The 57,671-nt window shown below is 33.0% G+C and carries 50 protein-coding genes and 1 riboswitch (1 of these 51 only partly in view); of the genes, 6 read left to right on the forward strand and 44 right to left on the reverse strand.

Annotation, left to right across the window (positions count from 1 at the left end):
• The 20 genes from R9X47_RS05515 to R9X47_RS05610 form a co-directional block, all read right to left on the reverse strand.
• Window positions 1-1,525 carry the 5' portion of a Lon protease family protein gene (locus R9X47_RS05515; RefSeq protein WP_432665730.1) on the reverse strand. The gene continues 821 nt to the left of window position 1, outside the view, so only the first 1,525 of its 2,346 coding nucleotides appear in the window; its start codon is at window positions 1,523-1,525; its stop codon lies off the left edge, out of view.
• A gap of 293 nt (window positions 1,526-1,818) precedes the next feature.
• Window positions 1,819-2,982, reverse strand: a complete 1,164-nt coding sequence (gene queG, locus R9X47_RS05520; RefSeq protein WP_432665731.1) for a tRNA epoxyqueuosine(34) reductase QueG — start codon at window positions 2,980-2,982, stop codon at window positions 1,819-1,821.
• 102 nt (window positions 2,983-3,084) lie between these two features.
• The gene (locus R9X47_RS05525) at window positions 3,085-3,822 is read right to left on the reverse strand and encodes a ZIP family metal transporter (protein ID WP_432665732.1); all 738 of its coding nucleotides are present in this window, start codon (window positions 3,820-3,822) and stop codon (window positions 3,085-3,087) included.
• A gap of 148 nt (window positions 3,823-3,970) precedes the next feature.
• Window positions 3,971-4,810, reverse strand: a complete 840-nt coding sequence (locus R9X47_RS05530; RefSeq protein ID WP_432667586.1) for a deoxyribonuclease IV — start codon at window positions 4,808-4,810, stop codon at window positions 3,971-3,973.
• 159 nt (window positions 4,811-4,969) lie between these two features.
• The gene (locus tag R9X47_RS05535) at window positions 4,970-5,188 is read right to left on the reverse strand and encodes a hypothetical protein (RefSeq protein WP_432665733.1); all 219 of its coding nucleotides are present in this window, start codon (window positions 5,186-5,188) and stop codon (window positions 4,970-4,972) included.
• Window positions 5,163-6,134 carry an ABC transporter ATP-binding protein gene (locus R9X47_RS05540; protein ID WP_432665734.1) on the reverse strand — a complete coding sequence of 324 codons (972 nt, stop codon included), beginning with the start codon at window positions 6,132-6,134 and terminating at the stop codon, window positions 5,163-5,165. The genes R9X47_RS05535 and R9X47_RS05540 overlap by 26 nt, the downstream gene beginning before the upstream one ends.
• Window positions 6,134-7,117, reverse strand: a complete 984-nt coding sequence (locus tag R9X47_RS05545) for an ABC transporter ATP-binding protein (protein WP_432665735.1) — start codon at window positions 7,115-7,117, stop codon at window positions 6,134-6,136. Before R9X47_RS05545 ends, R9X47_RS05540 begins: the two co-directional genes overlap by 1 nt.
• Window positions 7,118-7,128: 11 nt before the next feature.
• Window positions 7,129-8,052 (reverse strand): oligopeptide ABC transporter permease, encoded by a 924-nt coding sequence (opp4C, locus tag R9X47_RS05550; RefSeq protein ID WP_432665736.1) that lies wholly within the window; start codon window positions 8,050-8,052, stop codon window positions 7,129-7,131.
• Window positions 8,053-8,064: 12 nt separating this feature from the next.
• On the reverse strand, window positions 8,065-9,033 hold the full coding sequence (locus tag R9X47_RS05555; RefSeq protein ID WP_432665737.1) for an ABC transporter permease: 969 nt from the start codon (window positions 9,031-9,033) through the stop codon (window positions 8,065-8,067).
• A 101-nt stretch (window positions 9,034-9,134) separates the two neighbouring features.
• Window positions 9,135-10,925 (reverse strand): ABC transporter substrate-binding protein, encoded by a 1,791-nt coding sequence (locus R9X47_RS05560; RefSeq protein WP_432665738.1) that lies wholly within the window; start codon window positions 10,923-10,925, stop codon window positions 9,135-9,137.
• Between the two features lie 304 nt (window positions 10,926-11,229).
• Window positions 11,230-11,802 carry an ArsR/SmtB family transcription factor gene (locus R9X47_RS05565; protein WP_432665739.1) on the reverse strand — a complete coding sequence of 191 codons (573 nt, stop codon included), beginning with the start codon at window positions 11,800-11,802 and terminating at the stop codon, window positions 11,230-11,232.
• A gap of 124 nt (window positions 11,803-11,926) precedes the next feature.
• A complete protein-coding gene (locus R9X47_RS05570; RefSeq protein WP_432665740.1) occupies window positions 11,927-13,594 on the reverse strand; it encodes an MASE3 domain-containing protein in 1,668 nt (555 codons plus the stop codon).
• Between the two features lie 267 nt (window positions 13,595-13,861).
• Complete coding sequence (locus R9X47_RS05575; protein ID WP_432665741.1) at window positions 13,862-14,719, reverse strand: nitroreductase family protein; 858 nt, start codon at window positions 14,717-14,719, stop codon at window positions 13,862-13,864.
• An 18-nt stretch (window positions 14,720-14,737) separates the two neighbouring features.
• Window positions 14,738-15,655 carry a glutaminase A gene (glsA, locus tag R9X47_RS05580; protein ID WP_432665742.1) on the reverse strand — a complete coding sequence of 306 codons (918 nt, stop codon included), beginning with the start codon at window positions 15,653-15,655 and terminating at the stop codon, window positions 14,738-14,740.
• A 195-nt stretch (window positions 15,656-15,850) separates the two neighbouring features.
• Window positions 15,851-17,515 carry a nucleoside kinase gene (locus R9X47_RS05585; RefSeq protein ID WP_432665743.1) on the reverse strand — a complete coding sequence of 555 codons (1,665 nt, stop codon included), beginning with the start codon at window positions 17,513-17,515 and terminating at the stop codon, window positions 15,851-15,853.
• A 501-nt stretch (window positions 17,516-18,016) separates the two neighbouring features.
• Complete coding sequence (locus R9X47_RS05590) at window positions 18,017-18,454, reverse strand: CBS domain-containing protein (protein ID WP_432665744.1); 438 nt, start codon at window positions 18,452-18,454, stop codon at window positions 18,017-18,019.
• 311 nt (window positions 18,455-18,765) lie between these two features.
• On the reverse strand, window positions 18,766-19,287 hold the full coding sequence (gene lepB / locus R9X47_RS05595) for a signal peptidase I (RefSeq protein WP_432665745.1): 522 nt from the start codon (window positions 19,285-19,287) through the stop codon (window positions 18,766-18,768).
• A 51-nt stretch (window positions 19,288-19,338) separates the two neighbouring features.
• Window positions 19,339-20,157: a hypothetical protein gene (locus R9X47_RS05600; RefSeq protein ID WP_432665746.1), complete on the reverse strand. Its 819-nt coding sequence runs from the start codon at window positions 20,155-20,157 to the stop codon at window positions 19,339-19,341.
• A 37-nt stretch (window positions 20,158-20,194) separates the two neighbouring features.
• Complete coding sequence (locus R9X47_RS05605; RefSeq protein WP_432665747.1) at window positions 20,195-21,106, reverse strand: RluA family pseudouridine synthase; 912 nt, start codon at window positions 21,104-21,106, stop codon at window positions 20,195-20,197.
• Between the two features lie 29 nt (window positions 21,107-21,135).
• Window positions 21,136-21,978 carry a GNAT family N-acetyltransferase gene (locus R9X47_RS05610; RefSeq protein WP_432665748.1) on the reverse strand — a complete coding sequence of 281 codons (843 nt, stop codon included), beginning with the start codon at window positions 21,976-21,978 and terminating at the stop codon, window positions 21,136-21,138.
• Between the two features lie 326 nt (window positions 21,979-22,304).
• Here R9X47_RS05610 and R9X47_RS05615 point away from each other — a divergent pair, with 326 nt between their 5' ends.
• On the forward strand, window positions 22,305-22,841 hold the full coding sequence (locus R9X47_RS05615; RefSeq protein WP_432665749.1) for a hypothetical protein: 537 nt from the start codon (window positions 22,305-22,307) through the stop codon (window positions 22,839-22,841).
• A 96-nt stretch (window positions 22,842-22,937) separates the two neighbouring features.
• Here R9X47_RS05615 and R9X47_RS05620 read toward each other — a convergent pair whose 3' ends face one another.
• Window positions 22,938-23,669, reverse strand: coding sequence for a pseudouridine synthase (locus tag R9X47_RS05620; RefSeq protein WP_432667587.1), 732 nt, complete (start codon window positions 23,667-23,669; stop codon window positions 22,938-22,940).
• 150 nt (window positions 23,670-23,819) lie between these two features.
• On the opposite strand from R9X47_RS05620, the gene fba reads away from it, so the two are divergent.
• Window positions 23,820-24,749, forward strand: coding sequence for a class II fructose-1,6-bisphosphate aldolase (gene fba, locus R9X47_RS05625; RefSeq protein ID WP_432665751.1), 930 nt, complete (start codon window positions 23,820-23,822; stop codon window positions 24,747-24,749).
• Between the two features lie 167 nt (window positions 24,750-24,916).
• Here fba and R9X47_RS05630 read toward each other — a convergent pair whose 3' ends face one another.
• From R9X47_RS05630 to R9X47_RS05685, 12 genes are all read right to left on the reverse strand, one after another.
• On the reverse strand, window positions 24,917-25,639 hold the full coding sequence (locus tag R9X47_RS05630; protein ID WP_432665752.1) for an amino acid ABC transporter ATP-binding protein: 723 nt from the start codon (window positions 25,637-25,639) through the stop codon (window positions 24,917-24,919).
• Window positions 25,623-26,285, reverse strand: a complete 663-nt coding sequence (locus tag R9X47_RS05635; protein ID WP_432665753.1) for an amino acid ABC transporter permease — start codon at window positions 26,283-26,285, stop codon at window positions 25,623-25,625. Before R9X47_RS05635 ends, R9X47_RS05630 begins: the two co-directional genes overlap by 17 nt.
• A 168-nt stretch (window positions 26,286-26,453) precedes the next feature.
• Window positions 26,454-27,305: a transporter substrate-binding domain-containing protein gene (locus tag R9X47_RS05640; protein ID WP_432665754.1), complete on the reverse strand. Its 852-nt coding sequence runs from the start codon at window positions 27,303-27,305 to the stop codon at window positions 26,454-26,456.
• Window positions 27,306-27,499: 194 nt separating this feature from the next.
• The gene (locus tag R9X47_RS05645; RefSeq protein WP_432665755.1) at window positions 27,500-28,021 is read right to left on the reverse strand and encodes a peptidylprolyl isomerase; all 522 of its coding nucleotides are present in this window, start codon (window positions 28,019-28,021) and stop codon (window positions 27,500-27,502) included.
• A gap of 281 nt (window positions 28,022-28,302) precedes the next feature.
• Window positions 28,303-29,034 carry a pyruvate formate-lyase-activating protein gene (pflA, locus tag R9X47_RS05650; RefSeq protein WP_432665756.1) on the reverse strand — a complete coding sequence of 244 codons (732 nt, stop codon included), beginning with the start codon at window positions 29,032-29,034 and terminating at the stop codon, window positions 28,303-28,305.
• A 45-nt stretch (window positions 29,035-29,079) separates the two neighbouring features.
• Window positions 29,080-31,305, reverse strand: a complete 2,226-nt coding sequence (pflB, locus tag R9X47_RS05655) for a formate C-acetyltransferase (protein WP_432665757.1) — start codon at window positions 31,303-31,305, stop codon at window positions 29,080-29,082.
• 362 nt (window positions 31,306-31,667) lie between these two features.
• Window positions 31,668-33,014 carry a stalk domain-containing protein gene (locus R9X47_RS05660; RefSeq protein WP_432665758.1) on the reverse strand — a complete coding sequence of 449 codons (1,347 nt, stop codon included), beginning with the start codon at window positions 33,012-33,014 and terminating at the stop codon, window positions 31,668-31,670.
• A 119-nt stretch (window positions 33,015-33,133) separates the two neighbouring features.
• Window positions 33,134-34,318: a YibE/F family protein gene (locus tag R9X47_RS05665; protein WP_432665759.1), complete on the reverse strand. Its 1,185-nt coding sequence runs from the start codon at window positions 34,316-34,318 to the stop codon at window positions 33,134-33,136.
• A 68-nt stretch (window positions 34,319-34,386) separates the two neighbouring features.
• Window positions 34,387-35,835 carry an alkaline phosphatase gene (locus R9X47_RS05670; protein WP_432665760.1) on the reverse strand — a complete coding sequence of 483 codons (1,449 nt, stop codon included), beginning with the start codon at window positions 35,833-35,835 and terminating at the stop codon, window positions 34,387-34,389.
• A gap of 762 nt (window positions 35,836-36,597) precedes the next feature.
• Window positions 36,598-37,533 (reverse strand): diacylglycerol/lipid kinase family protein, encoded by a 936-nt coding sequence (locus tag R9X47_RS05675; RefSeq protein WP_432665761.1) that lies wholly within the window; start codon window positions 37,531-37,533, stop codon window positions 36,598-36,600.
• Window positions 37,534-37,757: 224 nt separating this feature from the next.
• Complete coding sequence (locus R9X47_RS05680; RefSeq protein WP_432665762.1) at window positions 37,758-38,594, reverse strand: YjjW family glycine radical enzyme activase; 837 nt, start codon at window positions 38,592-38,594, stop codon at window positions 37,758-37,760.
• Between the two features lie 154 nt (window positions 38,595-38,748).
• Entirely contained in the window at window positions 38,749-40,350 is a 1,602-nt protein-coding gene (locus R9X47_RS05685) for an amidohydrolase (protein WP_432665763.1), read from the reverse strand.
• Between the two features lie 98 nt (window positions 40,351-40,448).
• Between R9X47_RS05685 and R9X47_RS05690 the strand changes: the two genes are divergently transcribed.
• On the forward strand, window positions 40,449-40,628 hold the full coding sequence (locus R9X47_RS05690) for a small, acid-soluble spore protein, alpha/beta type (RefSeq protein ID WP_432665764.1): 180 nt from the start codon (window positions 40,449-40,451) through the stop codon (window positions 40,626-40,628).
• A 91-nt stretch (window positions 40,629-40,719) separates the two neighbouring features.
• Here the strand turns inward: R9X47_RS05690 and R9X47_RS05695 are convergent, their stop codons facing one another.
• From R9X47_RS05695 to R9X47_RS05730, 8 genes are all read right to left on the reverse strand, one after another.
• Window positions 40,720-40,887 (reverse strand): hypothetical protein, encoded by a 168-nt coding sequence (locus R9X47_RS05695; RefSeq protein ID WP_432665765.1) that lies wholly within the window; start codon window positions 40,885-40,887, stop codon window positions 40,720-40,722.
• 273 nt (window positions 40,888-41,160) lie between these two features.
• The gene (locus tag R9X47_RS05700) at window positions 41,161-42,543 is read right to left on the reverse strand and encodes a tryptophanase (RefSeq protein ID WP_432665766.1); all 1,383 of its coding nucleotides are present in this window, start codon (window positions 42,541-42,543) and stop codon (window positions 41,161-41,163) included.
• Window positions 42,544-42,799: 256 nt separating this feature from the next.
• Window positions 42,800-44,551 (reverse strand): sigma-54 interaction domain-containing protein, encoded by a 1,752-nt coding sequence (locus R9X47_RS05705; protein ID WP_432665767.1) that lies wholly within the window; start codon window positions 44,549-44,551, stop codon window positions 42,800-42,802.
• 67 nt (window positions 44,552-44,618) lie between these two features.
• Window positions 44,619-45,239 carry a HutD/Ves family protein gene (locus tag R9X47_RS05710; RefSeq protein WP_432665768.1) on the reverse strand — a complete coding sequence of 207 codons (621 nt, stop codon included), beginning with the start codon at window positions 45,237-45,239 and terminating at the stop codon, window positions 44,619-44,621.
• Window positions 45,240-45,285: 46 nt separating this feature from the next.
• Entirely contained in the window at window positions 45,286-45,921 is a 636-nt protein-coding gene (locus tag R9X47_RS05715; protein WP_432665769.1) for a hypothetical protein, read from the reverse strand.
• Between the two features lie 17 nt (window positions 45,922-45,938).
• Window positions 45,939-46,463: a hypothetical protein gene (locus R9X47_RS05720; protein WP_432665770.1), complete on the reverse strand. Its 525-nt coding sequence runs from the start codon at window positions 46,461-46,463 to the stop codon at window positions 45,939-45,941.
• A gap of 181 nt (window positions 46,464-46,644) precedes the next feature.
• Entirely contained in the window at window positions 46,645-48,051 is a 1,407-nt protein-coding gene (locus tag R9X47_RS05725) for a sensor histidine kinase (RefSeq protein ID WP_432665771.1), read from the reverse strand.
• A 475-nt stretch (window positions 48,052-48,526) separates the two neighbouring features.
• The gene (locus R9X47_RS05730; RefSeq protein ID WP_432665772.1) at window positions 48,527-49,312 is read right to left on the reverse strand and encodes a hypothetical protein; all 786 of its coding nucleotides are present in this window, start codon (window positions 49,310-49,312) and stop codon (window positions 48,527-48,529) included.
• 112 nt (window positions 49,313-49,424) lie between these two features.
• A riboswitch (cyclic di-GMP riboswitch) is annotated at window positions 49,425-49,512 on the reverse strand.
• Window positions 49,513-49,908: 396 nt separating this feature from the next.
• Between R9X47_RS05730 and R9X47_RS05735 the strand changes: the two genes are divergently transcribed.
• The gene (locus tag R9X47_RS05735) at window positions 49,909-51,159 is read left to right on the forward strand and encodes a [Fe-Fe] hydrogenase large subunit C-terminal domain-containing protein (RefSeq protein WP_432665773.1); all 1,251 of its coding nucleotides are present in this window, start codon (window positions 49,909-49,911) and stop codon (window positions 51,157-51,159) included.
• A gap of 205 nt (window positions 51,160-51,364) precedes the next feature.
• Here R9X47_RS05735 and R9X47_RS05740 read toward each other — a convergent pair whose 3' ends face one another.
• The 3 genes from R9X47_RS05740 to R9X47_RS05750 all read right to left on the reverse strand — a co-directional run bounded on the left by R9X47_RS05740 (window position 51,365) and on the right by R9X47_RS05750 (window position 54,312).
• Entirely contained in the window at window positions 51,365-51,898 is a 534-nt protein-coding gene (locus tag R9X47_RS05740) for a hypothetical protein (RefSeq protein ID WP_432665775.1), read from the reverse strand.
• A gap of 349 nt (window positions 51,899-52,247) precedes the next feature.
• On the reverse strand, window positions 52,248-52,778 hold the full coding sequence (locus R9X47_RS05745) for a TetR/AcrR family transcriptional regulator (RefSeq protein WP_432665776.1): 531 nt from the start codon (window positions 52,776-52,778) through the stop codon (window positions 52,248-52,250).
• A 133-nt stretch (window positions 52,779-52,911) separates the two neighbouring features.
• Window positions 52,912-54,312 carry a pyridoxal phosphate-dependent decarboxylase family protein gene (locus R9X47_RS05750; protein WP_432665777.1) on the reverse strand — a complete coding sequence of 467 codons (1,401 nt, stop codon included), beginning with the start codon at window positions 54,310-54,312 and terminating at the stop codon, window positions 52,912-52,914.
• Between the two features lie 99 nt (window positions 54,313-54,411).
• Here R9X47_RS05750 and R9X47_RS05755 point away from each other — a divergent pair, with 99 nt between their 5' ends.
• Window positions 54,412-55,815, forward strand: a complete 1,404-nt coding sequence (locus tag R9X47_RS05755; RefSeq protein WP_432665778.1) for a PLP-dependent aminotransferase family protein — start codon at window positions 54,412-54,414, stop codon at window positions 55,813-55,815.
• 182 nt (window positions 55,816-55,997) lie between these two features.
• Window positions 55,998-57,617, forward strand: a complete 1,620-nt coding sequence (locus R9X47_RS05760; RefSeq protein WP_432665779.1) for a Spy/CpxP family protein refolding chaperone — start codon at window positions 55,998-56,000, stop codon at window positions 57,615-57,617.
• The last annotated feature ends 54 nt before the right edge of the window (window positions 57,618-57,671 follow it).

A 57,671-nucleotide genomic window follows, 5' to 3' on the forward strand; every position in this document is an offset into this window, starting at 1 on the left:
TCAAAACCTCTGTGACTTTATTAAATCTAGTTGATAGTTTTTTCTGGCTCCCTGCAATTCTATTGCTATACTCTAAAACTTTAAATACTCCTTCTTTTGTAAAATGCTTTAAATCTTCCTTTTCACAAAACGAGTTGATGAAACAAGCCATTTTGTACTGGTTCTCAAGGTTATTTTCCATGATCGAATCAAAATCCACCTTAATCTTAAATAGTTTATGAAAATCCTCATCGTACTGGTAGAGTAAACTATATATATATGGATTGCCTATTAGAATCACTTTTACGTCTATCGGTATTGTTTCAGGATCAAGAGTGGCTAAATCACTTATTCCTAGTTGATGTCTCAAACTTTCAATTTTAACTTCTTTATTATATAGAGCCCTCTTTATGGCAGTCCACGCATGTTGATTTCTTAAAAGCTCCAATGCATCTAGTATTAGGTATCCACCATTTGCTCTATGAATAGCACCGGATTTAATCATTGTAAAGTCCGTTCTAAGTGAGCTATTTTCACTTTCATATTCTATGACTCCTATAAGATTGTTGTAGGTTGGATTAGTTTCTATTACAACTGGAACACCTTCTTTTTCGCTATTATCTACAATAAGATTGACATAATACCTTGGTGCAAAGTCCTTTACATCGGTATTAATTGATATATCTTCTTCAGCAATAATTTGAAAGTCTGATACATTTTCAATTACGTCCTCTTCTACTTCTTTTACATATTGAGTAACCTTATCAAATTCACTATACTTCTCAGCCATACTCTCAATACTAGGTTTAACAATAAAATGAGCTGTCATTTTTTGAAAATCATGTAAATTTTTCTTTGCTTCCTTTTCAATCACCTTTACTTTTCTGAGTATCTCAAGAGCCTTTAATTGTATTGCTTCTGCATTTTTCTCATATTCGTTCTTTTCTTCTTCACTTAGAAATTCATATTCTTCATCACTAATCTTTTCTCCATCTTTTAGTGGCACAAATACTAAGCCCGTTGAAACATTTTTTATTTCAAATCCTAGTTTTTTACTATAATCAAATAAATAGTCTAGAACCTCATTCTTCTCATCCTGGTATTTCTTCAATATGTCATTTTTTCTTTTTTGATATTCTTCGCTAATAAAAGCCTTTGGAACTTCAGATATTAATTCCCTAACAAAGAAGTCCATATCCTCTCTAAACAACCTTCCCATACCAGCGGGCAGTCTAATTTTCTTAGGTTTATCTGGTTCTTTAAAATTGTTAACATAACACCAATCAAAATTACCTCTTTCTTTTTTTGCATTTTCTCTTACTTTAGAAATACAATAGCTAGTTCTTCCTGTACCTTTTATTCCTGATATAAAAATATTATATTTTGAATTTTTAACTTTCAATCCAAATTCCAAGGCCTTTTCTGCTCGTTCTTGGCCAATTATACCGTCGAAGTTATCTAAATCCTTGGTAGTTTTAAACTTAAAATACCTTGAGTTGTAGATTCTTTTTAATTTATGATAACTTATTTTATTTTTTTCTCTCACAGAATTCCCCCTTTAATGGAAGTTATATTCTATAATATTCAATAAACCGTCCTTTGCTTCCATAAATTTCGGAGAATTTTGTGTATATTTTTATTTTCAATACTTATCCATTACTTGAATGTATAGTTTTTTTAGGCTCTTCAGAGAATTTACTTTTACTTAGATTAGAGGTTATAAAAGAGAAAAATAGAGACCTTTGGACATAAAATTCCTCTTTTTTGTTAGATTTTTCTTCGAGAAGTGAACTCAAAAAATAGAAATTGCTAGGCTCTCTTTAAACCTAGCAATTTTCTCTACAAATAGTAACTGTACAATTTCTTAATTTCATCAATAATCTCAGATTCCTCTTCTTTATTCAGATACTCATCTAGAATTTTCTTTCCCCGTTCCTTATCTAGACGCATAATTGCCCAAGCTGTATATTTCCTAATCATCACAGAAGGATTATTTAAATACTCAACTAAGTTGTGAAGGACCTCCTTCTTTCCGGAATTACCAATGGCAATTATGGCATTTCTCTTAATAATTCTGTTGCCTCTCCAACTTAAGGCTGTCTCACCAAATTTTTTCTTAAACTGCTTATTTGACAGTTTTAACAATTCTAACAAATCGGGCTTATAGATTTCACTTTCTGGTACAAAGTCCTTGCAAGACGTTGTTATACCTTTATTGTATGGACAAACCATTTGACAGATATCACAACCGTACAGGCTATTTCCCATTTTCTCCCTTAGTCTATAATCAATATCATCCTTAGTCTGGGTTAAATAAGATATGCACAGTTTTGAGTTATATTGATAGTTTTTCATTATAGCATTAGTTGGGCATGCTTTAATACACTCATTACAGTCTTTACAGCTGATATTTTCTTCATTAGAAATCATATCAGCAGCTTGTGATTCTAATAGTATGGTGTCTTTATTTACTGCTTCCAGCTCTAAATTGCTTAATATATATCCAATAAAAATCCAGGAACCATGGTCCTTGGATATAATACAATTATTCTTTCCGTACCATCCTATTCCTGCCTTATAAGCTAGATGTCTATCTACTAAGGGTCCCGTATCTACATAGTATTTAAATTCGAAATTGCTTTCATGTTTCGTTATATACTCTGATAAGTTTTTCATTCTATCTCTTAATACATTATGATAATCTTTTCCCCATGAACTTCTAGATATTTTCCCATGGAGCTTTGCCATTGAAGTAGCTTCAACATCTTCTTTCTTCACATAATATGAGATCCCAACTACAATTATGGTTTTGACGTCTTCAAATGAAAGCTGCGGATTAATCCTTTTCTCAATATCCTTTTCTTCAAATCCAGACAGAAATCCTTTAGCTTCTCTTTCCTTAAGAATTTCACTTAAATCATGATAAACCTCGGCCTTAGTAAAGCCAATTAAATCAATATCTATTTCCTTGGCATATTTTATTATTTTCTCTTTCGTAATCACCTAAATCACCGTTTATAGCCGCTAGATAAATAAACTAGCTTCTAGTATTTTTTATAGATATATAGATTTAAAACTCATTAATTCTATATAAACCTAGACAGTTTATTTTACCATATAATCAATTAGCAACATAGTTATAAATCCAAATATAACTCCAAAGGTGGCTTTCATTTGATTGCCATTGCAATGACTCTCTGGAATTAACTCATGGGATACAACATAGTACATTGCACCAGCCGCTAGACTAAATATAAATGCCATATAATTCTTAAGGAAGTTACCAATCACAACCCCCAGTACTGCTCCAATCGGTTCGCCTATTCCGCCTAGAAATCCAAAGGCGATTGCTTTTGGTTTTGAATATCCTTTTTGAAGAAGTGGCGCAGAGACTACTAATCCCTCTGGAGCATTCTGAACAGCGATAGCTATCGTCATAACTAATCCTATTGAGTTTTTTTCTGAAGTGTAACCTATACCAATTGCCAACCCTTCAGGAATGCTATGAATTATTATAGCGGAAAGAAGTAACATGGTTTTCTTTATAGTCTCATCTTTGAAGTCTATTATTTTAAGCTTATCTAAATGAATATGAGGAACCGAAACCTCTACTATTGCCATTATAACCGCACCCGTCAACAATCCTAATATTACCTGAATAATATTTTTTTCCTTCAGTGCCGGTAGTATCAGGCTAAAAGAACTGGCAAATATCATTATTCCCGCCGCAAAACCTAATAGAAAATCTTCTAGAGTTTTTGTTATTCTTCGAACAAATAATAGAGGCAAGGTTCCTAGTCCAGTAACCAGACCTGCAATCGTGCCAGCAATCAATGCCTTCAAATAATCCACTCCCTATTTTATGGTTTACTACTATTATGGGAAGGAATGCAGTATTTTATTAAAAAAAGAAAAAAGAGGTGTCTCAGAATGGCGAATTTCTGAAACACCCCGGGGTCTGGGCTCATAATAAACCTTTATGAGACAGCACCTATAAGTTATTTGATCCATATTTTAAAAGTTTTATCTCTCTTTGATGTCCTTCAGCTTCATTTGGAGTTTCGAGAAATAATGGTATTCCTTGCAATTTAGGATGATTAATAATGTTTAGGGTTGAGTCTAATCCAACGCTTCCTTCCCCAATACATGCGTGTCTGTCCTTCCTACTATCTAATCCATGCTGACTATCGTTTAAGTGTATGGCCCTTAATTTATGAAGACCAACTTTTTCATCAAACTCCTTTATGACCCCATCCAAATTATCAACAACGTCATAGCCAGCAGAATAAACATGACAGATATCAAGACATACTCCGACCTGTTCATTATAATTAACTCTATCAATAATACGCCTTAGTTGTTCAAACTTATAGCCAACCTCTGTACCCTTACCGGACATAGTCTCTAATAGGAGCATGGTATTCTCATCCCCCTGTAGAACCTCGTTTATACCTTCTGCTATTCTTTCAATACCATAATCGATTCCTTCTCCTAGATGATTACCCGGATGCATAACTATATATTTACAATTATCTAAGTATGAAAGTCTTGCAAAGTCATCCTTCAATAGATTTTTAGCTAATTCCCATGTTTTATCCTTATTTGAAGCAAAATTATATGTATAGGGTGCATGAGCTAATAGAGGTCCAAAATCATGTTTTAGGCACAATTCATCAGCAATTTTTATATCCTCTAAGTCTAGTTTTCGAGCTTTAGCACCTCTTGGATTTCTCGTAAAAAACTGAAATGTATTTGCTCCAATACTGATTGCCTGTTTTACTGTAGCCTCGTAACCCTTCGCTATCGACAAATGTGCACCTATATACATTATTTCATCTCCTTAATATTATTCCACGTTAAAACAAGGTCTTTTATAATAGATTTATAATTTCCTATATCTTATAAACTTACCCCATTATTTTAAGAATAAACAACAAAAAATAAAATGCTGATTAAATTAATTATCAGCATTTTTTTATTATATAGTATGCTATTTTAAAATAAAATGAAATCCTAGAAATACTAATCCTATCAAAATTGCTACAAGGAAAAATACTGGCATTAAGACCTGAAAAGCTGCAATAGTCATTGCTAGAATATCCTTCCAACCTACGTCTAAAGGTTGCTCCTTATATTCATCCTCCAATTGCTTCTCTCGCTTTTCTACCCATTCCTTATGCTTTTTATTGCGCGATGTGACACGCCACAAAGTGTTTGTCTCCTAAATCTCTAAATTCAGGCACTTTCTCTTTACATATAGCCTGGGCATAAGGGCAACGAGTATGGAATTTACAGCCCGATGGAGGATTTACGTTACTTGGTATATCACCCGTTAAAATGATTTGTTGCTTTCTAGCCTTTGGATTAGGAACTGGAATAGCAGATAGTAAAGCCTGAGTGTATGGATGCTTTGGACCAGCAAATAAATCCTTTTTACTTGCAAGCTCAACTAATGAACCTAAATACATAACTCCAACCCTATCACTTATATGTTTTACAACACTAAGATCGTGGGAAATAAAAAGATAAGATAATCCAAGTTCTTCTTGTAAATCCATCATTAAATTTAGTACCTGAGATTGAATAGATACATCTAAGGCTGATACTGGCTCATCGGCTACAATAAACGATGGATTTAAGGCAAGAGCTCTAGCAATACCAATTCTTTGTCTTTGGCCACCTGAGAATTGATGGGGATAACGGTTTACATGATAGCTTGCTAATCCACACGTTTCTAAAAGCTCACTTACTCTTTTTTCTAGCTCTTTTCCTTTTTTCATCAATCCATGTTGAACAATTGGCTCACTTATTATCTGTCCAACTGTCATTCTTGGATTTAGCGAACTATAAGGATCCTGAAATACTATTTGCATATCTTTTCTAAGCTCTGTTAATTCACCTTTGGATGCATTGGTAACATCTTGACCTTTATAATAAACTTCCCCAGCAGTTGGTTCGTGAAGCCTAAGTATAGCTCTACCTGTTGTAGATTTACCACAACCAGATTCACCAACTAAGCTCAGAGTTTCTCCTTCATTGATTACAAAGGAAACATCATCTGTAGCTTTTACATAACCAACAGTTTTCTTGAAAAAACCACCGGTTACTGGAAAATATTTTTTTAGATTTTTTACTTCTAATAACGCCTGCCCCATTATCTCACCTCCTCAGCTACAACAAAACAACTTACCTTATGACCTTCTGCTATTTCTTCTAATACTGGCTTTTGGTTTTTACACTTTTCTACAGCATAAGGACATCTTGGTTCGAAGTAACACCCTTCTGGTAAATGAAGTGGATGTGGAACCATGCCCTCTATACTATCTAATCTTTCTTTATCACCTTCATCGTCAAGGCTTGGGATTGATTTCATTAGTCCCATTGTATAAGGATGCTTTGGATTTTCAAACAGCTCTTCAACTGGAGCATCCTCAACTACCTTTCCACAGTACATTACTATAACGTGGTCAGCCATTTGTGCTACAACTCCTAAATCATGGGTTATAAGCATAATAGCCGTTCCTAATTTTTCTTTTAAATCATTCATCAGTTTCAATATTTGAGCCTGAATTGTAACATCAAGAGCTGTTGTAGGTTCATCAGCTATTAATAAGCTAGGCTGACATGCCAATGCCATAGCTATCATAACTCTTTGACGCATTCCTCCACTTAGTTGGTGAGGGTAATCATCAACAACTCTTTCAGCTCGAGGTAGACCAACTAGTTTAAGCATCTCAATGGCCTTATTTCTCGCCTCATCCTTAGTCATATCTTGATGGAGTATTAGAACCTCCATTATTTGCTCACCTATCTTAAAAACAGGATTTAGTGAAGTCATAGGCTCCTGAAATATCATAGAAATCTCATTTCCACGAATCGTCTGCATTTCCGCTAAAGACTTATCTAATAGGTTATCTCCTCTAAAGGCTATAGTTCCCTCTACTGTCTTTCCAGGTTCTTCTACTAGCTGCATTACAGACATTGATGTAACACTTTTCCCACTACCTGATTCTCCAACTATACCTAGGGTCTCACCCTTTTTAATTTTAAAGTCAACTCCGTCAACTGCTTTAACAACGCCTTTATCTGTGAAAAAATGAGTTTTTACATTTTTTACGTCCAATAAATACTCTGCCACTTTTATCCCTCCTAACGATTTGATTTTGGATCAACTGCATCCCTTAAGCCGTCACCAATCAAGTTGATACTCATTACGGCAATGAATATACAAAGCCCTGGTGGTACCCAAAGCCATGGCATATTCTTCAAAACGTGGGCTCTTGTTGCATATGTAACCATATTTCCCCATGTTGGTATAGGAGGAACTACTCCAAGGCCCAAGAAGGATAGTGCAGATTCAGAAAGAATTGCTCCTGCAACACCTAGGGTTGCGTTTACAATTATATATGCAAAGGTGTTTGGTATAAGATGTCTAAATATTTTACGAGCATCTGATAATCCAAGGGCTGTAGCAGCCTGCATAAACTCCTGCTCTCTAAGGGTAAGTATTTGTCCCCTTATCATTCTGGCAAGACCTGGAAACCTTAGAACACCTATAATTATCATAACCATATACATTTTATTTTGAGGCGAAACCCGCATTCCGACAATTGCCGAAAGGGTTATGGCCAGTGGTAAGAATGGGAATGAATATATTATTTCGGCAAAACGCATAAGTATATTATCTACCCATCCACCATAGTATCCAGAAACTCCTCCAAAAAATATTCCTAAAATCAAAGAAACTACAACAGAAAATAGACCAACCTTAAGGGAAATTCTACCTCCATGTAATATACGTGTAAAGTAATCCCTACCTAATTCATCTGTTCCAAGTAGATGTTTTGCACTTGGAGCCTGTTCAGCACTTAATAGGTCTACCGAATCCCTTTCATATGGCGTTAAAAAGGGTGCCAAAAGAACTAATATAATCAATATTGAAATCGCAACCAAACCAAAAATAGCTAATTTATTCTTTTTAAAGTTGTCCCATACCATTTGCCATAGGCCGACAACCTCTTGTTCCTTATTTTTTTCATTTACATCAAGCTTTTTAGCTGTATCTGCTTTCATGCCTTATCCCTCCTATTCTACCTTTACTCTTGGGTCTACTAAAGCGTAACCGATATCCTGTAGGAGGTTACCCATAAGCATAAGTAGAGCAAAGAACATATTAAGAGTCATTACAACGTTATAGTCTCTCATTATAACGGCTTCATATAATACTCTACCTATTCCTGGCCAAACAAAAACTTTCTCTGTAATAACCGACCCTGTAAATAGAAATGGTATCCAAATACCTATCAATGTTACTATAGGTATCAAGGCATTACGGAAGGCATGCCTATATATTACAACTTTCTCACTTAAACCTTTTGAACGTGCTGTTCTTATGTAATCCTGCTTAACAACTTCAAGCATACTATTACGTATATATCTTACTAAGCTAGCTAAGCTTGAGATAGTCAGAACAAGGGCTGGTAAAACCATATGCTTTCCTACATCTAGAACATACTCTAATCCAGTGTAATTAGCTCCAGCCGTGACCATACCACTTATAGGGAATAACTTTAATTTTACTGCAAGACCGAAAATCAATAATAATCCGAAGAAGAATGAAGGCATCGATATACCTATTAGGGAAAATACTGTCCAAAAATTATCTGTTCTAGAGTACTGCTTCACCGCACATATTATCCCAATAGGTATCGAGACCCCAAAGGCAAGAATAAAAACAACTATATTAATTAAGAATGTATTCCAAAGAAAATCTCCTGCCACTTCACTTACGGGCCTTTTGTATTGTATAGATTCACCGAAATCTCCAGTAAGCATTCGTTTAAACCAGATAGCATATTGTACATATTTAGGTTTATCAAGTCCTAGCTTTACTCTAAGCTTTTCTTTTATCTCTGGTGCTACTTTGCTATTTACCCCTAAATAGGCTTGGATTGGATCACCAGGCATAGCCTGTACTAAAGAAAAAAGTAATATCGAAATAACAATTATTACTGGTATCATTTGAAGTAATCTTCTCAAAATATACTTTAGCAATACATCTCCTCCTTTTATTACATTTTTTTAACATTTTCGAGTTAATTGAATAATGCCCGGTAAAAACCGGGCATTATATTTAGTTTTAGAAATCAAAAATCTTATTCTTCTATAGACATATTAACTATATCGTTTGACCAGTTGTAAATTGCAGTTGGGCTATAACCCTTAACTCTATTGTTTACCATATCAGTATAAAGGTTAGCATAAAGTATTAATATAGGCATTTCATCATTTATATTAAGTGCCCACTCTTCATACATTTTCTTAGCTTTTTCTATGTCAAACTCTTTTCTGATATTTTCTAACAATTCGTCATTCTTTTCATTTCTAAATTGAGCTGTATTGTCTCCACCAGGTACATCGTACTTAGAATGCCATGCACTATATAGATCATTAGCAGGGTCAGGAGTATAGTATGTAACTGCCATACTGTACATATTGAAGCCATCTCTTTCATCATAAACCTTAGTCATTAATGAGTTAAAGTCCATCATACCAATCTTTAATTCTACACCTATTTTCTTATAGTTGTCTGCCATTAGACCAGCAACCATTTCCCACATTTCCATGTCAGATATTGAAGCTATTTGAACAGAAAGTTTTTTACCATCCTTATAACGGAAACCATCGTCGCCCATTTTCCAACCAGCTTCATCAAGTAATTTACCTGCTTCTTCTGGATTGTAGTCATAGCTTATAAGCTTTTCTTGAAGTTCTTTAGTGTATCCCCAAGCAACTTGGTTGATCGGTACATCTTGAGTCTTAGCTAGACCCTTGAAGAATGCATCAACAAACGCCTTACGATTGAATCCATATACTAAAGCCTTACGAACGTTCTTATCATTTGTAGGTGCTTCTTGAGTGTTAAACTTAAGATAACCATAGCCTGATCTTGGATATTGATAGAAGTCAACAAATCCAGAATCTTTAGCTGCAGCAAGCTTGTCAGGATCAATTTCCCCAGCTATCATATCAATTTGCCCAGCTATTAATTCCTCAGTTTGAGTAGCATCTTCAGTCTTCTTGATTATAACCTTTGGAATCTTAGGCTTATTTTCATGGAAATAGTTTTCGTTTATAGCTAACTCAACAAATTGACCAGGTTCAAAATTCACTAGCTTGTATGGACCTGAACCTACTACTTCATGCTGCTTAGCTTTTATATCTACAGTCTTTCCCTTTTCGAAACCATAGTAGTGTTCAGGAATAATGTATAGTTGACCTACAAAGTTCTCGATATTCGTTCTTAATGCTTCGTTAAAAGTAAAAGAAATTGTATGCTCATCAACTATTTTTATACCTGACATTGTCTTAACTTTACCGGCTTCATCATCATTGTATTCTTTGAATCCAACCATTTCTTGAACAACAGCAGTATGACGACCATCATAGCTTGGATCTGCTATTGTATTATAAGTAAAAGCAACGTCCTTAGCTGTAAGTGGTGTTCCATCAGAGAACTTCACATCATCTCTTAAGTGGAATGTAAATGTTTTCTTGTCCTCTGAAACATCATAACTCTTTGCAACAACAGGTTCTATTTCACCCTTATTGTTATATCTTAGTAAAGGACTGAAACATAACTTCATAACATATGCATCTGTAACAGTTGAATTATATGTACTTATAAATTGTCCTTTAAATCCACCGCCATCGCCTACTACAAATGCATCACTTGATTTTCTAGTTTTTGCTGGGTTTGGAGCTGTTTCATCACTCTCTTGCTTTTGAACATCACCTGCGTCTTTACTACCAGCTTCACTTATTTGATCAGCAACTTGTTTTTCCTCTCCCTGAGAAGCAGTATCTGTTTGCTTAGAACACCCTGCTAAAGCTAATGTTATTGTTAAACAGAATACTAAAACTAAAACTATTGATTTTTTTAACACTTTAAATCCCCCTCTTATTAAGTATATTAACTAAGAAACAATCAACTTTACTTAACTTCTCCAAAATCCCCCCTTTCAAAATAATTTGTCAAATGTTAAAATCCACTGACAAGAGTCGACAAATTAATTTATATGTATAATTTTATTTATATAGCTAATTACACAAACCCCATTAAACTTATAAATAAAAAAATATAGCAGGTTTTGATTAAATCAGTGGATTTGATTAATAGATTTTTGAGAAATGATTTATAATAAATACCTATGCAAATTGCATAAATTCATTATGCAATTTGCCTTAATATTACTTTTTATCTCTTACCCTCGGTATCATAAGGGATGATATGGAGTATCGCTTTGTATCTGCTCTATTTTTATCCTTCTTATCTTGTAAGAATTCTCCATATACCGATTCTAATCTGTTTTGCAGTTCAGTTATTTCTTCAAGGGTCAAGTAATAATCATAGTAATAAAGGAATTTTTTAGGATGTTCCTTTTCATTCGCAAACTCTACAGCCTTATAAAAATCCTTTGAAATACTTTCAAATATTGATATTGATGCCTGTTCAAAAGATTCTAATGCATTATTTTCCCCTGAGTTTAATATATTCCTATCGATCACAAATTTTCTTGCCGATGGCATATAATATTTTTCTACTATTCCAAGCTTAACCTTTTCCTCAATAAGCTCAAGTATCCCAACCTTTAGTAAGGTTTTGATATGATAATTCACCTTTGCATGGGGCTCGCCCATTTTATCAGCAATTTGCTTCGCTGTGGCTGGCGCTTCCTCAAAGGATTCAATTATTTCCAACCTATAGGGGTGAGCAATAGCCTTTATTTGCTCTAATTCTCTTAGTACCAAAATATCCTTCATAGAAAAAACTCCTTTTTTTAACGACTAAACTTATTGTAAATAGTATGTCTAACTGTCTAACAATTACGAATTTTTATATATATTATAATATTTTTACGACGACTAGTCAATATATGGTTGCAAATTATAATACTTCCAAAATAAAATAAGTAATATCATCGTCAAACTCTTGCTTCATATTTTTTAATTCTTTTGAAATTTCTTGATTAAGTATTTCAATATTATTATTCTTATTCCGCCTTAAAATATTTATTAGTTCTTCTTCATTTAATGTGGAATTCTTTTGCATATCTGTTAATCCGTCGGTATAGAATATTATTTTATCCCCTTCACTCAGCTGTATTTTAGCGCTTTCGTATACAGGAGTGAAGAACTCACTAAACTGACAAATCGGAAATCCCTGACTTTTATCCAAGAATTCATACTCTCCTGTTCTTCTGCTTAGAATAGGATAGCAGTTCATTCCTGCTGAACAGTATGTTAGCACTTTGCTCTTTATATTATAGGTTGCAAAAAAAGTTACTATATGCATTTCTTCTGGAAAATTTAACTTATTAAATTCTTCATAAAAATGTTTAAGGTTTCTATGGGGCTTCAAGCCTCTATATCTCTTTATTAACCTTTCGTTAGATTTTATATTGTTTATACTGAACATAGTCAGTAGTGCTGCAGGAACACCATGTCCCGTAACGTCAAGTATGTACATTCCAATGTTATCCTTATCTACTTCAAATATGTCATAAAAATCACCGCTGAGTTTTTCACAAGGTATGTATTCTGATCTAAACACTATGTTCTCAAAACACATTTTATTAGGAGGAAGTAATGATTGTTGAATAACCTTAGCATAGTCTAGTTCCATGTTAAGCTTTTCATTAGCTTCTCTAAAGTCCTTTGTTTTTATATCTACTATTTTCTCCAGATTATTAGCATAAAGTTCTACTTTACCCTGGGCATCCTTAAGTTTCAAATACGGTAGATCAATATTATATTTAAATATTGAATAATATATCAAATAAAAACCTACTGTCTTATAAATGTGGCCTAGGAGATTGAAAGTATCAAAGGTATTTCTATAAAGTGTAAATAAGGCTTCACTAAATGTCATAAATATGAGACCTGAACACAAAATCATAAGATACTTATTTAATGTAGCTCTATACTCCCTCATAAAATATGATATAGCTGCTATTTGCAAGGCCATAACTATATATTCGAGATTTATTTTTAAATCTGTCAGTCCTATTCCATCGATAAACAGTGCAGGTATAATCTCAGTTTTACATGTTACAATATAAATCAAAATGAAAGTTAAAAATGTACAGGAAAATAGAATGCATTTTTCATTCAGTCTAACTTTCTTCTTTCTAGGTATAATAGAGGATGTAAACATTCCCATTGCCATAATTAATCTAGCTATAATCCAATATATAACCGCCATCTCCCTTGAACTTGGAGCAAAGGTATTTGGCATACCATCAAATGATAGGGCATGTAGAAAATCCAGGCAACCTACAATAAAGAAAGTTATTGCTAATACTAATAGTCTTAGTCTTTTTTGATGCTTATAGGAATGGTAAGAATTATTAAAGATAATATATGCAAATATTACACTGAAGAATTCTAATAAAGTATGCCAGGTTAGAAAATTAGCGACATTAAAGATAGTATAGATTTCATGCTCAAAAACAACTGAAGCAAAAAATACTAGGGAAGTTACAAGAAGGGTTATTGCAATATACAGATAATCATTACTAATTTCAAAAGATCTATTTCTTTTTTCCAAGATCATAGCACCACTCCAGATATAAATATATTTTTAAGACTAAAATAGTTTTCTCGTTTAATGAAACAAGTACATAATTTTTTTTATATAGTATTAAATTCTACAAAATTCTATGATTATCCTGCTTTTTTATCATATGAAAAAAAGAACTGTTCTCATAAGTAATTCCATGAGATCAGCTCTTTTTGATTGCAATCAGCTAGATTTCAACCTTATTGTGAAGCACATGACGGAAATTATATTTATCCACAGTTTTAAGAAGTTTATAATTTCCTATTGTGTTATAAAAGAACCTATACATTCAAAATCATTTGGTATACTATATTTACTTAGTGAATCTTTAGGACTACCTACTCTCCATCTTCCAGTTATTCCAAATGTATCAGCTAAAAGCTTTATATAGAGCATTATTATACCACAGTCTATTTTATAGTAATTGAGCTTTCTTTTTCTTGTCACAAATTTCTCTTTTTTACAGAAAATCAACAGGCTTTCTCCATCTATTAGAAATCTCCATGGCTGCTTGTTTCCCCATGAAGGTGATAATCTTGCATAATCGAGAATTTTAAGATATTCAGACTCTAGTTCAGTTTTTCTTTTCCTATAGTTATGCCATTTATCAAAGGTGATAATTTCATTTAACTCTTTTCTTTGTTTTTCATTATATTTTTCAGCTTTTATGAATTTCTCTATTAGTGATGCTTTCTCGTATCCCAGTGGAGTAAATACTAAAGCTTTATAACCTTCCTTAATATCTAATATTTTACTCATTTTATCAGTACCAAATAAAAGTTCCATCCAGCATGTGGAAATACCAAATTCATGAGCTTTTATCATAAGGTTCTCCATCCTGTAACCTATGTTTTCTAAAAATCCATTCTTATCTTCGCTAACCGCTACAATATAATGTGGAGCGTCAAAAACCTTTCCAAAATATCCTGCATGACCTCGGATTTTTTTCGAGAATTGGTGACCATCAACGATCAACTTGAATTGAACATCTATGTCATTGTATAAAGCTGCTGAGTTTGCTCCATGCATAATGATCTTATTAAGGATTTCCACATTAACTTCATTTTGAAGATAATTTCTTACAGATTTTCTGTTGTTCAAGATGGAAATAACATTCATTTTGTACCATCCTTTATTTTAAAATATACTCAACTTTAATTCCCTAGATAGATCCTCTAAAATCTTAACACCTGCAATACTATTTCCCTTAAGGTCTAAAGCCGGACCAACAACTCCTATACCCATTTTATTCGGAACAGCACACATTATTCCTCCACTTACTCCACTTTTTGAAGGAATTCCAACATTAATTGCATATTCTCCCGATGCATCGTACATACCACAGGTTACCATAAAGGTCTTTACTATTTGAGTTAAATGCATAGGTGCAATATTTTTTCCGCTTTCTCTATCAAAGCCTTGATTAGCTAGGAACATTCCCATATTTGCAACATCCTCACAAGTAACTTCAATGGAACATTGTCTAAAGTATAAATCAAGTATTTCCTCGACATCACCTTCTAATATTCCAACGTCCCTTAAAAAGTAGGCTATCGAGCGATTTCTGTCTCCTGTTTTCTTTTCACTTAAATAGACATCCATATTGATATCAAGTTTTGGATTTTTTGATATTTTTCTAAACAGGTCCAAAATTCTAGAAAATTTCTCTTCCTTGGTTTTTCCCTTTATCAAAGAGGTTACTGCAATTGCACCTGCATTGATCATTGGATTTAGTGGCTTTGAAGGATTCAAAGTTTCTAATTTTACCATTGAATTAAATGGGTCACCAGTAGGCTCTTTGCCTACCTTTTGGAAAACTGTCTCTTCTCCATTATCTAGCAAGGCTAACAATAAGACAATTGGTTTTGACATGCTCTGTACTGTAAATCTTACCCCATAGTCACCGGCTCTATATACTTTTCCTCCGGTATCAACCATTACAACTCCCAATTTTCTCGAATCCATCTTACTAAGTTCTGGAATGTAATCTGCTACTTTTCCATGATTCACCCATGCTCTATTTTCTTCAACTAACTTATTTAATAAAAGCTGCATATTCTTCAACTCCTGTTCGACCTAGATTAGCTCTGCAACTTTTACTTTAAATTATTGTAATATGCTAGTCAATTTAAGTTTTCTTAATATATAGAATGTACTCATAAATCTACATTTTGATTTTCTGAATAGCCAATACTTCAAGGCAACTCAGGGAATCAAAATGTGATAGATTTATTGCACTTTCTATAACTACTATTCTACAAAACAGCTTCCTCCTATAAACTCCTTAAGGATAGATGTTTGTAATATATTTTTCTCATCATCAATTGATTTGAAATAGCTTAAGAATTTCAGCAACCTCTTTGCCTCAGCATATTCTGGCTCTTTATCACTGATTTCTTTAAGTAGAGGATTAGCATATTTCTTTAAGGCGGCCAATTCGTAGACTAATGCAGAATTGAACATAACATCTGCTTCCTCTTGAAATGGAAATATGTTTCTCTCTTCTCCTCTTCTAACGGATTTCCATAATCTAAGTGTTGTTAATGCAGAGTGTCCTCTATACTTGCTGTCCCTGACAATTCTTCTAACAAGTCTTGTGTCAGTAGTAGGTATTCTATTATGATTATCTATATTTAGCTGAGTTAAAGCACTTATGTATATTTTAAATTTCTTGTCATGGGGAACATCACTAGTTAGTTTTTCATTCAACCCGTGGATACCTTCAATAATAATTGGTTGATCTTTATGTATTTTAAGCTTATTACCTCTATATTCTCTTGTTCCAGTTATAAAGTTGAATGTTGGAATTTCGATTTCCTCGCCCTGAACAAGTTTTGTAAGGTGTTCATTAAACAAATCTACATCAACGGCTTCTAAGGCTTCAAAATCATATTTTCCTTCTTCATCTCTTGGTGTTAATTCTCTATTCACAAAATAATCATCTATTGATAGTGTAACTGGATTAAGGCCATTTACTTTAAGTTGAATTAAAAGCCTTTGAGCAAATGTAGTCTTACCTGAAGATGAAGGTCCAGCAATTAGTACAACTCTTTTATTCTTTTTTGTAATCATATCAGCAATTTGAGCAATCTTCTTTTCATGTAGAGCTTCTGCCACTCTTATGAGCTCAGGATACTCGTCCTTCTCTATTACTTCATTTAGGTTTGCCACATATCCAACATTAAGTATATTTCCCCATATCTCTGCTTCTCTAAGGATAGAAGCAATTTTAGGTTGCTCTTTGAACTTTGGTATTTCATTTGGCTTTTCCTTCGTAGGAAACTGAATAATTATGCCAGGCAAATAAAATTTCAATTTAAAGTTTTTTAGGTATCCTGTGCTAGGAACCATATAACCATAGAAGTAATTCTTTAGCCATCCACAGCTATAAATATTAATAGTATCCTTTTCTCTATACTTAAGTAGTTTTTTCTTCGCATCCATATCAAATTTCTCAAAGATCTTTTCTGCCTCTTCTTTTTGTATGCTTCTTTTTTCCAATGTCACATCTTCTTCGATTATCTTTTTCATCCTAGCTTCAATGGCTTCTACTGTATCTTCATTTATTGGATTTTCATGCTTAATTTCACAGTAAAGACCTTTACTTAATGAATGTTCTACACTAACTCTACATTCTGGTAGCAACTCCATTGCAGCTCTAATGAATACAAAGGATAGGCTTCTTTGATATATCCTCTGTCCAATAGAAGTTGTCAGGTCAACAAACTCAATTTCAGCATCTTCGTTTAAAGTAAATCCTAATTCCTTTAAGTTATTATTGACCTTAGCCGCTACAACCAAAGCATCATATTCATTTTGTACCTTGTTTTTAACTTCTTCTAAGGTGACCCCCTTATTAAACTCCAATGTAGTTCCATCCTTTAAAGAAGCTTTAATCCTGTTTTGATTTGTCATCTACTATTTCCCCCTATATTTTATAGTCTAAAGCCAAAATCCATATTATTCATAGAGAATTCAAAACTCATTATATATATTTTTGAGTTTTCTATGAATAATCTGGATAAATCTAATATATTAAGTATATACCACTTTTTATTCGATAAAAAACTAAAAGTCCCTGCTCAGCAGGAACTTTTAGGCTGATGACAAACCCAAATTTCTTCGTTATTGCTTAAACCAAGAACCCTTACGTATGTCTATATACGCTGCGGTCTCTTGGTTTAAGCACGCCTCGAACTTCAGATTTGTCAACAGCCTCCCATCTTGCCGACTTTGTCAACAATCTGAAATGGGTGTCTCAGAATGACGAATTTCTGCGTTATTTAAAATTCAGTCGACTTGGCACGTACGCTAGTACTAGCCAAACCGCCTGAATTTCAAACCCTTGAACTTCATTCATTCTGAAACACCCCGGAGCTGAACTCATAAGATGCCTCTGTGAGACACCCCCTTTAGCTATTTCATTTGTGAGTTAGGTTTTGAAATATCGCTTAAAGCATCTCCGGCCTCATTCACATAGATGTTTTGAGTGGCGAAATCTCCAATAGCTACTATTCCTACTAACTTCCCATTTTCAACAACTGGAAGTCTTCTTATTTGCTGCTTAGCCATCATGTCTGCTGCTTCATGTACATCTGTATCTGGGGAAACTGAAACTATTTGAGTAGACATAACTTCCTGTGCCTTGGTATTATTTACATTACTTCCCTCTGCTACAGATCTTAAAACTATGTCTCTATCAGTAACTATTCCAACTACATTCTTATTATTATCACATACTGGTATTGATCCGACATTTAGGCTTTTCATGTTTTGAGCTACTTCTGCAATTGATGAATTTGCATCGGCAGTAGTAACATTTGTGGTCATCAAGTCTTTTACTTTCACTTTCATTCCTCCTAATAACAATCGATTTATACACATATTTTCAGTTGAGCAAATTGCATAATTACCATCTAAAAAACTTACTAATCTATATACTCTTAAAATCCCAAGGGCTATACCACCAAAATATGCTCCATTTTAAATAATTAAATTAAGGATAATATTCGCATATGCAATTCTGCCAAGTTAGAATTATGCAATTGCCTCAATTACATATATCAATTATAGGATTTGCATTTATTCAAAAAAATAAACAAAAAAACCAGAGAAAGTCTCTGGTTTATTTTGATTACATAACTATAAATATTCGATTTGCTAAATTATTTAACTTTTCCTATCTCATTAAAGGGAAACAGCCTCACTAATACTTTACCTATTATAGTCTCAATATCTACATTTCCAACTCTTGGATCTCTACTATCTAAGCTGTTTTGTCTATTGTCCCCCATTACAAAGACTTTTCCTTCCGGAACCTCAACCTCTACATCTCCTGAAGTAAAATCACCATTTATATAACCTTCGTTTTGCTTCTCACCATTTATATATGTTACACCATCTTTTATAACCACATTATCACCTGCAACAGCAACAACACGTTTTATAAGATCCTTTTCCTTCCCATCATCAGTTTTTAAATGGGATTTAAAAACTACTATGTCGCCTCTTTCAGGCTTATGCATCATATATGGAATTTTATTAATTATTAGGTAATTATTCGGTTCTAACGTTGGATACATTGATTGTCCTTTGACCAAGGTAGGTCTTATAAATGTTGTAATAACGAGGGCAATAACAACTGCTACTACAATTGTTTTTATCCACTCAAAAATTTCCCTAGCCATAATAGCATCTTCCTTTCAACTTATACAAATATATTCTAACACTAATACTTTTTATGTACAATACTTTACATTTATCGATTGACTATTATCATAACCTATACGATGTAGTTCTTTCTTTATAAAATCGTTTATTGTACTGTATTTATAGCTTTCTACTTTTATGTCTAATAGATTTAGACAGGATTTAAAATCATCTATTATATTATATGGATTTCCGTAGGCTCTCGTTATATCTTCTCTACTTACACCTCTAAATCCATGGCCTACTATGGAACTGTTCCTAAGTTCTATTAGACTTGTCATCTTTTCAGAGTTTAGTAGTCTAACTATATCTACATATCTCTTTTTCTCATTTAGATATTTATTAACATAGGTACTTATTGCATAAATAAGATTTGAATTAAATATCTTATATTTTTTTCTAAGTATCTTTAATATTCTTTTTTTAGACATGGCATCAATTAAAAATGAAAATCTAGTTCTATTTATATGCTCTTTTACAAAAATGTATTTCAAAATTGCTTCCTTAAATCTATATACTCTTCCCAAAAAGTCAATGTATTCCTCATTAACTATTTGGAACTTTATATTCTCAATCAGTTCAGAAAATATTGCATTTGGATCTCCATTTATTAAGTCCTTAAGATTTGCTCTGAGCTCCGCTATCTTTTTTTCATCTTTTTTTTCATTGGATAAATGCATAAGTATATTATAAGCAGTTTCAAAATCAAAGTTAACCGCATATTTACAGGATTTAATAATTGTTGCCACATCAGTATTTTCAAGCCCTTTTTCATTAAGTATATCTAGAGCTCCACCGTAATCATATCTATCAATTAACTTTACTATTACATCATATGATTTAATCAACTAAAAAGTCATTCCCTTCAAAACATTTTTGATCGTACTATGTAGACAGTTTCCCAATAATGTTTTCTATTTCATTACTTTTCTTAACAAAACTCTTATTTCCAAGTACTAGTTTATATGCATGTAGCACTTGAGTCGTAATATTTTTAACCTTTTTTCCTCCATATTTTGTATCACCAATAATAGGATGCTTAATATTACTAAGTGATGCTCTTATTTGATGAGTTCTTCCCGTGAGTATTTCTACTTCTAAGAGAGTAAAATCACCATAGTATTCTAAAGGCTTATATTTTGTATGTATAAACCGACCTTTTTCATTATAATTCTTTTCACTAATTTTCACAATATTTTTTTGGGAATCCTTTGTAAGATAACCCTTTATTTCTCCTTCTTTACTAACTTTTCCATGTACTATACACATGTAATATTTCTTTATTTCCCTTTTTCTCATCATTTCATTATAGTTCTTCAGCGCTTCATATGTCTTACAAAATATTACTAAACCACTAGTATTTTGATCTAATCTATTAACTGATGCAGGCTTGAAAGTACGACTCTGATAATCCTTTAAATAGGATTGCACCCTTGTTGACAATGTCTTTTTATATTCTTTCTTATCGGGATGGGTTAAAAGGCCCTTAGGTTTGTTTACTATAAGTATTTCATCATCCTCATATACTATATCTAAATTTACATTCTTAATAACTTCATGTTTCTCATCTTTAATTAACTTATTAAATGATTCATCGGATAAAAAAATTTGAATAACATCATCTTTTTGTAGAAAATAGTTTTCCTTCTCCCTCTTACCATTTATCTTAATGGCTTTTTTTCTTAATAATTTATAAATATTTGTTCTTGATGAGTTATTTAGATATTTTAATAGAAATCTATCAAGCCTTTGTTTTTCTTCATTTTCTCCTACGATTATTTCTCGCAAATAATTCACCACTTTCTCTTCTCTATATTCTATACCAATCAAGTAACCTTAATTTCAGCCATTATATAATCATCATAATATTCAAATCCTATTTTTTCATAGGCATTCTTTGCTGGCTCGTTTGTTTTGGATACTATCAGTGCAGGAGTCTTACCTTTTTCTATAATATTTTTACATAGCTTCGAAACAATAGCTTTTGCATATCCATTTCCTCTGTACGCTGGCAATGTATATACTCCTTCTATCTGGTTAATTTTAGAAGTTGTGGTTTTAATCACAGCTTGAGCCACTACTTTATCTTTGTCTAGTAGATATAAATATTCTTCCTCGCCAATTCTTTCATATACAGAGTTTTTGAGCTCATTTACAGTTTTAGGCTTTCTATCGAAAGCCTTTTCAACCTCTATAAGAAAATCAACGGTCTTAAAAAAATCAAAATCCTTTGCCTTAACAATTTCATTATCAACAGGAAAATCTTGAAAGTTTTCGCCACTTAATATCATATAATTGCAATCATCGTAGGAATACCATTCAAATGTTCTTTCAAGCTTCTTCCATAGAGGTTCAATCATTTTCTTCACACCAAATATATGTTTAGGTTTATATTTTTTTACAGCTTTAAGTAAAACAATCTTATTCAGTATTCTATCGTCTTCATAATGGCAGATGAAACTCCCCATATTTGTAAAAGAAAATACGCCTCTTAGACCACCATCATTAAAATATCCATAATAATCTCCATTCCTCTTTTGAAGCTTATTATTTTCCAAACCATATTTTTCTATATTTCCTATAATAAAAGTACTCTCAATATGATTTTTTTCTAGATAATCCATTACTATATTTATATCCTGATTCTTTAACAGCTTGAAATCCTCCATAATTATGCCTCCCAAAATTACTACATACTGAGAATAAACATCTTCACAACCAATAACTACACTCTTCTAAGGATCTGTTGTATCGATTTTTTCGTTTACAGAGCTGGTTTTTCTCTCAAAAAAAAGACCTACAATAAATTTTACCATACATAGAATTATTCTATGAATTTTTCTTTATACCTTCTACAAATTCTTTAAAAAAAATGTATTAATTGCTCTATTGAAAGTTAACTAGCTTTTATGATATCCTTTAATTAGTGGAATTGAAAAATATGATATTTTTTCACATTCCTTAGAAAAAATTGTAGTTTAGGGGGAGATTTTGGGTGCTAGAAAAGCTAAAGGATTTTTTTTATGATTTCAGTGATACTTTACTTAGTCTAACTATTATTTTACTTATGGCTTTAGTTATAACATGGAAGCTATCCGGAGCAATGAGTATAGCTATCTTTGATGACAAAAGTGATGTACAAGCAGTAGTTAAGGCTGAAGATCCAAAAGTTGCTGAAAAAGATGTAGTGAATGTTGACAACAATATTCCACAAGAAAATACCAATCAAGAGAGTAACAATGAAGAAAATAAGACTCCAGAGAATATTACTGAACCCCCTACTAAGCCCGATAATAATGTCGAAGTGGTTAATGTAGAATCAAAGGATATAAAGGTCGAAATACCAAAGGGTAGTACAGGTAGCAGCATTGCCGCGATATTATTGGAAAAAGGATTAATTTCAAGTAAGAAGGAATTCCTTGATAGAGTTGAAGAAAAGGGTCTTGCTCCAAAGCTTCGCTATGGAGATTTCACTGTAAAGTCTGGTAGCTCTATAGACAAAATAATATCTATTATAACTGGTGTTAGTTAAGTACTAAGTTTTAAAACTTTCTATAACTAACCTCTAAACTAAATTATAATGATTATAAAAGTCCAATTTCAGAAGTATCTGAAATTGGACTTTTTGTTAGTTGTTTTTATGATTCAAGGTACTCCCCTTCAAGATGTCTAATTCTTCATCGGTCAACTCTCTATATTCGCCTAAATCCAGTTTTTCATCAAGCTTTAAATCTCCCATTGCTACTCTTTTTAAATATACAACTTTCTTGTTCCGTGCCTGAAACATTCTTTTAACTTGATGAAATTTACCTTCATAAATTGTGAGCTGGATTTTTGAAATATCTCCACTTTCTATAATTGCTAATTCCGATGCTAATGTTTTATACCCATCATCAAGGACGATTCCTTCTTTAAAGGCTTCTATATCTTCATCATTTACCCTTCCTTCAATATGAGCGTAGTACGTCTTTGGAATGTGTTTCTTTGGTGATAGCATTTCATGTGACAACTTACCATCATTAGTTAAAATAAGCATTCCCTCAGTATCTATGTCAAGTCTTCCCATAGGAAATGGCTCAAATGGTAAATACTTTTCTTCCAATAGATCGATTACAGTGCTGTGATTTCTATCATATGTAGCAGATATTACATCTGCCGGCTTGTTCATCACTATATATACATATTCTTTATATTCCACTTTTTCCCCATTAACTTCAATTACACTTTCATATGGATCTACATGTATAGAACTCTTTTTAACAACCTCACCATCTACCTTTACAAGCCCATTTTTGATATGTTTTTTTAGATCCTTTCTACTTCCATAACCCATATTGCCAAGTACTTTATCTAATCTCATCTTCTTCAAAGTAATTACCTCCCGAATATCTTATATTCAGCCCGAATTATTCATGAACAATCCAGATTAATGTATATGTAATATTATTTCTATACATATTATATAATACACCTGAATAGTATTATATCATTTAATTTGGGAGGGGAATATATGTCTTTAATTACTTCAAAAGAAATATTTAGAAAAGCTTATGAAGGCAAATATGCAATTGGAGCTTTTAACGTAAATAACATGGAGATTATCCAAGGAATAGTTGAAGCAGCGCAGGCAGAAAAGGCTCCTTTAATTCTACAGGTTTCTGCTGGAGCAAGAAAGTATGCCAGACCTACATATCTAAGAAAATTGGTTGAAGCTGCTATTGAAGATACAGGCCTCGATGTAGTTCTTCACCTAGATCATGGTGAAGATTTTGAAATATGTAAGCAATGTATTGATGATGGGTTCACATCAGTTATGATCGATGGTTCAAAACATCCATTTGAAAAAAATATTGAGTTAACTAAAAGAGTAGTTGATTACGCCCATGGAAAAGGTGTGGTAGTTGAAGCTGAGCTAGGCAGACTTGCTGGCGTTGAGGATGATGTAAACGTTAGCGCAAGGGATGCTTCATATACCGATCCTGATCAAGCAGTGGAATTTGTTGAAAGAACTGGTGTAGATTCTTTAGCTATAGCTATAGGCACAAGTCACGGAGCATACAAATTTAAGGGTGAACCAATGCTTGATTTTGAAAGACTTGAAAAAATAAGTAATATGCTTCCAAATTTCCCTCTAGTACTTCATGGAGCATCAACAGTTATTCCCAAATTTGTTATGGCTTGTAATGAATATGGAGGAAATATCCCGGGAGCAAAGGGTGTACCAGAAGATATGCTAAGTAGAGCTGCAAAATTAGGAGTCTGCAAAATAAATATTGATACTGATCTTAGACTTGCTATGACAGCTGCTATAAGAAAATACCTAGTAGAAAATCCAGATGTATTTGATCCTAGGAAGTATTTAGGTAAAGGAAGAGATGCAATAGAGGAAATGGTTAAGCATAAAATTAGAAATGTGTTAGGATGTAGTAATACACTTTAGGGGTGGGGTGTCTCAGAATGGCGAATTTCTGCGTTATTTGAAATATTCACCGACTTGGCACGTACGTCAGTACTAGCCAAACCGGTGAAATTTCAAAACCTTGAACTTCACTCATTCTGAAACACCCCGGGGCTGAACTCATAAGAGATCCTTATGAGACAGCCCCATTATAGCACTTTTGCTAGAAAATCCTTTGTTCTTGGGTGTTTAGGATTATCGAAAATTTCATGCGGGGTACCTTGTTCCACTATTTTTCCATCGTCCATAAATAGTACCCTTGTAGCTACTTCCTTAGCAAAACCCATCTCATGGGTAACAACTACCATGGTCATACCTTCGTTAGCCAACTCCTTCATAACCTCCAATACCTCCCCAACCATTTCAGGGTCAAGTGCTGAAGTTGGTTCATCAAAGAGCATTACATCGGGAGACATAGCCAGCGCCCTAGCAATTGCTATTCTCTGTTTCTGTCCTCCAGAGAGTTGTATCGGATAACTGTCAGCTTTATCTTCTAATCCAATTCTTTTTAATAAATTAAAGGCTATTTTTTCTGCATCTTGCTTTTTCATGTTTTTCACATATATAGGAGCTAAAGTGATATTCTCCAATACGGTTTTATGAGGAAATAGATTAAATTGCTGAAATACCATGCCCATTTTTTCTCGCAACTTGTTGATATCATTTCTTTTATCAGTTATTGAGATGTCCTCGAAAATAATTTCTCCACTTGTAGGATCCTCAAGTAGATTTAGACACCTTAAGAATGTACTTTTACCTGATCCACTTGGACCTATAATAACTACAACTTCTCCCTTTTCTACATGTTCATTAATATTTTTTAAAACATGTAATTCTCCAAACTTTTTATCCAGATTAAATATTTGAATCACCAGCACGCAACCTCCCCTCAAGTATATTTACTAGCTTAGATAGACTAAATGTAATGACAAAATATATAATTGCTACAACAAAAAGTGGCGCAAATGGCTTATAGGATATCCCTCTTACAGTATCAGCATTATACATCAAATCATGTATTCCAATAACAGAAACAATAGCCGATTCTTTTACAAGAACTATAAATTCATTCCCTAAGGCCGGTAAAATGTTTTTAAATGCCTGTGGAATAATAATAAATCTCATAGCCATACCATGGGGCATACCCAACGATCTTGCTGCTTCCATCTGACCTTTATCAATAGATTGAATCCCTGCTCGTATAATTTCTGCCACATAGGCTGCGCTATTTAATGCTACTGCAATTATAGCTAATGATAAATCTGGAAATGGTATACCAGTAACTTTAGGTAATCCAATATATATAATAAATAGCTGTACTAATAGCGGAGTACCTCTAACAATCTCAATATATGCTGATGCAGGTATCCTCAAGATAGGCTTCTTTGACATCTTCATTAAGGATAATAAAACCCCTAATATCACTCCAAAGATCACACCAAAGAATGAAATAAATAAGGTCACTCCTGTTCCACTAATAAAAAACTTATAATATTTAGATAAAAAAACTAAGTCCAATACTACTACCTCCCAGCAATTCATGTCTCTGTGGAAATCTTAATATTTCCTATTTCTACAAGTGAATATTATACATCTTTTTTGAATATTTATTCATAATAATTTAATATTTATTCAAAAGTTTTTGGGGCTGTCTCATTAAGGTTTCATATGAGACACCCCCTAGATTTATTCTTCTTCAGCTAGTTTCGTTGCTTCTGAAATAAATTGATCAATTTTACCTTCTGCCATTAATTTATCTAATGTTTCATTAATTGCATTAACTAGATCTTCATTACCTTTATTTATTGCCGCTGCAACTCCTTCTTCTGTTCCAAAGGATATCTCAGGCACATAAAGCTTAGGGTTACTTTTCGCATAGGCAGTTGCAACTGGATTAACAAGTATAATAGCATCAACTTTATTATTATCTAGCTCTAGTACAAGGTCAGTAATTTTACTTATTCCCTTTACCTTTGCACCATCAATACTATTTGCAATCTCCTCTTGTATAGTTGCCTTCTGTGCACCTACTACGACTCCTTTGAAGTCTTCTTTAGTTTTAAACTTATCTGCGTCTTCGGCTCTTATTAAAACACTTTGTTCTGCTTGATAATACTTATTTGTAAAGTCAACGCTCTGCGCTCTTTCTTCTGTCGGTACCATTCCAGCAACAATAAAGTCAATTTTATCAGCTACTAAAGCTGCTAATAAACCGTCAAATTTCATATCCTTTATTTCAAGTTCCACACCTAGGTCATCGGCAATTGCCTTTGCGATTTCAATATCAAATCCTACAATCGTATCCTTCCCATCAATTTCTTTATGGAATTCATATGGTGGATAATCTGCCGCAGTACCTAATACAATTTTTCCAGCCTTTTTAATTTTGTCTAGTTTCGTTGTTTCTGCCTTTGCTGTTTCAGCTGCCTCTGTATTTGTTGTTTCTGATTTTACTTCCTTTGAACATCCTGCTAATCCAAGTATTAATGATAATACTATTAAAACAGTTAAAACTTTTCTAATTCCATTTCCAAACATATTATTGTCCTCCCTTTAATCTTTATCATCTTTTATATTGCAATATTATACATTAATATTTATTTTTATGCAATAGTTTGTTAAAATTTTTTAGTTATTTCCTATTTTCTCTTTCAAGCTCTACTTAACAAATGCATAAAAATAACCTATTCTTTTACAAATAGGTTATTTTTATGAGTTTGATTTATTTTTCATTACATTTTTTCTGGTTCTTCGTACTCTTCTCCAAATAGTTCAACAGTTACTTCCTTCATTCTTTGCTCATCTAATGGTCTATCCATATGATTTGTATCAACCTCTGCAATCTTGTTTACCTCTTCCATTCCTTCGATTACCTTTCCAAAAGCTGCATATTGTCCATCTAGGTGAGGTGAATTCTTATGCATAATGAAGAATTGAGATCCCGCAGAATTTGGATTCATTGCCCTTGCCATAGAGATTACCCCTTCTGTATGTACTAGGTCATTATCAAATCCGTTTCTTGAAAACTCACCCTTTATTGAATAACCTGGTCCACCTGTTCCAGTTCCCTCAGGGCATCCACCTTGAATCATAAAGCCCTTAATTACTCTATGGAATATTAATCCATTGTAATATCCCTTATTCACAAGAGAAACAAAGTTTTTTACAGTATTTGGAGCAACATCTGGATATAACTCTACCTTTATTTGGCTCCCATTTTCCATTGTTATCGTAACCACTGGATTCTTTTTCATATTATCGTCCTTTCTTCCACAGAGAGTTCCAAGTAAATATTAATTTATACATATCAAAATATCCGATGTTTCTAGAGAGTTTTGATGTGCATAAATTAAAGTTTTGACTGGAATCTCTATATTTAAATTTATGTAAGCATATATATTATATACTAATTTAGGCTAAAAGTTACTATTAAACCCGGATTATTCATGAAAAATTTATCAAGGGCTGTCCCATAAGATAATCTCATGAGTCCAACCCCCTGTATTTCTAAAAATTTGTAGTCTAGAGACATATCCTAAAAGACATTTAATTCATACTTTTTAAATATACACTTAGCCGCCTCTATCATGTTCTCATCGGGTGGATCAGTTTCCTTCAACTTGTATTCATATCCTAGTTCTTCCCATTTATACTCTCCCATCTTGTGAAATGGAAGAATTTCTACTTTTTCAATGTTTTGTAGTTTGCCTAGAAAGGCCGCTAATTCTTCAATTTCATCAAAATCATCGGTTAAGCCTGGAACTAATACATATCTTACCCACATCGGCTTATTAATCTCCGAAAGATATTTCGCAAACTCTAACGTCGGTGTAATAGATGCTCCAGTCAACTCTTTATAACGCTGAGTCCTGAAGGACTTTATATCAAGAAGTACTAGATCAGTATATTCAATAACTCTTTCGACAGCTGATAGATTAATACAACCGGAGGTATCCAATGCTGTATGAATCTCTTCTTCCTTGCATCTTTTAAATAATTCCTCAAGAAAGCCATGCTGTATTAAAGCCTCACCACCACTGGCTGTAACCCCTCCACCGGAAAATTTCATAAAGGATTTATATTTGATTATATCTTCCATTAGTTCATCAACTGTTACTTTTTTCCCTTCATCAATTTTCCATGTATCTGGATTATGACAGTATTGGCATCTTAGAGGGCATCCTTGAAAAAAAATAACATAACGGATTCCAGGCCCATCTAATGTACCACAGGTTTCGACTGAATGAATCTTTCCCAAGATATCCATATTAATCACCAACTTTTAGCTTGAATAATTTTCAAAATTTCATTTCTAAAAACGTTCATGGAAGGTTCTCTTAAGAACATCTAGCTGCTGCTCTCTTGTTAATTTTATAAAGTTTACAGCATATCCTGATACACGGATCGTAAGCTGTGGATATTCCTCTGGATGCTCCATTGCATCCATCAATGTTTCCTTATTTAGAACATTAACATTTATATGATGTCCTAAGTCATGGAAGTAGCCATCAAGTATACCAGCTAAATTTCCAATCCTATCTCCCTCGTTTTTACCTAAAGCATTTGGTACAATTGAAAATGTATATGAAATACCATCTTCACAATGCTGATATGGTAGTTTTGCTACGGAAGCCATAGATGCAACTGCTCCCTTTTCATCTCTTCCATGCATAGGATTTGCGCCCGGTGCAAATGGTTCTCCACCTTTTCTTCCGTCCGGAGTACTTCCAGTTTTCTTACCATACACAACATTTGATGTTATTGTTAAGATGGATAAAGTAGGTACAGAGCTTCTATATGTCTTATGTTTACGCAGTTTATTCATAAATGTTTTTACAATATCAGCAGCTATATCATCGACTCTATCATCATTATTACCGAATGCAGGGTAATCACCTTCTACTTCATAATCTACAGCTAAGCCTTCTTCATTTCTTATTACTCTAACCTTAGCGTGCTTTATTGCTGCCAATGAGTCTGCAACTACAGAAAGTCCTGCTATACCACAAGCCGAAGTTCTTAATACATCCTTATCATGTAATGCCATTTGCAGTTTTTCATAGTTGTATTTGTCATGCATAAAGTGAATAATGTTTAGTGTGTTAATATAAAGCTGGGCAAGCCAATCCATTACTTGATCAAACTTTCTGATTACTTCATCATAATCTAGATACTCTGAAGTAATCGGAGCGTATTCAGGACCAATTTGCTCCCCTGACTTCTCGTCCTTTCCTCCATTTATCGCGTATAACATGGCTTTTGCTAAGTTTGCTCTGGCACCGAAAAATTGCATCTGTTTCCCAATCTTCATTGCAGATACACAACAAGCAATACCGTAGTCATCACCAAAGCTTTCTCTCATCAAGTCATCATTTTCATACTGTATTGAACTAGTATCTATGGATACTTTAGAGCAATATCTCTTAAAGTTTTCAGGAAGCTTTGTGGACCATAGCACAGTTAAGTTAGGTTCAGGAGCTGGTCCAAGATTGTATAGGGTATGAAGTATCCTATAGCTAGTTTTGGTAACTAATGTTCTACCATCTACACCCATACCTCCAATTACCTCTGTTACCCATGTTGGATCTCCTGAGAATAATTGATTATACTCTGGTGTTCTTAGGAAACGTACCATACGAAGCTTCATAACAAAATGATCCACTATCTCTTGAGCTTCTATCTCTGTCAGCACTCCGTTTTTAATATCTCTTTGAAAGTATATATCTAGAAAACTTGATACACGGCCTAAAGACATTGCCGCTCCATCTTGCTCTTTTATTGCACCAAGGTATCCAAAATACGTCCACTGTACTGCTTCCCTTGCATTTGCAGCTGGCCTTGATATATCTAATCCATAACCATCAGCCATTTCCTTAAGCTCATGTAGTGCTTTTATTTGATCAGCAATTTCTTCTCTAAGTCTTACAACACTCGACTCCATATATTCCATTTCTAACTGCTTCTTTTCTTTTTTCTTCTCTTCTATTAATCTATTGATTCCGTATAGTGCAACCCTTCTGTAGTCTCCTATAATTCTTCCACGACCATATGCATCTGGCAATCCTGTTATTACCCCAGATTTTCTTGCTTTCTTCATGTCATCGGTATAGGCGTCAAAAACACCTTCGTTATGGGTCTTTCTATAGTGCGAAAATATTTCTTCCGTCTGTTTATCTAATTCATAATCATAAGCTTCAAGAGCCCTTTTAACGACTCTAAGTCCTCCAAATGGTATAATACCTCTCTTAAGTGGTTTGTCTGTCTGTAAGCCTACAATCTGTTCTAATTCTTTATCAATATATCCAGGACCATGTGAAGTTACTCTAGATACTTTCTTAGTCTCTACACCTAGGATTCCCTTTTCTCTTTCTTCCTTCATTAGGTCAAGAACTTCGCCCCATAATTTCTGTGTTCTTTCTGTTACTCCAGCTAAAAACTCTTCATTTCCTTCATAGGGTGTATAGTTTCGTTGAATAAAGTCACGAACATCAATTTCTTTTATCCAGTTACCGCTTTTAAACTCTTTCCATTCTATCATGATTAGCACATCCTTTCATGTAAGTAAAAGCTTTGGTTTAATTAGTAAAATTACATTTTTTAAGTTCATTATTTCTTCTTTAATTATTGTTGTATTATATAATTTAACCTTCAAATAGTATTTTGTATACAGAATACATAATACTATTTGCTATCATTATAATATAATTGATAATTATTTTCAATACCTTTTCTAAAAATACATTTTAAATTTTATTAATTTATCTGATTCTTAATATTTCTATTTCACGATGATTACATTCAAAAAAAATAAACAGAATACAAACCAGTTGTATTCTGCCATAATTTAGGTCATTTTTCAAAACGAAGAGATTTAACTTTCTATCTTCATCTCAAAATTATTTATTTCATAGGTGTATAGAAGTTTTGAGTATAATATATGTTGTAATCTCCACCTAGATAAACCCCTACACCTAATCTTTCACAATCCCCTAATATGTTCTTTCTATGTCCAGCCGAGTTCATCCATCCCTCATGGGCAAATATTGCACTAGGTTGACCTCCTGCAATATTCTCTGCCGCCTTAATATATTGAACATTATTTTTTTTCATTCTTTCAAAGGGTGACTTCCCTTCAAGATTCACATGTGAGAAATAACTATGCTTTGCCATATCTTCACTATGATTCCTCGCAACATTTGATATTTTATCATCCCATTTAAAGTAATTCTTATTAAATCTTGCCCTAATGGCATTTGCAAGATCGAAAACCTGTCTCTCGTAGCTTTTCTTTAGTTCATCACTAGCCTCACCAAAGTAACCCTTGAGACTTTCTTCTACTTCTTTATCAATGAGAAGTATAGCCGTTAACGTCTTTTCCTTATGCAAGTCATAAAATATAGTTGTATAGTAATCCTCAATTAAATAAGTATCCGACTCTAAGCTGTCTAGTTTATATATGGTATTCCCCTTTGTGATTCCTGTTAAAGGCTTTCCATAAGTATTCTGAACTTTTTCTTTCGAAGTAGTAGTTTCTATTCCTTTCTTCGATACCCAATTGGATGCATTAGTATATATCCCCACTACTTTATTATTGTTTACCCCCACTTGAATATACTTGCTATAGTCACCATTATAAATATACCATCTAAATCCATATTTGCTTAAATCCTTACGTGTCGGCTGACCTAAAACATTTATTACCTTCTTCTCCGAATCACCTATAGCAATTCCTTGAAATGTAAATTCTTTCTCAATATCTTTATTGTCAGAAGTATTTGAAGTAGAAATTGTAACAATCCTCATATCTCCATCCCAATCCACAGTACACCCTAATTCTTCAGATATAAATCTAACTGGTATCAATGTCCTTCCATCAATAATCATAGCAGGAACATCCAAATCAGTCTTCTTACTATTAACAAATGCCTCTGTACTATCAATCTTCAGTTTTATATTTAGATTATCCTTAATTGCAGAAACCGTTCTACTATCTCCATCCCAACCCACTTCAGCTCCCAAAGCTTCTAAAATCACTCTGAAAGGTACTAATGTTCTACCATTGATTATCATTGGATCTACATCAAAGTTTAGAAAGTGACCCTCAAACTTAACTCTTACATCTTTAGAAGCAGATGTTCTTCCGTAAGCTATCCTTTCCTCAGCTAATGATGTTCTATTTATAGAAATCGATGTTAGTAGACTAAATATAAGCAAGATAAAAAAAGTTTTTCCAATAATTTTTTTCACAAATTCCACTCCTTAAATTTTTATCAATTTATATACTGTTCTTTTTTATTTATTACAAACCCTTTTTTTAATATGTTACAGTAAATGTATATAATGGAATATGTGAAAGGTTCAATCCCCTATTTTTCAATCGATACGTCGGGAGCCAATTTCTCATTGTTCCCCTGACTTATTTTCTCAGCTTTAAAACTCCCAATAAATTCTGATGAATATATCCATCCTGCAAACAAGGCTGTCAGAGGCGCAACTAAAACTAGTCCTATACTCCCAACAACGGTCCTCATGATTTCAGCGCTTACTATCTTAAGATTAATGATTCTTCCAAAGCTAGAGTTCTTAGTCATAAAAAGCATGAGTAGTGTCAAATAACCGCCCGAGTATGCTAGTAATAGAGTTGTTGTCATCGTACCTATTACAGCTTTGCCAACGTTAAAGCCAGAAGCAATTAGCTCCCTGCATTCTATATCAGGCTTTTTTAACTTTATCTCTTCCATGGAAGCCGCTACATCCATGGCTATATCCATGGCTGCCCCAGAAGCACCAATGATTATTGCAGCATAAAATATATGCTTCATATTTAAATCGAGATGCCCACTAAAGATTAACGCCTCTGCAAAGGGTGATGTCATTCCGTAGAGACTTAATCTCTTTCCAAAAAAAACTGTTATTCCTATAGTCACCAGCAATCCACACATGGTCCCTACAAATGCCGCTAAACCCTTCTTAGTAAGCCCAGCAACAGAAAAAATAATGATTCCAGACAATAGGGTCAAAACTAAAGCCGTTAACATTAAAGGTTCTTTTCCTGATAGTAACCCAGGAATTAAAAACTTCCATATAATAAATAAACTTGCTATAAATGAAAATAGTGCTCTAATACCCGTAAAGCCGGCATAAATAATTAGACATAAAACGAAAAGTCCGAAGAGTACTAACTGCCAACCCTGTCTGTAAATATCTATTGCCTTCGCTGCCTTTATTTCATCACCTTCATGTAAAATTGCAATTATGATTTTATCCTCTGGTATATAAAAGTTATCGTAATCTAATTTTCCAACTAATTGATTTATAGTTCTTACCTTTTGCCCCTTAAACTGACCTTCAGTGATTTCCACCATTAAGGACTGATATCCTATTTTAGATATTCCTGATTGTATAACCTCAGATTCATCTGTTTCTAATACTATCCCTTTAACCTCCGCTTGATTATCTAAAATCTTTTCTTCTGGATTTTCATAAGCCAATAAGCCTATTATTAGCATAATCATACTAATTACATATAGAATTGGCATAGCTTTTTTCATAGACTTCACCCCGTAGTTACAAAAAAAGCCGAGATTATCTCTCGGCTTTTTTTCTAAATATTTATAGTTTACTTCGTTAATTCAAAGCCCAATAAGTTTGCCATTGCCTTAGCAATCTCCGTATTATCCTTATATCCTCCAAAGTTTTCTGCTCCAACACCTATTGCTGACATAGGGATAGATGTAGCAGAGTGAGCAAAGGTAGTCCATTCAACATTTGCTCTTTCAGAGATAATGTGTGTAGTCGCAACTGCTACTGGTCCATAGTATGATGGTCCATATACCGCAACATCATATTCTACTTCACTATCGGCTATGTCCATTGCCTTAACAATTTCAGCCTTCTCTTTCTCAGTTAAATCATCTAAACCAAAGTATTCAGCTATATAGCTAAAGTACGCTTCTCTATCTCCATCATACTTCTTAGTTAATACATCATCAACAGATGCTTTTATATCAGTTAACTCATCTAATTTCAAGAAGTAGTTCTTAGCAAATCCGAGTCCCATACCACCGGTTTCATGGTCACCTACAACTACAATTAATGTTTCCTTTGGATGTTTTTTATAAAACTCATATGCCTTACCAAGAGCTTCATCAAATGCTAAAGCATCATTTATTGCTCCCGCAGCATCATTAGCATGACAGGCATGGTCAATTCTTCCACCTTCAACCATTAGGAAAAATCCATTATCATATTTTGTTAGCACTTCTATTCCCTTTTCTGTGATTTCTGCTAGACTTGGACTTTCATTGTTTTGCTTTCTGTCAATCTCATATGGCAAATGTGAGTACGAAAGTGTTGCAATAACCTTCTCCTCGCCAGATGGGTGATACTGTCTAAATTCATTGGAAGAATCTGCACTTTCAAATACCTTGTATCCCTTTTCCGCAAGTTCATTTAAAAGATTTCTATCATCTTCTCTTTTTGACTTACCCCACTTCCAGTTTTGAGGTACAAAATGTCTATTTCCTCCACCTGCAATGAATTCAACTCCGCTATCTACGAATTCTTCTGCTATTTCATTCTCATTATTTCTATTTTCATTATGGGCTACAAATACTGCTGGTGTAGCATGGGTAAGTCTAGTACTAGTTATTATACCTGTAGCTATTCCTTTTTCTTCAGCTGCTTCTACTAAAGTTTTTACATCAGTCCCATCAGGAAGCTTTGACACAACACCGCTATTTGTTTTTTTACCTGTTGCTAAAGCAGTACCTGCTGCTGCTGAGTCAGTAATTAAAGAATCTGAAGAATATGTAGTATTAATACCTGCCGTTGGAAAAGAATTCATTAGTAATTTTGCACTTTTGTCTCCTGTTACTTCTTGCTTGTAGTACTCCGCTATTTGCCTTTGAGCGGCCCCCATACCGTCTCCAATAAAATAGAATACATATTTTGGTGCATCTGCTTTAGGTGCATCTTCCATCGCAAACCCAATTACACCATTGGATACAACTAGTCCAATTAACATAAGTACTGCGACAAACTTTGTAAATGAATTTCTCTTAAACATTTTTTTACCCCCTTGAGTTTATTTATAGTCAGTTGTAGAGCTCTACAACTGCTAAAAACACTATAATTTTTCAATCGTTAAAAAACTAACCTCATCCCCTATTATCTTTGACAACAACACCTTCCTTGTTATTTGTTTGTTACATTTTTGTTATATTTTGATAATTTTGTGATTACATTTTATCATTTTTGTTAAATTTATGCAATAAAATTGATGCCCAATTCTAAATATTCCGAATTTTATTGATGCAATAAGAAGTTTAATTCAATATAAGGGAACATAAAATTTTAATATCTTTTCTCTTTTCTAGAAAATTTCTCCACAACATAAATCTCTAATAGTACTTTAACCTATATGTATAATTGTTTTGTTAAGCTCGTGTTAATATTAAGTAAAATTTTCCTATTTCATATAAGTTATACTTAGTAAATATTTAGATATTCTATTAAGTTCTCTATATCAAATTTAACAAGCCTATAATCTAATTATATTAATTTCTTAATAAAATATGAATTATTATAATTTTCCATGTATTAAAAAAAAGTGAGGAACTATTAAAGTTCCTCATTTGAGACTTTTGACAAACCCAAATTTCTTCGTGGTTGCCTCAAGCAAGAACCCTTACGTATGTCTGTATACGCTGCGGTCTCTTGCTTTCATCACGCCTCGAACTTCAGCTTTCTCAAAAGTCTGTCATCTTGTAGACTTTGTCTACAATCTGAAATGAGGAGCTATTAAAGCTCCTCATTTTCTTTACTATAACTACGACAATATGTTTATAGTCCCTTTTTGTAATTGATTATTTGGTATAAAAAATTTTAACCTAGATGGTAACATTTCAAACTCCACTGGTAAAGGACCGCCATCTTCACCATCTATGTCCATGTGAACATCACAACCTTCTAGGCAATGGACTGACAGCTTATCGGTTTGAAAATATCTTACACTGCTATTATTTATATGCTCTCCTCTCAGTATTTGCAGGAAAATTGAAGCTGTATCAAATATATCTGATTTCTTGAATATACATACATCAAATTTACCATCATTTAGCCCTGCATGGGGCGCAAACTTCTTAAATCCCCCTGCCGACGAAGAGTTAAGTATTGCAAATAACAATACGTCTTCTTCAAAGGATTCTCCATCATATTCAAATCTGTATTTAACAGACTTTAAAAGCTGTTTAGGTATTTCTTTGACAACTTCAGCATAATAAGCAAACTTACCTAAAGCAGTTTTCGAAGCCACCGAAGCCTTTAGAGGAACATCGGTCAACAATCCTGCTGCTGCAACATTTATCAAACACTTATCATTTGCCTTACAAACATCAATATTTACTATTTTTCCATTGCTAAACATATCGCAAATGCCGTCAATATCATTTGGAATACTTAAATACTTAGCAAAGTCATTTACAGTTCCCGCGGGAAAAACAGTTACTGGAGTGTTTATTCCAGCTTTAACAATCCCATTTACCACTTCATTAAGAGTCCCATCACCACCAACAGCAATGATTAGGTCATACTGGCCTTCTTTAATTTTCATTACTTCGTTAAAGGCATCATTTTTTCCTTTAGTATCAAATTTATCTACACATCTAAAAGTGCCCTGTAAAACTAACCTTCCTACAATTGTTTCGAGATACTTTTGTAATGTTGTTCTTCCGGAAGAAGGATTGTTAATAATTTTTACGTTCATGTCAACCTCCATAGAATATAGAGATTCCAGTCAAAACTTTAATTTATACACGTCAAAACGCCCCAGAAACATCGGGTATTTTGATATCCATAAATTAAGATTTACTTGGAACTCTCTAAAGTAAGTTGTCTATAGATCTTATCTTTTATTATAAACAAATTATACTTACTTCACTCTTAAGTACAATTTTTAGCTAGAAAATAATTCTATTTGATTATAATTTCCTACACCTTTATTACATTAGTACAACCATTTTTAGTAGCTATACTTGCTAACTTATCCATCATTTCATCACCAGGAGTATAGCTATCAATCAGCTTTGAACGTACGCCCTTATCTCTATATTTTATTAGCTTATATCTTATAGATGGATCTAGTGATCCTATTAGTTTACTTATCATATCAACATTATTAAAGTTGTCTAAAAGCTCTGGTACTATTACAGTTCTTACCTCATACAGTTTATTTATACTAGCAAGATATTGGATGTTTTTTAGAACGACCTTATTATCCATACCGGTGAGCTTTTTGTGTTCCTCTGAATCATATGACTTGAGATCCACCATAGCCATATCCATAGATTCTATTAGGTCATTCCTTTCATACAATGGTACTGATCCGTTTGTATCAAGAAAGGTGGTTAATCCCTCTTCCTTTGCTCTTCTAAATAGATCTATAACAAATTCTAATTGTAATGTACATTCTCCACCGGATACAGTTATACCTGAAATAAATGATTTTACTCGTAAAATCTCTTTCATGACTTCCAGGGCTGTCATTTTAATAACTTTTGGTGAGCTGGTATTGTCACAAACTTCTAGGCATTTATCACACTCTTTACATAGAAAACTATCCCATTTGACTTTATTATCTATAATCGAAAGGGCTCCGTATGGACAAACGTCTACACATCTACCGCATCCATTACATCGGTTTATAGTCTCAGGATTATGGCAGTATAGACAATTATAATTGCATCCCTGTAAAAAGATGGCTGTTCTATTTCCTGGCCCATCTACAGAGCTAAAGGGAATTATTCTATTAATCAAGCCATTACACATCTTTTTATCATCCTGTCTATAAATCTTTAGTTTTTACTTCCATATACATTATATTGATTTTCACCCTTTGTATCAATATACCCATAATCAGTTGATATACACATCTTGCAGGAGTTTTAATTTAATATCCTTAAGTCCATGTTACATTACTATATTAAACTTCATATACAATTCTTCCATCAACAATTGTCATAGCTACACTTGCGTCCTTAATTCTTTCCTCATCTATTGTAAAGATATCCTCGGACAACACTACCATATCCGCTAATTTTCCTATTTCTAAACTACCTTTAATATTTTCTTCAAAGGATGCATGGGCTCCATTAATTGTGAATATCCGAACTGCTTCCTCTACACTTAATTTTTGTTCAGGCAGCCATCCACCTTGAGGATATTCTCTTAAATCCATTCTTGTTACGGCAGAATAAATGTTTTCAAGTACATTAAAAGCTACGACTGGAGCATCGGACCCTCCAGATACTTTTATCCCTTTGTCAATCATAGTTTTCCAATTATAGGTCTTCTTTGCTTTTTCCTTCCCAACTCTATCTTCAACTATGTGTAAATCATAGTCTAAAAATATTGGCTGTATATAAGCCAACATCTCCTCGTTTTTAAGTCCATCAAGTATTTTCTCATCGGTAATTTGACAATGTACAATCCCATGCCTTGAATCTTCCCTGTTAAATTGCTCCTTTGCATATCTGATGCTTTCTAAAACCATATACATTGCCTTGTCTCCAATAGCATGAATTGCTATTTGCATATTATTTTTATGGGCGATTAAAACCAACTCATTTAATTCATCCTGTGAGTACAAAAGCACTCCTTTTGTAGATGAGTCATCATCGTAGTTATCACATAACCGTGCTGTTCTTGCTCCTAAAGACCCATCAACTAAAAGTTTTAAAGGCCCAATCTTAAATTTTTCACTACCAACACCTGTTCTGTATCCTAATCGTAAGAACTCATTTAAGGTCTCCACATCTGGAAGGAGGCATTGCTCATAAACCCTTATTGGTAATCTTCCTTCCTTTATCAGCTCTTCATAGGCTTTAATAACCTTTTTAAAATCCCTATCTGGCATTGCAGTAAGATCATCGCTTTGAACAGATGTTATTCCACTTTTCAAAAAATCATTAGCCGCAGATACTATGTCACTCTTTATTTCTTCTATTGATGGAATCGTAACGGCCTCATACAATGCATTTATGGCATCTTCCTTAAATATACCTAAATCCCAATCTATATTTTCATTATTGATATTTCTGTTCAACTTCTTCGCAATATCTATCGCAATACTATTTGCTACTGCCATATGCCCACAGGTTCTCGTTAAACAAATTGGATGATCTAAGGATATGTTATCTAAATCATGTCTAGTAGGAAATCTTTTCTCTATGAAATAGTCTTGATTCCATCCCCTTCCCAAAAGCCATTTTCCCCTCTGAATAGCTTTCTCCCTAATATATTTCTTACTGGCTTCAACTAAGTCCTTAATGGATTTGCAATCTCCTAGAGCAAGCTGTCTAGAGGTATATCCGTAATTCAACATATGTATATGACTATCGTTAAATCCAGGCAGCACTAATTTATCATCAAGATCAATAATTTTTGTATGACTTTTTTTTAGGCTCAGTATTTCTTCATTATTACCTATCGCAACAATTTTCCCTTCATCAATACCTATAGCCTGGGCGATTCTCCCTTCACAATCCATCGTTACAACTTTACCATTCATCAAAATTAGCTCCATTATTCATTACCCCCTCTTATGTTTATTATACATTATTATTTAGATCTTTTTGAACATACTATATATGTACCTATAAACCTCACAAGGAGGTGATTTTGTTGTCAAGAAGAAATTTAGTTGTTCCCGAGGCAAGAGCAGCTCTAGATCAGTTCAAGGCTGAAATGGCCAAGGAGTTAGGTATAAGTGATAATAATACTGACTACTTAGCATCCTATCACACTGGGCGTATTACTAAAAGCCTAGTAGAAAAAGGAGAAAGAGAATTGCTAGACAAGTAAATTCTTTTATCACCAAGAAAAGGGAGTGTCTCATAAGATGCTTTTATGAGACACCCCCTTCTCACTATATATTGGACAATTCTTCATGAAACTAATCAGATTTAGGCATAACTTCATAAATAACTAATGAATAGAAAAAAGCATCTGTTCTAAACATCTTTATATCAACTATATTATACCCTTTGTTCTCTTTTAACCATTCATTTATATCGTCTTCAAGTCTTAAAGACCTGCTGCTAAATATTTTTACTTGTCTCACAATTAATTCCTCCTTGTACTCTATTCTAGTCCTAGATTATCTATAGAGGTTTAATAAACAATCTAGGTCTACTATTTACTATGAGGATTATAATTGTTTTATTACATAAAGTTTTTATAGAGCTCATAAAAAAGATGGCTAAAATTATTCAGCCATCCTTTTTCCTATAAGGATTTAAGTAAAAACTTTAATTTATACATGTCCAAAACTCTTAGAAACATCGAGTATTTGTACATATATAAATTAAGTTTTACTATGTAAACCCTATATATATTATTTAATAGGTTTTAACTTAGCAGTGAAGTGTCTTAAAACCTTTGGCTCATAATCAAACTCAAAACCAACTAGTTTATCTGCATTTTTAAATACTTCAATTACTGCATCTGCAACAACATCCATATGTCTATTTGTATAAACTCTTCTTGGAATCGTAAGTCTCATAAGCTCAAGTGGCGATTCAATATTTTCTCCTGTATCCGGGTCCCTTCCTAGTAGGAATGATCCTATTTCAACAGGTCTTACACCTGCAGCTAAGTATACTGCATTACAAACTGCTTGAGCTGGGAATTGATGGTAAGGTATATGTGGACATATTTTCTTACAATCAACAAATACCGCATGACCACCTGTTGGGTATTGTATTGGTACTCCTGCTTCTCTTAATCTATCTCCTAGGTATTTTACTTGTTCCATTCTATACTCTAGGTATTCGAACTCTAATGCCTCTTCTAAACCTACAGCCAAGGCTTCCATATCTCTTCCTGAAAGTCCTCCATAGGTTGGGAATCCTTCTAGCGGTACTACTGTAGAGCGGCATGCTGTATATAGTTCTTCGTCATCCTTTATTGCTATTAAACCACCCATATTTGCTAAACCATCTTTTTTAGAACTCATCATCATTCCATCGGCATAGCTAAACATTTCTTTTGAAATTTCTCTTATTGTCTTATCCTTGTATCCTTCTTCTCTTAATTTGATAAAATATGCATTCTCAGCATATCTTGCAGCATCCATAAATACCTTTAGTCCGTACTTATCAGCTATTTCTTTAACACCCTTTATATTCTTCATTGATACAGGCTGTCCACCAGCTGAGTTACAAGTTACTGTAACAACTATACAAGATATGTCCTCTATATTATTATTCTTTATAAAGTCCTCTACCTTTTCTAGATCAAAATCACCCTTGAAATCATCGTATTCCGTTGTATTGAATGCTTTTTCATCTATTAGGTTTATTGCTCTACCTCCAGCAATCTCTACGTGTGCCTTTGTTGTATCAAAATGCATATTACTTATTACATAGTCACCTGGCTTCTTTATTACATTTGGAAATACAACCTGCTCGGCTCCTCTACCTTGATGAGTAGGTATTACATATTTATAACCTGTGATGTTCTTTGCAACTTCTTCTAGTCTATAAAAACTTCTACTTCCTGCATAGGATTCGTCTCCCATCATTAATCCTGCCCACTGTCTGTCACTCATCGCTCCTGTACCACTGTCAGTCAATAGGTCTATATATACGTCCTCTGCTCTAAGTGCAAATGGATTGTATCCCGCTTCCTTTAATCTTGCTTCTCTTTCTTCTCTTGGTATAAGTCGTATAGGTTCCACCATCTTAATTTTAAAAGGTTCTGCTTTTCTGATTTCCATTATTTTAACCTCCTCAATAATTATTATCACAATAATATTCAAAAAAATTCATAATTAAATCTCCACTAATTACATTAGCAATTGTCATGCCAACTTTTATAATAGGCTGAAACCATTAATATTAGCATATAGAATTTATTCCATCCAAAAAATAGAAAAAAACAATGTAAAACATTGTTACACTATTTTTTCCTATAATTCTATATACTACTTAAATTACACGCTTCTATGCCAATGTAATATTTCGTTACATGTTTCATAGTTTTACATTATACTTCTTAATCATCCTATACACGGTAGGTCTAGACAATCCCAAAATTTCTGCAGTCTTCTTTTTATTTCCCTTTGTTTGCTTTAATGTTTTTATTAGTATCTCCTTATTTATTTCCTTAAGCTCACTTTTTATAATTGCATTTTCTTCCTCTAGCTTTATACCAGCCTTTAGTAAATCTTCCTCGGTTATTATATCACCATCACAAATAAATAAAGCACGTGCAACAATATTTTCAAGTTCTCTTATATTTCCAGGCCACTCATACCTAAGCAATAACCTTTTCCCTTCCTGGTTTACTCCCTTTACTTGTTTTCCCATACCCATACCAATCTTTTTTATGAAATAGTCCGTTAACAGTAATACATCATCTTCTCTATCCCTTAGAGGAGGAATCTCTAAAAACAGAACCTTTAGTCTATAGTATAGGTCTTCTCTAAATTCTCCGTTTTTAACCATTTGGTATAAATTTCTATTGGTTGCTGCAATAATTTTCACATCTATATTTATTGGTTTATTTCCGCCTATTCTAAATAATGTCCTAGTTTCTAATACTCTTAAAAGCTTGGCCTGTAAATGAAGCTGCATTTCTCCAATTTCATCGAGAAATAATGTTCCACCGTTTGCTAGTTCAAACTTTCCAATCTTACCACCTTTTTTTGCTCCAGTAAATGCGCCTTCTTCATATCCAAATAATTCACTGTCCACAAGTTCTAAGGGGAAGTTTGCGCAGTTAATTGCTACGAATGACTCATTTCTTCTTTTACTAAAATTGTGAATCGATTGTGCAAACAATTCTTTTCCAGTACCACTTTCTCCCTGAATATAAACATTTGCATCACTTAGAGAAAAGCTTTTGGCTAGTCCAATTTTTTCTTTCAAAACACTACTTTCACCAATAATATTTTGAAACTTATATGAAACATTTTGACCGACCAAGGTATTAGCCAACTTTGTAGATCTTTTTATTCCTCTAAAAATATCTATTGTACCTATTAAATCCTTTCCATCGTTAAATACAGGATAGGTAGAATTTATAAGATGAACCGTTTCCTTTTTATATTTGGGAAAATAATCTTCATCTATTATACTCTTTTTGTCTCTTCTAATCCTTTTTAGTATCGGCTTATATTCTGGTGAGATCTCCCTTGTGCCATTTTTTATTTCTTCTTTTTTTATGCCTAAGATATCACAGCAGGCTTTATTTACATAGGTAATTCTTCCGTTCAGATCACTTGTCGATATTCCTTCGTCAATGGAATCCAAATATTTTAACAGAAAGTTATTGCTTTGATTATATCTTTTTAAAAGTTCAATGGACTTATTAACCTTTAAGGTAACAGCCTCTAACATTCCTTCAATATCATCATTGATTTCTTCTTCAGTAATAAAACAAAGCGAAAATCTTTCTTTATTATATTCTTTAGTTGAAGTTTTTAAATAATGAATAGAAAATCTATTTTTATCAAGTTTTAAGGTTTTACCAATTTCTATTTTTTCTTTAGATGGTAATGTTAAAGATCTACCAACAAAGCTTTTTTTTGATCTATCATGTTTATTGGTATTTCTCACAATATCTCTATCATCTAACAACAAAAGTATACCACTTAAACTTTGGGAGTTGATATTGTAAAGTTCGAAGGCATCATTAATAATTTGAAATTCTTCATTATTTCTTTTACTATTATCTCTACTTAGTATTGAATCTAGGTATTGAACTATTTCATGACTTGACATCTTAACACCTACTCGAGCTTTGATTTTCAATTCTTCCTTCATATTTCTAATAACAAAATGACATTACTTAGTATCTTATGGTAGCTTTAATTAATTTCGACTGAGTATCACCATCATTATGCACCTTAAAATCTCGATGATTGAAATTGTGCTCTGAAGTTATTAAAATAATATCTCCCTTATTCAATCTAAAGGATTCATTGTTAGCTATATCTACTCTAGTTTGTCCATCTACACAATAGATAGCTTGAGTTTCCTTAAGAAACTTATCAATTTCCTTATCAAAAGTAATTTTCTTTGTTTTTCCCTTTAAGAGATGGATAGCTTCTAGACTTCCATCACAGTCTTCGCTGGTCATAAGGTTAAAGTCTATTACCCTTCCATAGCTTTTGGTTTTCCAGCTTCCACTAAAGGAATCTTGATCGAAAGGGTTTAGTACACTTTTATGGTGCCCTTCATGTTCTAATTTTAACTGACCTTCAATTATCATAATAATTCTATCAATGCCTGGAAGAGAGGTAAAATCCGATTCATCTACGTCTACCTTGGCCGAACTCAATCTCCACTTAAAATTTCTCTCACTATATATTGCATCCTTTGGATGAATTGCAAGCTGTGTTGTAGTTCCTCCTGACCAGTTATTAGTTTTAAGTTGATTTTTTTTGATCAATTCTATCTCATATGCCATATTTATCAGTACCTTTCATCCTTAATGTTTATATCGTTTATTACACCTATATCTCAGTAATACTATTAATGTTCTTCATAAACTTATTAAGATTCTCTATTCTAGAATTTTGGATCTCAATTATTTTTTCATAACATTCCTGGACCGTGTTAAAATCCCTATTTTCCCTAGCAACCTTTAGCCTCTTTCTTATTCCCTCATAATCACCTTTCGAATCTCTAATTTTAACATTTGAGTTTTTTAGGAGTACTAAGGAACTCTTAAGCATTTCAACCTGCTCATCTGTTAATGAGTCTTTTTGCTTCATAAGGCTCTTAACGTGTTCCTTTGCTTTTTTATAGGCTTCCTTTGATTCTTTAACTAACTCTGATATTTTCTCTCTATTATCAGAAATTTGCTTTACATCAGACTTTATTTCTTCCTTTACTTTACTTGAGCTTTGAATTTTATTTTTAAGCTTTTCCTTTTTTTCTTCTTTATTCTTTGTTCTATTCTCTATTTCTTCTCTATCTTTTATTTTGTTCTCTCTTTCTTTCCTAGCCTCTATTTTCTTCTTTTTTTCTTCACTTCTATTCTCAAGTTTATCCTTTAGCTTTGAATATGTAGGTTTCTCATCGGCGAAAGAAATCATAGCACTAAGGGACAAACATATAGCTATAAATATATAAATAAATCTCTTCATTATCTATCCTCCCTCCTCTAGTTCTCATTCTCAATTACTAGATCATCGTTTTCGATTGTATCGATTTCATCTATCCCTTTGAACACATCATCAAGGAGTTTGTCTATTTCATTTAAAATCTCTTCTTTTTCCTTACTAGTTACAGTATTATTAGATTTTGCAATAACTTCAGCCTGTTGTTGAGGTTGTTCCTTGCTTTCTTTGGAAGACTCCTGTGTATTACTTGTTTCATCCTGATTTACAGTTTCTGACTTTATTCCTTCTTCTTTTTTTATCTCCTTTTGTGGCTCTTCTCCAACTACTTTTTCAGCCTCTTTTTCTGTATTACTGCTCTCCTGATTCGAAGTACCAAGTTCACTCTCTTCTTTATTTTCATCACTTACCAATTTTTCCGTCTTAATATCGGTTGTTATTTCTTCTTCACTATTATTTTCTATTTGATTAATCAGCTCTTCAATTTCTGTATCAGAATCACTTTCTCCGCAGCCAACTAGTATAAATAACAGAATTCCTATTGAAATAAGTTTAATGACACTTTTCATAGGCAACTCCTTTCGTCATGTTATTTAATATGTTACTCTATCCTGTGAAACATCTCAATGCTTATAGAGATAATCAACTTCAAGGTTTAATAAATTTTTGTGAAAAAATGTAGAAGCATTCATTATTTTCACAGAAATTTATTTTGAATCTTAATGTTGTTTATCTATAATAGATTTGAGCTTATTTTGGTATTGTAAAGCTTATTTCTGTACCTTTTCCTACCTCGCTACTTACATCAATTTTTCCTTCATGAAGCTCAATAAGGTTTTTCACAATACTTAATCCGAGGCCAGTACCTCCTGTTTTAGAGTAACGTGATTTATCTACTCTATAGAACTTCTCAAATATTAGCTTTAAATTCTCCTCATCTATGCCTATCCCATTATCTATAATTTTGAATTCTACATACTTTTCTTTATCAATAACAGAAATTATTATATTTACCTTATCTAGTGAGTACTTGATAGAATTACTAATAAGATTTATCAATATCTGCTTTAATCTATCTTTGTCAGCATATAACATTAAGTCATTATCACAGTTTATATCAATTGAAGCTTCTTTATCATTTAACCCCATAACCGCGCTACTTGCAATATCTTCTAGTAAATTTCTTAGATGCAGATCTTCCTTTAATAATCTCAAAGCCCCTGATTGAATTTTAGATAGCTGTAAAATATCGTTAGTCAACTTCATAAGTCTCGAGGTTTCATCTTTAATGATCTTAAAACTCTCATTGTATTCATCAGGTCCTATGACTCCATCAATCATTCCCTCTATAAAGCCATTTATCGAAGTAAGCGGGGTTTTTAAGTCATGGGATACATTGGCTATAAACTCCCGTCGCATGCTTTCAATTTCAGAAAGTTTATTTTTCATATAATTAAATGTAAGTGCCAGTTGCCCAATCTCATCCTGAGAACTAACTACTAAATCCTCTGTCTCTTCACCAGAAGCAATCTTTTTAGCCGCAGCGTCGATTCTTTTAATTGGCCTAGATATTCTTAGGGAGTTAATATAAATGAAAATTCCACTCAATATCATAGCTATAAGTGCCGTAGACCAGATAATTAGATTCATCCTAGTAATATTACTCGTTATTTGATTTACAGGTGAGAAAATTAAAATCGTTCCACTTATTTCTGAATTCACTTTTAATGGTACCCCTAGAAAAACAAGAAAGGTATCCAATTCTTTAGAATAGTGCTTTTTCCTAAAAACTACATTATCATCAAGTATTTTTTTCAAATCATCTATTAGATATCCTTCCATAAATTCATTTGCTTGCTCTAGGCTTTCTGGGTTTTCTAAGCTCTCTTTATTTAATTTTAATAGATAGATGCTTGAATCAGTAATATATCCTAAGGAATTCAAATAGGCTTCTAGTTCCTTTTTAGAAAGATCTTTATTATTAAAGTCATTAACGACCTCTTGAACCTTTATTGCTACAAAGTTAAGTGACTCTTCTTTTTCATTAAAGATATGTACTCTGTAAACTGCCGATAGAATAAGGGACAAAATTGAAATTATGCAAACTATAATAATTAGATTAGTAATCAAAAGCTTATTAAATATACTTTTAAACATTATCTATCCTCCATATTTAACTACGTAGGTTCCGAGTGCATCAAACTCAATAATATTTTACCATATATAGAGAGTTCCTAGTTAAACTTATCAAAATATCTGATGTTTCTTAGGATTTTTGATGTGTATAAATTAAAGTTTTCACTGGAATCTCTATCACTCCATCCCGTTTTTTTGAAAAAATCATTTATTTACCCCACGAAACTACACTTTTCATAGATTTAACATTGTATTAATCTTTAGTTAACATTACTCATGTAGTATATACTTATAAGAAATGCTAATCATAATCCTCTCTTAAAATAGAAAAATCTTTAGCATTACCTCTACAATAGGGCTACTGCTTCCAGGCAGAGCCCATATTATTTTTTAACTCTTTAATTTATAAAAAAGCCCCTTTTAATAGATATTTTTAAGCCACATAAATGTATCTATTAAAAGGGGTTTATATCTGGTATTCAGCATTCTTATTTTACTATAAAAGAGTTCGATCGTTTCCCAAAGCCCTATAAAAAATCCTACAGTCTTCTGATATCTCTGGAGGTATTTTTTTTAAGGCTTCAACACTTGAGAATGTTTTAAGTATGGGCTTGTTTTCTTTGTCATAGACTAAGTGAAAATTATGATATTCCGTAAAAATTTTAGCATATCCAGATGTTGTTGTCTTAGCGAATATTCCCTTATATCCATTCTTCCTTGCTCTATCCATAATCAATTTTATTAGCTTTGCAATAACATATCCTCTGAACTTAGCCAACCTAGAGCCACACATAAATACTTGCACATATTCATTTTTTTCCGCCATGCATCCGGTTTTAAACTGAACTGTATTAAGAAACCTATTGTCAATTTCAGCTAGGAAATCTACAATGTCATTCATAGGTGCTAAACTCCCTTTAAAACTAAAGTTCTTTTTCTCGGGATCAAAATTTTCACTTACAACTACAGCAACTACTCTATTAGTTTTTTTATCCAAAGCAACAAATGATAACTCATGAACAACCAAATCTCTAATACATTTTAAAGCAAATTCGAACATATCTCTTTTGGATAATCCCAAGGCATTTACCATAGGTTCGCTTATTTTTCCTCTGCAACTATCTGTCTCCACAAGGGTTTCAGAAAGACACTCGGCAGCATCTAAAATTAGTTCTTCATCCATAGCGTCTAACAATCTATATTCTAGATTTAGTTGTGATGGAGATTTTAAATTCAGTGTACTATCAGGCATTTCTATTGTTTTTGTAAATCTCTTATCCACTCCAACTCCTCCGCTTCACTAATATTACTAATCCTAGCTCATCATACACTGTAAATTCTATAGAAAAAGACAACTACACAAATGCAGTTGCCTCAATAGCATACTATAATATTTAGGCAACCTGGCAATCATAGGAACTTTTTTCCCTTAGACCCATGGCTTTGCGACCCTGCCTTTCGACAGGTGTGCCACTTTCTAATCATATAATTTTTTATCACATATTGTAATATGATATCATATTTTGTCGTATATATCAATTTGGTTATAACCACTTATATATACTTCTCTATAGAAGCTAATTACGATGTCCCCTTTATCTTTTAAACAAAATTTAGAAAACTTATAAAAATAATAGAATTTTCACATGCTTAAGATTATTAAGTATGTTACAATAATTTATAGGTGCTTTAAAAAAATAAATTTATTAATTATATAAGTTACGAAAAATCTATTACGTTCTGGATATTTAACATCATCATATAGGTTAGCTATCAAGTCTTTGAATGTAAAATATTTATTGTATTGTATATATTTGATTAATTGATAATAGAATATAATGCAAAATATATCTTTCTTACGAAAACGGAGGGTCTATTATGAGCAGTAATTTTCATTCTGTGGTTTTAAAAGATGATATATGTATTGGATGTACTAACTGTATTAGAAAGTGTCCAACTCAGGCTATTAGAGTTAGAAATGGAAAAGCGAGAATAACAGGAGTTAAATGTATCGATTGCGGAGAATGCATAAGAAAATGTCCTGAACACGCCAAAGATAGCGTTTCGGATTCTATTGATAATATAGAACCATATAAATATAAAATTGCTCTACCAGCACCAAGTTTTTATTCCCAATTTGGAAGTAAAAATAAACCTGGTAAAATATTAGCTGCCTTAAAAGCCGTGGGTTTTGATGAAGTGTTTGAAGTAACAAGAGCCGCTGACATCTATACAGAATATACAAAAAAAATAATTGAAACCAGTGATATACAGCCACTACTATCTTCTTCATGTCCAGTTATTGTAAGGCTTATAAGAGTAAGATTTCCTAACTTGATTAATCATATACTCCCTATAGAATCACCTATGGAGATAGCAGCTACTATAGCAAGAAAAGAGGCATGTAAAAAGCTTGGCCTTTCACCTTCTGACATCGGTGTATTTTTTATTAGTCCATGTCCATCTAAGGTAACTAGTGTAAAAAATCCAATAGGCTCAAAGATGTCTTCCGTTGATGGAGTTATATCTTTTAAAGAAATACATCCATTTATAGTTAGAAATCTCGAGTCATCCTTAGAGCCTTTACCTTATTATCTTTCTGGAAAGGGTATTGGTTGGGCTAAGGCTGGTGGAGAGACCTCAGCCCTTGGAATCGAAGACTATATATGTGTTGATGGTATAGAGAATGTGATTAACATTCTAGATGATATAGAGGATGGAAGATTAACTGGAATTAGGTTTGCTGAACTCCTTTCATGTACAAATGGTTGCGTTGGAGGAGTTCTGGCCATTGAAAGTCCATTTATTGCCAAAAATAGAATACGAAGATTATCTGAAAAGCATCTATCTATTCCTCAAAGCCAAGACTACGATTTAAATGACGATGAAATAGCTTTAAATGAAGAAATAACTCCTATAAAGAATAATGTCTTTGGAAGTGATGTTGTTGAGGCCATGAAAAAAATGTCTGAATGTATGAAGATCAAAATGCAATTACCAAAGCTTGACTGCGGCGCTTGTGGCTCTCCATCATGTCAAACCATGGCAGAAGATATAGCACTCGGTCAAACACAGCTTGACGATTGCATGGTTTTATTTAAGAAGAGATTTGAGGAACAGTCTAAATAGGTAAAACTTTATGATAGAGCAAACCATTCTATTATAATAAAGGACATCATTATAGAAAGTACAGGATAACCTGAACATTATCTATAATGATGTCTTTTTAGCTTTTAATTATATAATATATTTTATTATTTCTTACAAATATGAAGCTTCATCTCTTAACTCCTGCACTATTCTCTCTATAACTCTTCTATCACACCGAATTTCCTTATGCAGCATTAATCATCATACCTATTATTGGAAGAAAAATTACACTCGATAAAAGTATTAATTTTTTCATGCTAATAGGATCATTATCTTTCTTCCTCTGTATAACAAAATATGATAAACAAACTACAGCTAACAAAAATTCAATAATATAGGCATTCATTGGAGCAGTTCTATAAAAATCAAAACCAATTGACATAGTATCCGTTCCAAAAATATTGTGTGAAAAACCCGAAAACAAATCGCAAATTTCATGAAAAACTACTAAGCCCAAACTCCAAAGTGCTAAGTTTCTATCTTTATATATGATGTACATAATTATTCCAACTAGAATAGCCATAATAGCCGCTGGAATAATATCATGACTGTAAGTCATTTGCAAACTTGATAATTCAGAAATTCCTAACTTCTGCGTTATCAGATCTAGAGGAATTAGAAGATCCTGTATTTGAACAATAATCAATAATAAGAATAACGGATATTCTTTGTTCTTACTATAGGGAACTAACGCCGTGGTAAAATGTCCTGTTACCATTATCTCTCTCCTTTCTCATCTGTTCTACGAGCTAATAACCAAATTATTGCTGCCAATCCAAAATAAACACCTACAAATAATATCTTATCCATTATAAACACCTACACTTTTTTTAATAAAATACAACATAACAACTACTTTATTCAAATTGATTTCTTCATGCAGATTCAATTTATTTACAATATCTCCCCCCTTTTGTTAGTAATTAATCACTAACTTTATTTTGAAAAAAAAATTATATACCTTGAGTTCATATACCAGAACTTAATTTATACATATCAAAATACTCGATGTTTCTGAGAAGTTTTGATATGTATAAATTAATAGTTCTATTTGAATCTCTATATCATTATTCGATTTTTAATATAAAGTTTAAAATATTTGAAACTACTTGTTTCTTAAGTTCTTCTGTAAGATCTAACTCACCTGTATGATATGCCCTAGCAACTTCAAGTATAGGTACATGAACGAATGCCTCGTAGAGTGCCATTGGCATATTTCGAAAATAACCCTTATCAATATTTTCAATAATATCTTGGTTAACACGTTCTAATCTTTTCCTACCCATTTCATGAATCACTTGATTCATATAGTTTGAATAATTAAATTGCAAATAATACATTAATTCATGACGATGTGTCAGGAAATAATCTAAGTAATTATTCAATGCCTTTATTGTTCTTTCTCTAATATCAATTATCTTGTCCGCATCCTTCGAGACAAATTTATCTAAATCAGACTTTATTTTGAGATACACTTCAATTATCAGTTCATCTTTATTTGAAAAATGCTTATATATTGTTGCTTCAGAAAATCCTGCTTTTTTAGCAATTTTAGATGTAGGTGTATTATGAAATCCAAAATCATTTACTAGTTCCATTGTAGCCTTTAGTAATTTTTCGCGGGTAGTTATTTTAATCACCTCATAATATAATTAAGTTAGTAAACACTTACTAGTCTAATTATATTAATCTATTCTAAATTTGTCAATAAATGAAGTTTAACTTTTCTTATCACATTTTGTCTGAAATCCTTAATATCTCATTAGCCGAAATCTCGATATCCTTATAAGTTGTTTTGTATGAACTTACACTGATTCTCATCACTGATTTACCTTCCCATTTAGCTCCGCCTAACCAACAAACCCCTGATTCTTGAATATTCTTTATCAACAGCTCAGTTTTTTCATCGGACTCAAATCTTACTAATACTTGATTAAAAACGACATCATTCAGTATTTCTAAGCCCCCCTCTTTAAGCAACTTCGAAAAGTAGATTGCTTTCTTATGAAGCTCCCATACTAATTCCGAAACACCATTTTTGCCTAATCCCTTCAATGTCGCCCACAAATCTATTGCTCTAGCTCTCCTGGACATTTCCGATGTATATAACATTCCATCCCTATTATCACTATAAATAATGTAGGACCCTATCATATGCATAGAATTAACAAGCATCTCTTTGTGCCTACACAGGATAATTCCATTATCATATGGCGCATTCAATGTCTTATGTCCATCTACTGACCATGAGTCTGCTAATTCAATACCTTTAATTAGATGATTAAATTTTTCATTAGCTGCTGCCCAAAGTCCAAATGCTCCATCGACATGAACATAAGAACCTGCTTTATTGGCCTTTGAGCATATTTTTTCAAAATCATCGAAGGCTCCAGAATTAACATTTCCAGCCTGTAGAATAATTAGAGTTTTACTATCTAGTTCAGGCATTTTATCTGTTCTTATTCTCCCCTGCTCATCTACAGGAACTTTGATAACGCTGTCATTCCCGAGACCAATAATCGATAGTGCCTTATAAACAGTAGAATGAGCTCCTTCTCCTACAACAACTTTGATTTCAGGAGCATTCATCAATCCATCCTTTATGACATCATATCCTAGGTTTTTAAATAAAAGATTTCTCCCTGTAGTTAATCCTATTATTGTTGCTGTTGAACTGCCACTGACATAACCAGCAACGGTTTTATCTGGAAGCCTTAGCAAATCTCTCAGCCATTTTTCAGTAACATCTTCAATTTTAGAGGTTACTGGAGATAATACATACATCGCTGGATTTTGATCCCAAGTATCGGTTAACCATTTAGTTGATAATGCTGATGGAAGAATACCTCCGCAAACAAATCCAAAATATCTTCTACCTGTTTGAGCAACAGTCGCTGGTGATCCATAGGTATTAAGTTTATTCAAGATATCAACCGTTTTCTCAGGCTGATCAGATAGCTCTTCATCGAAGGCTTTTAGATTATTAATCGCCTCCTTGTCTGGATAAACTCTCATATTATCAACTTTATTAATATAATCTACAGCCATTTCATGAGCTAACTTCAAGTCTTTTTCAAAATTTTGGTTTCTTATTTCTTCAAGTATTGGACTTTTATATAGCATTTTTTTCATACTACCCCTCCTTTATTTTTGTATAATTTTATTATATAATCGGCTTATCATACATACAATCGTGCGATTGTATGTAATACAATAAAGGAGTGTGAGGTCTTGGTTAACTATTATGGTAATGAAATCACATGGATTCCTAAGTTTGAAAAAACTAATAAACCAATTTATAAATCCATCGCTGAAAGCATAGAAAGAGACATTAGGGATGGTAAATTAAAGAGTGGTTTCAGGCTCCCACCCCAACGAATAATTGCAAATTTCTTAGGTATTAACCATAGCACTGTCACTAGAGCCTATAAATTGTGCGAGGAAATGGGATTAATAAAAGGAGTTATTGGAAAAGGGACATTTGTTAGCAGTAATGCCGGAATTCCAGTTGACCTGTTAACAGACCATACAGATAAAAGTATTATTGAAATGGGTATGGCACTCCCTCTATATGAAGTAAATGAACTCATTAAGTCCTATGTTAGTGAGCTTTACGATTCTATTGACTATGATATAACTCTAAAATATTCCCTACCCGAGGGACATATTAAGCATCGGTACATCGCTTCAAAGTGGATCGAGAAATATAAGATAGAAAGCACTCCTGATAACATAATCATCACTTCGGGATCACAAAATGCTCTAGCAGTTATCCTAGTTAGTTTGTTTAATAAAGGAGATAGAATAATCGTTGATGAATTTACATATACCGGCTTGAAAAGCCTAGCGAAACTCCTTGGTATCATATTAGTTCCTGTTAGTGGAGACAATCTTGGAATAGATGTTTATGAGTTAGAAAAAACATGTAAAAGAGAAAATGCTAAGGGAATCTATTTAATTCCTGATTGTCATAATCCTACATCTATAACCCTAAGTGAAGAAAGAAGATATTTAATAAGTAAAATAATAAGCAATTATAATTTATTATTAATCGAAGATGGCACCTTCAGTTTCTCTGTAGAAAAAAAGCTGAAACCAATTACTACTATCATTCCAAGTAATAGTGTGTACATTCATGGTACGTCTAAAGCCTTAAATCCAACCTTTAGAATTGCATATATTGTGTCGCCTAAGAAATATTTAAACCAATTAAAACATGGTGCGAACAACCTAACTTGGATGGCTTCTCCTCTCACATCTGAGATAGTATCACTTTTACAAAACACCTTAAAATATGATGAAATTGTAGATATTAAACTGAAAATACTCAAAGAAAGAAACCAAATACTTGATGATACATTAAAGGAATATAACCTCTTACCATCCTCTACATCATTATTTAGATATTTAATACTACCAAATGAGTGGAGCGATACTAATATCGAACGTATTTGTTTAGAATCAGGACTTCAGATTTTTTCTTCAAAGAGATTCTCTATAGGAATGAGTACTGATCACAATGCTATTCGAATCTCAGTAAGTGCTCCAAATAATCTAGAGGAACTAAAAAGAGGGCTTTTAATTCTAAAAAATGCTCTATTCTCATACGAATATAGCTTTGAGCCTATAGTATAGAATTATATATTTTACCTTCTTCATCTAGATGGAAGCATATGACGTTCTCTGAAAGACTATTAGAAAACATTAAAAGAAATAAAAAAAATTTTGAAGTTATCACATGGTTCTCATATAACTTTTTTATAATAGCCTTAAGAGATCTAAAAAAACATAAAAATGAATTTGAAGGAGGAAGAACAATGTCTAAGAAAAAAATTATTAGTTCTTTAATTATCACAGGTTTATTGCTTGGTAGTATTGGATGCTCAACGATACAACCTGAAGCCGCTAAGCCTGAAGAGCAACCAAAGGTAGAAGTGGAGAAAACGGATGAAAAAATAGTAGAAAAAGTTAAGGCGATCTTATCAAAGTATGATTTTTCAGCATTAACTGCAGAAGATGCTAAGGCAATCAACGATGCTTTCAGGAGTGCCGGCCTTAAAGGTGGTAAAGAATTGGAAAGTGCTATTAAGGCGGCAGGCTTCGATCCAGCTATAATTCGAGAATTAGATCCGCCGCCTTCATCGGATAAAGACTCTAACCAACCAAATGACAAAGAAGAAAAACCTAAAAAGAATGATGATAAGCCCGACAATAAATCTGATAAACCTAAGAAAGATGATGATCAGAACAAAGATAAAGCCGATAAGCCTGAAAAAGATGGTGAAAAAAATTCTGGACAAAACTATTCTGTCGAGCAAGCAATCTCAGATAATGCCCAGTTACATACTATAGCATTTGATGCCCTTGCATTTTTTACTGGTGAACTTGGTAGCGACTCATTCTTTCCACCTGGTAAAGTATCAGACTTCTTTGGATTTCAATACTTAAGAGATGTCGATGAAGATGGTCTTGGACACAATACAACATTTGTACCCCGTGTTGCTAATAATGTTTTATATATTTTGAATGATGAACAGGTTGATCAGTTAAAAAACTTGGCAGAGGAACAGGAAAAACTTCTTAAAGACTACGGATATAGTCGTTTTCCATTGATGAAGGCTTTTCGTCGACAACTTGATGGAGATATCCCTAAGGATACAACCGGTTTAAGTATAGATGCAGTAGCTGACTATTCAAGTGAGTTGTATGAAATAGATGGACTACTTAGTTATAACAGAGCAAAGGTACTTGGAAACATTATCAATTCATTAGATGATAAGCAAATAGCTTATCTTGATGAAATGGCTAATGGAAGTTCGTCAACATGGCCTACAAAAGAAGATCAAGTTGATAAGAAGGATATGTCACACGAACAGCACGTTTTGGTTATGACCTATGCCAGTGAATTGTTTAGTTGGTATGCAGGAGATATTGAAAGTGATACGTACTTTTGCCCTGAAAGACATGGAACTTATTTTGGAGCTTTTTACATGAAGGATATGCCGGCTATGGGTAACCCTGACTATACTATAGGTACTAATGTTACAGGCGATAGCGGTAAAGAGTTTTTAAATATTTTAACTGAAGAACAGAAAAAGCTAATTATTGACTTAGTAGATATTCAAAAAGATGATTTACTTGAAATCGTTGAAAAAAGAAGAGCAATATCAAAAGAACTTCGTGAGTTTATGAATGGTAAAGATGTCGATGAGGATACCGTACTTGAGCTATCTCGAGAGTATGGAGAACTTGATGGCAAGATCGTATATAGTTATGCTACTCACTTCAGTAAGGTATATGAGACCTTGACTGACAATCAAAAGGAACAACTAGTGAAACTAAGAAATCTTGATGACTACCAAGTTGAAGGAGCTTTCTTATACTCTGAACCTATTGAAATGCCAAATATCATGGATACAGATTTTCTATTTGAATAAGTATATGGCCCATCTTTATTTATAAAGATGGGCTCTTAAGTCTTTACTATCTTA

Source organism: Wukongibacter baidiensis, from assembly GCF_050888315.1.
Classification (GTDB): Bacteria; Bacillota; Clostridia; order Peptostreptococcales; family Caminicellaceae; genus Wukongibacter; species Wukongibacter baidiensis.

Excerpts from the sequence above, each read along its gene's own strand:
- R9X47_RS05540 (WP_432665734.1), bottom strand. The coding sequence starts at position 6,134 with ATGGGGCAGGCGTTATTAGAAGTAAAAAATCTAAAAAAATATTTTCCA.
- opp4C (WP_432665736.1), bottom strand. The coding sequence starts at position 8,052 with ATGAAAGCAGATACAGCTAAAAAGCTTGATGTAAATGAAAAAAATAAG.
- R9X47_RS05565 (WP_432665739.1), bottom strand. The coding sequence starts at position 11,802 with ATGAAGGATATTTTGGTACTAAGAGAATTAGAGCAAATAAAGGCTATT.
- R9X47_RS05570 (WP_432665740.1), bottom strand. The coding sequence starts at position 13,594 with ATGATCTTGGAAAAAAGAAATAGATCTTTTGAAATTAGTAATGATTAT.
- R9X47_RS05575 (WP_432665741.1), bottom strand. The coding sequence starts at position 14,719 with ATGAATGTTATTTCCATCTTGAACAACAGAAAATCTGTAAGAAATTAT.
- glsA (WP_432665742.1), bottom strand. The coding sequence starts at position 15,655 with ATGCAGCTTTTATTAAATAAGTTAGTTGAAGAAAATAGAGCATGGGTG.
- R9X47_RS05585 (WP_432665743.1), bottom strand. The coding sequence starts at position 17,515 with ATGACAAATCAAAACAGGATTAAAGCTTCTTTAAAGGATGGAACTACA.
- R9X47_RS05590 (WP_432665744.1), bottom strand. The coding sequence starts at position 18,454 with ATGAAAGTGAAAGTAAAAGACTTGATGACCACAAATGTTACTACTGCC.
- lepB (WP_432665745.1), bottom strand. The coding sequence starts at position 19,287 with ATGGCTAGGGAAATTTTTGAGTGGATAAAAACAATTGTAGTAGCAGTT.
- R9X47_RS05610 (WP_432665748.1), bottom strand. The coding sequence starts at position 21,978 with ATGGAGGATTTCAAGCTGTTAAAGAATCAGGATATAAATATAGTAATG.
- R9X47_RS05620 (WP_432667587.1), bottom strand. The coding sequence starts at position 23,669 with ATGAGATTAGATAAAGTACTTGGCAATATGGGTTATGGAAGTAGAAAG.
- fba (WP_432665751.1), top strand. The coding sequence starts at position 23,820 with ATGTCTTTAATTACTTCAAAAGAAATATTTAGAAAAGCTTATGAAGGC.
- R9X47_RS05640 (WP_432665754.1), bottom strand. The coding sequence starts at position 27,305 with ATGTTTGGAAATGGAATTAGAAAAGTTTTAACTGTTTTAATAGTATTA.
- R9X47_RS05645 (WP_432665755.1), bottom strand. The coding sequence starts at position 28,021 with ATGAAAAAGAATCCAGTGGTTACGATAACAATGGAAAATGGGAGCCAA.
- pflA (WP_432665756.1), bottom strand. The coding sequence starts at position 29,034 with ATGGATATCTTGGGAAAGATTCATTCAGTCGAAACCTGTGGTACATTA.
- pflB (WP_432665757.1), bottom strand. The coding sequence starts at position 31,305 with ATGATAGAATGGAAAGAGTTTAAAAGCGGTAACTGGATAAAAGAAATT.
- R9X47_RS05665 (WP_432665759.1), bottom strand. The coding sequence starts at position 34,318 with ATGAAAAAAGCTATGCCAATTCTATATGTAATTAGTATGATTATGCTA.
- R9X47_RS05670 (WP_432665760.1), bottom strand. The coding sequence starts at position 35,835 with ATGTTTAAGAGAAATTCATTTACAAAGTTTGTCGCAGTACTTATGTTA.
- R9X47_RS05675 (WP_432665761.1), bottom strand. The coding sequence starts at position 37,533 with ATGAACGTAAAAATTATTAACAATCCTTCTTCCGGAAGAACAACATTA.
- R9X47_RS05680 (WP_432665762.1), bottom strand. The coding sequence starts at position 38,594 with ATGTGTAATGGCTTGATTAATAGAATAATTCCCTTTAGCTCTGTAGAT.
- R9X47_RS05685 (WP_432665763.1), bottom strand. The coding sequence starts at position 40,350 with ATGGAGCTAATTTTGATGAATGGTAAAGTTGTAACGATGGATTGTGAA.
- R9X47_RS05700 (WP_432665766.1), bottom strand. The coding sequence starts at position 42,543 with ATGGAAATCAGAAAAGCAGAACCTTTTAAAATTAAGATGGTGGAACCT.
- R9X47_RS05705 (WP_432665767.1), bottom strand. The coding sequence starts at position 44,551 with ATGTCAAGTCATGAAATAGTTCAATACCTAGATTCAATACTAAGTAGA.
- R9X47_RS05710 (WP_432665768.1), bottom strand. The coding sequence starts at position 45,239 with ATGGCATATGAGATAGAATTGATCAAAAAAAATCAACTTAAAACTAAT.
- R9X47_RS05715 (WP_432665769.1), bottom strand. The coding sequence starts at position 45,921 with ATGAAGAGATTTATTTATATATTTATAGCTATATGTTTGTCCCTTAGT.
- R9X47_RS05720 (WP_432665770.1), bottom strand. The coding sequence starts at position 46,463 with ATGAAAAGTGTCATTAAACTTATTTCAATAGGAATTCTGTTATTTATA.
- R9X47_RS05725 (WP_432665771.1), bottom strand. The coding sequence starts at position 48,051 with ATGTTTAAAAGTATATTTAATAAGCTTTTGATTACTAATCTAATTATT.
- R9X47_RS05735 (WP_432665773.1), top strand. The coding sequence starts at position 49,909 with ATGAGCAGTAATTTTCATTCTGTGGTTTTAAAAGATGATATATGTATT.
- R9X47_RS05740 (WP_432665775.1), bottom strand. The coding sequence starts at position 51,898 with ATGGTAACAGGACATTTTACCACGGCGTTAGTTCCCTATAGTAAGAAC.
- R9X47_RS05745 (WP_432665776.1), bottom strand. The coding sequence starts at position 52,778 with ATGGAACTAGTAAATGATTTTGGATTTCATAATACACCTACATCTAAA.
- R9X47_RS05750 (WP_432665777.1), bottom strand. The coding sequence starts at position 54,312 with ATGAAAAAAATGCTATATAAAAGTCCAATACTTGAAGAAATAAGAAAC.
- R9X47_RS05760 (WP_432665779.1), top strand. The coding sequence starts at position 55,998 with ATGTCTAAGAAAAAAATTATTAGTTCTTTAATTATCACAGGTTTATTG.